Below are 51,253 nucleotides of genomic sequence, written 5' to 3' on the forward strand. Positions count from 1 at the left end.
GTTTATAAAACGGGGGATTCTGAGGTCAAACAGCAATTGCAGGCATGGCCCGACTTACATCACCTAACTCGACAGTCGATGCCCCAACTGCTTGAATGTTCCGCGCTGCATTGTCATCACGCCCATTCACGGACTGACATGATGGACAGCGCCACTCTCTAACCGATAAGTCCAAACTTTCTAAGATATGACCACAAGAGAAGCAAGTCTTGCTAGATGGATACCACTGGTCAATATAGATCACTTGTTTACCCTTCTTTTTTGCCACCCATTCCAAGATATCCAAGAAGTCTCTAAGTGCTAAATCACTAACTTTTCTTCCCCATAAACGCTTCATGCCTTTAAGGTTGAGCGTTTCAAAGCACAGCACGTCAAATCTACTAGTCAACTCGTGCGCTAGCTTCCAAAACCAATCAGTTCTGCGGTTGGCTATGTCTTCATGTGCGCGTACTAAATTTTTCCTCGCTCGTTCCCTGTTTGAGGAACCTTTTAATTTCTTAGAGTGATGTCGATTTGCTCTTTTGATTGCATTGAGTGATTGTTTGAAAAATTGGGGAGACTCAATCTTAATACCATCTGAGCAGGTCAGGAATGTCTTTAAACCAAAGTCAAATCCCGCTATCTTACCAGTCGTGAATTTGATTTCTGGTTCATTGCTACTCTCAACGACAATGACCATAAACAATTCACCCAATGGCGTGCGCTTAATGGTCAAAGTTTTGATTTTTCCGCCAGTTGCTCTACTTGGGGAAACCCCAAGACCGCACTGGCTCTCAATCTCTCTAGAGTTCCAGTATTGATAAATATGACTCCCAATTTTGACCCGATTACTACCTAAGAATTTATAACCAGCTTGTTTGAGAGTGAATGATTTGTATTTCTTGACTTTCTTGAAGTTTGGTGGTCTTACTCCCTTTTTGTGGTGCTTAAAAAACAGTTGATAAGCTTTGCCAATGCGTTGACAGATATCTTGCACTGCTTGAGATCCAACCGACTGCCAAAACTCTCTACGCTTACGTAGCTTGGCGATATGAGCTTGAAGCTTGGCACAGTTCAGGTGTTTGCCCCAACGACGGTAATACCGCTTGTGTAGAGCAATGCAATGATTATAAATAACTCCAGCAGCGTTGATTGACCGCTTGAGGTATTTATTGCGCTTGTGACTGTATAGCTTAAACTTCAAGGTTTTCATGTCACCATAATACCATTTATTATGTAGATAATCAATATTCATCTACATGAAAACTGTATACAACCATTACAACCATGCAATTGGGCTAGCAACCGTTCACCTAGTCTGGATACCATGCCGTCGTAGGAGAATTTTCGCCAACAATGAGCCTCTTAAACTCCGATGTATTCAAATATTTCAATCTGTTGCTAATGACAATAGATGGTTTATCAAAGCATTGGAAATTGCACCAGATCATGTCCATTTATTGGTTGAATATGATCCGCATCACTCAATATCTCAAGTAGTGAAGGCGTTTAAAGGTCGATCATCAAGATATTTACGGCAAGAATTCCCTGAATTAATGAAGCTTCCTAGTCTGTGGACACATTCATATATGTTTGACACCACGGGGAAAGTTAGTACTCAGAAAGTTTTAGAGTATATAAATGATCCACATCACGGCTGAATGAATTCAGCCTGTTCGCTTATATCCGCCGCCTAAGGGCAGGCGGCTTTACGCATCACGGCTCGTAAAATACCCACTTGTTTATTGGCGATAAAGTATACCAATAACCAAAGTAAAAATTATCGGTATTAAGATTGGAATAGCAACAACCAGTCCCCATTTACCAAACTTAATTTCCTCACCTTCAGATTTTAGAAACGCAATCCAACCTACAACTCCCATCAAAACCCAAATAAACCCAAAGCAAAGAAATATAACAAATACTGAATCTTCCATTTTTATTTAAATTATCGAAACAATCGGGTGTGAAACCAATTCGCAATTCGCAATAGAGCCTCCGGCACGCTACGCGAACGCAATTCGCAATTAAACTAAGCCACCCACTAGGGGTGGGGTTTCAACCTACCTTACGGTACAAGGATTATTTCGCCCCTTGTGGGCGAGGTTTTTACCTTTTCTATTGATAAATCAATATGGTTACAAACAAAGCCTGCATTGGCAGGCTTTACCCATAATCATCTTTAGGACTTATACCAAATTAATAGTTAGAACGGGAGCCAGGGGAGCCTACCGCATTAGGGTCATGATAAGCTACATTATCATCGGCTTTGCGGCTCTTGCGACCAAATAAACCAAATAAACCGAGCAAGCCTAGTAAACCCCAATCACCATCTCCATAATTTCCGTCAGTAACAGTATTGTCTGTAGTAGTATTTGTAACAATACCGTCAGAGGTGCTTGTTGTCTGAGCAGAAGCGGGCAAAACTGTCGGCAAGGTAGCCAAGCTTAAAGCTAGAACAGTACTTCCTAAAATTTTAGAAGCATTAAAACGTTTCACGATCACATTCCTCAATTGAATTGCTGCAAGTAATAGTTAAAGCTTATTAAGTTATGACAGCGCCAGCATCAATCTTTAGCTGCAAATATAAATCCGCTTAAAGTTGCATTGTGGATAGAGCAAATAAGCATTTTGGTATAGATTGTATTAACGTGCAGGGCAACTTCTGGAATACTAAAGTCAGCGATCGCACAAAAAAGTTTGATTCTAGAACGTGTACTTAATAAATATGGGATGATTTGGTAAAATTCCCAAATGCATTTATACATTAAACTTTCATCCCGTAAGAGTACTCCAAGTAAAAAAATGCTCAATTGTCATTGCGAGCGAAGCGTTCGCAATGACGAGTTTTGGATCATTTATTTTTTGGAACACTCTAAATATACCTATAGGACTTACGCACACTCTACGAATTCTTGGCGTTCTTGGCGTCTTGGCGGTTCGATAAATTAAGCTTTTCGGCAATTTTTGCGTAAGTCCTGACCTATTCAAAATTGATAATTTAACACTTTTAATAAAATTTGTATTTCGTTTTCTAGTAAGCTGCTACACTTTTCATTGAATCGTCTGCCAAATCTTGAGAATGTTTTCACCACTGCCACCACCGGCAATAGTTTTTCCATCAGGGCTAATGGCGATCGCATAAATATATCCAGAACCCGTCTCTAAAGTGCGAATTTCCCTTCCTGTTGAAGGATTCCACAGTTTAATAGTCTTGTCACTACTACCACTAACAACAGTCAGGTCATTTTGACTTCTACCGGGCACAAAGGCAACAGAATTAACCTTATCATTATGTCCCCTTAAGGTGCGGATTTCCTTTCCTGTTTTCAAATTCCACAATTTAATTATTTTGTCCCTACTACCACTAGCAAGGGTGACACCATCGGGAGCAAAAGCAACTGAAAGAATCGAGTTTTCATTTCCTTGTAAAGTGCGAATTTCCTTTCCTGTGTCTAAATTCCACAATTTAATTGTCTTATCCCAGCTACCACTAGCCAGAGTTTTGCCATCAGGACTAAAAGCTACAGATGGAACACCACTAGTATGTCCCTCTAAAGTGCGGATTAACTTTCCTGTCTCCAGATTCCATAGTTTGATTTTCATATCTTTACTAGCAGTACCACTAGCAAGAGTTTTGCCATCAGAACTAAAAGCTAAAGAAGTAACTCCGTCAGCATTTCCCTCTAAGGTGCGGATTAACTTTCCTGTCTCCAGATTCCACAGTTTGATTGTTTTGTCTGCACTCCCACTGGCAAGAGTTTTGCTATCAGAACTAAAGGCTATAGCCCAAATCCAATTGGAATGTCCTTCTAAAGTGTGGATTTCCTCTTTACTGGCTAGATTCCATAGCTTGATTGTCTTATCATCACTGGCGCTACCAAGAATTGTGCCATCAGGACTGAAAGCTACGGAATTTACATCACTGGAATGCCCCTTCAGAGGTTTGGGCTGAAAATAATTTTCTGAAGGTTTTTTTGGGGGCTGAATCGGCTGAGAAATAGGTTGAGAATATTCGTTCCTTGGAGTCTGGAAATACCAAACTCCCGCCAATCCCAACGTCAAAATGCTAGAAACTAACAGCAGTTGACTTTTTAACGTATTATTTTGTTTTGGTGAAACCAGCCCCTTATTTGCTGGGGCAGATGAGAATGTTGGTGTAAGTATAGTTACGGGCAATGGTGACAATGGTGGTAGCCCTGGTGTCAAGTCAGCGATGACTTCATCAGCCGATTGATAACGCTTTTGGATATCTAGTTGCAACAGCTTATCAAAAATTTCACCCAACTCTATAGACACAGAAATCTCATCCCTACCTGAACTGACTAAATGTTGTCGCCAAGATGCAACCCAACCATAGCCTTGCTGTATCCACAGTTGAGATGGGCGAACCCCAGTCAGTAGATGAAAAGAAGTCGCCCCCAAACTGAATAAATCACTACCTGGGTAAGCTTTGCCATCCTGCATCTGTTCCAATGCAGTGTAACCATGTGAGCCAATAACAGTGCCCATTTTAGTCTGCACTGTTGCCGTCAGTTGCTTAGAAGCTCCAAAATCAATTAGCACTAATCGCCCGTCATTTTGACGGCGAATAATATTTTGTGGTTTGATATCCCGATGGATCACTCCCCGCACATGGATAAACTTTAGTATGGGCAGTAAATCTAGCAAAAGTTCCCGAATCTCTGTTTCGTTATAGTTTCCCCGCTTCTCCCATTCTTTAAGCAAGTTTTGTCCATTGATAAATTGCTGCACCAAAAACAGATAGCCATTTTGCTCAAAATAAGCCAATAAGGTTGGAATTTGCGGATGTTCGGCGAGTTCTTGCAACCGACTCGCTTCTTGTTTAAATAGTTCAGTGGCCTTTGTTAGTGGCCCAGTTCCCTGAAGTTTCGGTGCGAACTGCTTAACAACACAGCATTCATTCAGCTTATGTACATCTTCTGCCAAATAGGTTCTACCAAATCCGCCCTCATCTGACAACACTTGAGTGGGACGATAGCGACCTCCTAGCAGAGGTATCAGTTCTGCTCTACAACTGTGGCAATAGTTGTTCTTGTCAGGATTTAAGGGTTTTTGGCAATCGGGATTCACACAACAGAGCATACTGGGAATCCATTTCAAGGAGTATATATTCATCTTAAGTCATGCAGTATAATCTCTGTTGTTAGTCAATATCACTGAGATCCTATACAAATCCCCAGTTTCCTTATCTCGTCAGGTATTGAACAATTTAAACAACTGAAAAAAAGTTGTGCTTGAGCGATGCCTTTTAAATAATTGATTGGCTTCAGGAGGCAGGAGGCAGGAAGAAAGCACGCCTAAAAGTGCTTTCTTTAGGTGACAAGGCTTTGTATCTTGTAACACTTTCTGCTGGATATAATTCCTCATTTCAAACTGGGCAATGACCCAGAACGAAAGTTTTGATTAATACTTTTTTCTCTAGCAATCCTCTCGATTTAGTAGTCTGGCAGCATCTAGCTCAGTTTGGCAAAAATATATTGGCAAAAATCCGAAAAGCAATAATTTCAACTTGTAGCTAGGTATATACTTACAAAATTGATATTAACTCTAGTAGAGCTTGGCAAAAATCTAGCTAAAATCCCAAACAAGACTCCGGGCAAAGCCCCTCGTTGAAATTATGTAAATTTTTGCCTCAGTGTATTAGTAGCTTGAATTAAACTATAAATTTATTGAATCAAATTTTGTCTATCTATATAAATACCCAATCATCAGCAAAACTAGGAGCAGAATTATGCTATTAGAAGCCAAAAACTATCGTCGCAAATTAAGCCATATTCTAATTTGTTCTTTGAGTAGTACTTTGTTAATTACAAGTAATTTGCTACCTATAAGTGCTTTGGGAAAACCTCAAAATTCTCAAGGCTTCATAATTGCTAAATCACCAGATGAGAGACAACCAGAAGCTGTTAAAAAAGCAATTGAGCAAATTCCTGCTCCTACTCAAGCCTCAATAGCTCCAAGAAAAAAAATATCTGTTGAGTCGCCAATACAAAATCGTCGTATCTCTTCTAATACAGAAACTTCGCAGCGAACCTCTAGTGCTTCAAATGATAATACTTCTAGAGCGTCTAGACGTAGGACTGCTAACTCAAATTCTAATCGTTCTAATAATAGTAGTTCTGTATCTAATTCGTCTAGAAGTAGAGTTTCCAATTCAAATACAAATCGCTCTAATGGTGGCTCCGGCAGAGTTCGCAACTCAAGGTCTAGTGTAGCTAGAAGTCAAAACCGAAATGTCGCCCGTGCAGCCGTTTCTTCACCTGCGACACCAACTTATAAAGAGATCAACTTTGTCGATGTTGCATTGGGTATTTTGAGTAGGAATGACTTTCAATCTCAAGGTAGATATTTTCATTTCTATGAGTTTGAAGGTAGAGAAAATCAACTCGTTCAAATTAGGCTGATTGGTAGTAATGATACACGCAGAACAAATAACTTAAGTTTAAAACCTTTGTTGTTTCTGCACGATCCCGATAATAATATCATAGTCAAAAAAGGCGCTTTGGATAAGAGCAGTGGTGGCGATGATGCCTTCATTTTTGCGCGGCTACCTGTGAATGGGACTTACAAAATTGCAGTTACTAGCACCGATCCTGGAGAGATCGGTCGCTATAGTTTGGCTCTGAGGAATGATAGAGCTAGCTATACTTTAGATGAAGCAGGCCAACTAAGTGCCAAAAGCTCAACCCTGAAGCAAAATGGAGGCGCTTACAATGTTTCTAATTTCCAAGGAAGAAAAAATCAACTTATAAGTATTCGTGTAGATAGTGTTGATGAAGAATTTTCTCCTTACATAGCTTTATTAAACTCTCAAGGAAAAACGATCGCTATCGATATAAACAAAGGTAAGGATGGTGTATACAGTTCTTTAATTGACAGAGCTAGATTGCCTGAAGACGATACTTACTATATAGTTGTTACTTCCAAAAATCCACAGGAACAGGGTAAATATAGATTGACTATCTTCTGATAATTTAGTTTGCATAAAAAACCTCTCCCTGGTTTTACTACGCAAAACCTGTCCCTCTCCGACTCGGAGAGGGACATTGTAGTAAGGGAGAGATTTTACTGAGACAACTGCCAAATCTTAATGGTGTTATCTTCACTACCACTGACAAGGTTTTTACTATCAGGGGTGAAAGCCACGGATGTCACGGTGTTGGTGTGTCCCGCTAATGTGAGAATTTCTTCTCCTGTGGCTGGATTCCAAAGTTTGATAGCGCGATCGCGGCTACCACTAGCAATAATTTTACCATCGGCACTGAAGGCTAAGGTTGTGACTGTGTTGGTGTGTCCCAAGAGTGTGCGAATTTCTTTACCGGTTGTGAGATCCCAAAGTTTGATGCTGCGTAGGCGTAGCCCGTCGTAGACATCGCGGCTAGCACTGGCTAAAATTTTCCCATCTGGGCTAATAGCTAAAGCTGTTACGGTTTGATAATTTCCCTCTAGTGTACGGATTGAGTACCCTTTTGTGAGATTCCAAATTTTGATCGTCTTGTCAAAACTCCCACTGGCAAGAATCACACTATCGGGGCTAATAGCTAGCGATCGCACCCAGAATGTATGCCCTACCATTGTCCGAATTTGCTCTCCTGTTGCTAAATCCCAGATTTTGATGGTGTTATCATCACTACCACTAATCAGAGTTTCGCTATCAGCACTGATCGCTAGAGCATGAACTGAGTCAGAATGTCCTGTAAGAGTCCGAGTTTGTTTTCCGGTTGCCAAATTCCAAACTTTGATGGTGCTGTCATCACCAGCACTTACCAGAGTTTTACCATTTGGGCTAATTACTACCGTATTAACCGGCTGAGAATAGGTGTTGAGTGAAGAGATTTGTTTCCCGGTGGCGAGATTCCAAAGTTTGATGTTGCGTAGGCGTAGCCCGCCTTCGACATCGCCCCCACTACTGACAATGGTTTTACCATCAGGGGTGATGGCGACAGATAAAACCGAGTTTTCATGCCCTTGGAGAGTCTTAGCTAAGGAAACCTTACCCAAAGTAATCTTTGACAGTTGACCTAAAAGCGCGTCATCTTTGCCAGAATTATTGTGCTGACTCAACCTAGAAACTAAACTGGTTTGAATCCGGCGAAAATGTTTATACCAAGATTCTTGGAATCCGAACAACAGAATAAAAGCACTTACCAAGACTAAAACTCTCAGTAACGGATAACTTTTTGGTAAAGATGGGGCTTGAGTTGCAGGTATTTTTCCAGATGACTTCCCGGCTGGTGGTAGGGCGAGGAGTTGTTTGGGAATTAAGTCTCTGAGAACTTCATCGGCTGACTGGTAACGTTCATAGATATCTTTTTTCAAAAGTTTGTCGATGACAAAATCCAACTCAGGAGTTAATGGAGTGCGTAAATATTCCCGCCAATTACTCACCCAGGCGTACCCCGATTCCATCCATAACTGGAAGGGCGAATTTCCCGTTAACAGGTGAAAGCAGGTAGCCCCCAAACCGAACAAGTCACTGGCGGGAAAAGCTTTCCCATCTCTAATTTGTTCTAGTGGGGAATAACCATGTGAACCAATGGATGTGCCAGATTTTTGCTGAACTTTGGCGGTGAATTGCTTTGAGGAACCAAAATCAATCAGACTTAATCGCCCATCACTTTTATGGCGGATAATATTTTCTGGTTTGATATCCCGATGAATGATTTTGCGATCGTGGATAAATTTGAGGATGGGCAGTAAATCTAGCAAAATAGATTGAATATCCCTAGCGTTATACCCCTTGCGCTGTTGCAACTCCTTTAATAAATTATCGCCATTGATAAACTGCTGCACTAAATATAGGCAGCCGTCTTGCTCAAAGTAAGCTATTAAAGTCGGAATTTGCGGATGTTCTCCAAGGTCTTGTAGTCGCTGCGCTTCTTCGGCAAACAACTCCATCGCCTTTTTTTGTGACCAAGTTCCTTGAAACTTGGGAGCTAATTGCTTGACAACACAGCGTTCATTGAGTTTATCGACATCTTCTGATAGATATGTTCTGCCAAATCCCCCCTCATCTGAAAGGACTCGGATCACACGGAAGCGATTTCTTAAAAGTGGCACCAACGGGGTGTTACAACTTTGGCAGAACTTCTTTCCATTGGGATTCAGGGGATTTAGGCAATCGGGATTTAAGCAGCAGATCATGATCTGACAGGCGCGACTGCATGACAACTTAGGCTAAGTTTGCCCCTAACTTTCCCTTAAGAAAATCGACTCTCGCTTACTTTGTGGTAGAAAACCCTGTTCTGGGGATTGGGGAATTACTTAATATAGTTAGCGTTTGTAAATAGTAGTTAGTCTTCCTTATTTGTGGAAAACCACGAGAGCCATAAAATTAATTATTCTTCCGATTATATAATAATCTGAATAGAAATATTTTTTTGAACTGCTAGCCCTAGTAATTCTGCTTGTATATTGACAAGCGGCAATTGACTAAGTATTAAGTGAAATCCTGATTAATTAAGCATTACTGACTATGAAACGTAGTCACAATGCTTACTATATTTGTTTTTGATATTTTAAACCGCTCATAATTAATGGTTAATTTGATACTCACATCAATCAGGTTTAAACTTAATATTTGCTACCTTACTTACTTCATCCTCGCTCTTAATTTCCGAATAGCATTAGCAGTTCTGGCGACTGGTGGCATATATACATCGGGAGTTTTATTATAGTTTTCGTATTGTGTAATACTTTTATTATTTAATTTTTGGGTAGTTAGACAGTTAGCTAAAGTAGGCAAATAGTTTGCATAACTTAAAGCTTTGATGATTTCATCGGCAGTCTTAAACCGATCTTCTAATGTAACCTTCACCATTTTCCCTAAAATCTGAGCGAAACTATCGGTAATATTTAATTCTTTTTGCCAGCAGATTTCCCCAGTATTTGGATGGTAGTCAAATTCTAAGGGACTTTTAGCAGTCAACATATAAATACAAGTTATACCCAGTGCATAAATATCACTGGCATAAACTGGACGAAGAGAAAACTGTTCTGGTGGCGCAAATCCTCTAGTTCCAATAAAGTTGGTGTTTGCAGTTATTGAGTTTTCATAAGTATTAACTAATTGCTCTTTCACCGCACCAAAATCAATCAGCACTATCCGCCCGTCATACTCACACCGCAGTAAATTCTGGGGTTTAATATCCCGATGAATCACATTATGTTTATGAAGATACTGTAGTACTGGTAATAATTCCTGTAAAAATTGTTTAACAAAGGCTTCACTTTTGGGCCCATTTCGCCGCACTTCTTGGGCCAAAGTTAAACCTGGTACGTATTCTTGAATTAAAAAGAACTCCCCATTCGCCTGAAAATAGTCTAATAGCATGGGAATTTGTGAATGACTACCAAGTTGGGCCAAAGTTCTTGCTTCTTTTTCAAAACGCGCACATGCCTTTTCCCAGCTTTTAGGATTAGTCACTTTCGGACATAGCTGTTTAATGACACATAGGGGATGCCCAGGTAATACGGCATCTTTAGCTAAAAAGGTGATGCCAAAACCACCTTTACCTAAAATTTGCAATATTTCATAGCGATCGCGGAATAGCTTCTTTGAACCACACATCTGACCAAGTTGAGTTTGCTGTAAAATGCTCTCTTGAGAATTCGTTATTTTCTGAGAAAAGCGATTCATTAGTATAGGATATCTACTTTTAAATGTCTCTAATCCTACGACAAATATTTCTTCATAACAGTAATATCACTGGAACTTTGCTAAATCATTACGACTTTTCTGTTAAAAATTCAAAAAGCAAGCATAAATATCTGTAGAACCATTCGTGATGGGTTAAATAAAGCCGCTTTTGTCAACCAGTCAAAATACTCAAAATAGCCTTAATAAGAATGATAATCGTGTCAAAATTTCCTAGTATTTTTACTTACCCCAATTTATTTTTATAATCTGAACAAAAAGTCACGTAACTGCTCACCAATTGCCTCCAAAGAAAAACACTCCACTACCCGGCATTGGCCGAGCTTACCTAGTTCGTGTCCCCAAGCCTGGTTATCTAAAATACGACCGAGAGCTAAAGCCAAGGCAATGGCATCACCACAGGGCACTAACAGCCCGCCTGATGCCTCACCTTTCACCAAAATGTCACGCATTCCATGAGTATCAGAAGCTACTATAGGTAAACTACAGGACATGGCTTCGATGGGTGCGACGGGAAAGCCTTCGTGTCTGGAGGGGAGAGTATAAACGTCAGCAGCAGACAGGTAACGTTGAATTGCAGCGCGATCGCGCACATATTCATCTACCCACAACACCCCATGTAGTTGCATTTGGGCAATCATTTGATGTAACTTGTTTGCATCGCTGCCTGTTCCTACAAGTAGCAAACGTAAGTCTTTTCCAGTGCGATCGCTCAATACCTGTTTCCAAGCATCCAAAAGAATATCCAGACCCTTACGCTGTATTTCAATACGTCCGTGATAGACGATAACCTGAGCATCAAGGGGAATATTCAACGCCGTTCTCGCTTCACTACGATCTATAGCTTGCCAGTTTGTGATATCTAATGGGTTGAAAATCCGTGCCAGCTTTGCAGATGGTAGGTTGTATTTTGATTGGACACGCTGCACCTCAGTTTGAGTCGCCACTATCAAACCAGCACAAAACCGGAGTGTCAGAGGACGCAAAAGACGTTCCCATCGTGATAGTTGAAAGTCACCTCCTTGGAAAGTGGCAAATACAGGCAAACCTATTAACTTTCCCAACAGTACACAGACATCAAAACGAGCATATTCGTACTCTTGGCAGAGAATTGCTTGGCAACCCTCGCGTCGGATTTCCTTTGCTAGTGTGATTAAAGGGGTAGCTAGGTAAGGAGACATATCTTTAAGAATTGCCACCAGTCGGCGATGCGAACCTTGAATATCTCCAATTGCTTCGTTGAGATTCCAAGCATAAGGCTTGGGTATCTGCCGCCTAGCAACGTGGTAGATTTTGGGAGCAGGCAATACACAGATAGTTGCACCAGTAAGCTTGTGAATATAGCGTGTTGGTTCAGTTACACGAGCCGAAATGCAGAATAGTACAGTTCGCACATCAACTAACTTCAAAGCATCGATGTAACCGAACATCCAGCCACCCGTCATCTCGTTGCAAAAAGCCTCAAAGGAAACGCCGATGGTGTCTAAGAAGTCTTCGATTAAATCGCCCCAGTGTAGTAGGGCGATGATAGGTTGTGCTTGGGTAGTCACTAAATTTTATTTTCCTAATCAAAAAATCGAGAAGATATTGAAGAAGAATTCAGAATTCAGAATTCAGGAGTCAGAATTAATGAGTGGGGGAGCAAAAACGCCGTTTATTCATCCGCCACTCGCTTAACCTTCTTCTGAATTCTGGCTCCTGACTCCTGAATTCTGTTCGTTAAAAACTCATAATTAAAATATTTTGCAGTTGTGAAATCCAATCAAATTCAGAATAAATTCTGACTACTTTTGCCAAAAGGATGCGGTTTCTGTACCCTTTGAATGTGGCTGGTGTAGGTAATAACTCAACCATGTTAAAGGACTAAGCACCTTGCACAAAAATCGACGCTGCCGATGAGATAAGCGTGAAAATGCAATATCATGACCAAGGACTGTGACAGGATTAATAAACGTGGCATATTTCTGACAGGGCAAATTTATTAATACCTGAAGTTCTGCCAAAGTATAGCCACGTCGGACATGACCCCATTCCGCCATAATTTCTGCCTCAGTAGGACAGATAGATTTCATAAATTTGTAGTAGGGAAACTGCCAATTTTCATTGGGAGTACTAATTAAGAGAAAACCACCTGGTCGCAGCACTCGCAAAGCCTCTATTACTGCCTTTTGATGATCTGGTATGTGTTCTAAAAGGTCAAACATCGTCACAGCATCAAAGGAATTATTTTCAAAAGGCAAAGCAGTTGCATCCCCACAGACAAAGCGTACCCGTTCTTGTTGGTTGCAGGGAGCTTGAGCATATTGAGGATTTAAGTCTAAGTTGGTGATTTCTGCTTGTGGATATAACAAGGCGGTTAAACCACTTTGTCCACCACCAACTTCGAGAATTGTCTGCAATGCTTGGTTGGGAGCAATGTTATGAATAGCACGCATTTTTTCCCGATAAAAAAAGCCTTGGGTGAGTGGTTCTGGGAAAGGGTTCTGGGCAAGAAACTTTTCTAAATGTACTTTACAAGCTGTATTTTGCTTGGGTAATAAAGTTAGCATAGTTAAAGTTAATAAGTAATGTTTTAGAAGATATTTTGTCAAAGTATGCCCATTAACCACGCAAAAAAGCCTAAGCTATGGCGATATCTAAAAATTTCAAATTGCCGCATCAAAATGCAAATTTTAAAACTTTTAGCAAAGAATATCATGATTAGGTTTTAACTTAACTAGGACTTACGCAAAAACTCTCTCAAACTCTTATTCCTTTGCGTCCTTTGCGGTTCGTTTTTTTATGATTTTGCGTAAGTCCTGTTAACTTTGTTTGTTATCTGGTTATGCTTTGACTTACTGGGAAAAGATGGAAAAGCCGCAACCTTCCGGTTATCTATGTAAAATTTGACCCCAGCTAAACATCCAGCAATTTCTGCTAAGACGTTACTGTGCCTGGATTTTGAGCCTATTCTCAGTTCTTTTAAAAGCCGATTTTTATAGTAAATGGGCAAATCTAGGAGGAGACGGTAGATGTTGCCCCAATGTTTGTAGTTAAAGAACTGCACTAAAAGCGCTGCTGTATGACCGCGCATATACTGGTATGATTGGTGTTTTAAGCTATCCATATCTCGGCGATGGTAGTGGTAAATGACAGCACTTGGTTCGTAACGGCAAAGCCAGCCTTCTGCAAGGATTCTGTACCATAATTCGGAATCTTCACTACATCCAGAAGCACCGGCTCCCAGGCGTTGATCAAAATATCCGACTAAATCAAAAGCCTTGCGACGAAATGCCATATTAGCTCCAGCACCAATACGCCAAACGGGGACACCTTGAGATTTTGTATCGGCGAAGAATTGAGAATCAAAGGTAACGGCACGGTATCCCCAATTGGGGCCTCCTTCTCCTTTATGGAAAATTAATTGTGCCTCTGTTTCTAGTTCTGCGGGTAGCATTAACCCGGTGACTGCCATGATTTTTGGGTCTTGAAAGCTTTGCTGTAATTGGGCGATCCAATTAGGATGAACCACTACATCATCGTCGGTGAAGGCAATAATGCTGCCGACACTGGAGCAAATACCAGTATTGCGTGCCATACTCAGCCCCGGTCGTGGTTCTAAGACATATTTGATACCAGAAGTTTGGGTAACTAGTTGGCGTGTAGCGTCAGAATTTGGCGCATTATCAACAACTATAATCTCCTGGGGAGGTAAGGATAAATTTTGCAGCGATCGCAAGCATCTAGCCAATTCCTTTGGGCGATTGCACGTACACACAACTACAGAAACCGAACCACTTACAGGCTGGGAACAGCGTTCCTGAAGTTGCTTCAGGGGTTTTTCTAATGCTATCAGTGCCTGAAAGTTAACAGGCATATCCTGTGCATGGTTTGGATCAATTGCTGGCAAAGACTGTTTGAAACCTTGTGCGAAACAGCGATCGCCTACTGCTGGTACAATTGTTTGCAGCACTAAATTTGCTAATTGCGTGGCTGGCATTGGCAATTGATCTGCCAAAATTTCCTGATTACCAAGGGGAATCCCATACCACCAAAACACTGCATAGATCGCCTGATATTTTGGTTCAACCGGAAGTGTGGGGATACCTGCACTCAACTCAATGTGCAGAACTTTCCAGGGAGCGGAGGTATTCATGAAAATTGCCTCCGAATCTCCTGAATACGTTTTAAAGAGCGAGGATATTCTCCTAAAATCCCCACAATTCCGCCCCACAGTTCTGCCAAAATCATGGTTGGGGGTAAAACATGACGACCCCTAAAACTATTTTTTAATTGCTTCAATTGATCCTTGAACCACCACCATATAAGACGGCGCAATTGCGATCGCTGGAGAGGATCGCTTTGGTAAGATTTAATCACAAAAGCCATAAATCCTAACCCCCAAGTCCAATACTGGTGGCGCAATTTAGCATATTCTCGGCGGTGCTGGTGAAACACCAAATATTTAGGTTCATATACTAATGGATAGTCTGCTCGAATCACCCGATAAAAAATATCCAAATCCCCACCACCAGGAAGGGTTGCGCCTGTATCTAAAGCCTCATCAAAGCCGCCGATTTTGAATAAAATATTCCGGCGGAAAGTCATATTGCAACCAGCTCCAAAGATTCCAGATCCACAAGGGTGGAGGGGATTACCTGGCAAAATTTGACCGTAGCGGATTTTCTCAAAGCCGCGACGAAAGCCACCTCTTTGTTCAAAAAGAATTTGAGCGTCTGTAGCTAACTCATAAGGCAGTACTAGTCCAGTGAAGGCAGCAGCATCAGGATTTTCTGCCCATGCTTCCATTAAACCTTCTAACCATTTTTGGTCTACAACCACATCATCATCTAGATAAGCTAAAAGCTCTCCATTTGCTGACTCCAAAGCACAATTTCGGGCAAAGTTTAGACCAGGTTTAGGTTCTCGAACATAACGGATTTGAGGGAATGAGGCTACTAGTTCTTTGGTGCGTTCATCACTAGGAGCATTATCAATTACCAAAATTTCCCATTCACTAGCAGGTGGTTGTAAATTTAGTAAAGATCGTAAGCACCGAGCTAAATTTTCTGGGCGATCTTTAGTACAAATTGCCACAGTTAGGGAAGGGAAAGGTATTTGATGCTCAAAAGCTAATTCCTCTCGCATAGCCTCTTGAAGTATCTTAGTTCCTGCTTCTTGGGCAATAATTTGAGCTAGGTTTTCTGGGGTGATTTGACTACTTCCTGGTAACGCTTTCATTAAAAAGCCGATGGGTCGATTTTTGCGTCGCCAAATCAGAGCAATACCTGTATCTTTGTTTGAGAGCGATATGGTGGGTAAAGGTTGTGTGACTTCGATTTCTATGATGCTGTAAGACATAGTAAAACTAAGTTGGTTGTCTCAATTACGAGCATTGCGGTATTGCAAGTCATAAAGCTGGGCAAATAGTCCGTTGAATTCCAGTAACTGTTGAAGATTTCCTTGTTCTATTACTTGTCCTTCGTCCAACACAACAATCTGATCTGCTTGTTCAATAGTAGATAGGCGATGGGCGATGACAATAACTGTACGATCTTGACTGAGAGTGTTAAGAGCTTCCTGAATTAAATGTTCAGCAATACTATCGAGAGCATTCGTCGCCTCATCCAAAATTAGAATCTCTGGGTTGCGGACAATGGCACGAGCTAAGGCTATGCGCTGTCTCTGTCCTCCCGAAAGGCGAATTCCGCGATCGCCTATCTTAGTGTCGTAACCTTGAGGTAGTTGACTAATAAATTCATGGGCATTGGCAAGTTTTGCTGCTGCGATAATTTCCTTTTTTGTTGCATCTAACCGACCATAGGCAATGTTCTCCAGGACGGTTGTACTAAACATATAGATATCCTGACTTACAATCGCAATTTGATTACGCCACTCAGTCAAATTCAGTTCCCTTAAGGGGCAATTATCAATATAAATTTCCCCGAAGTTAGCATCATAAAATCGGCATATCAAACCAATAATTGTCGATTTACCTGCTCCCGAAGGGCCTACTATAGCAGTGGTTTTACCTTTGGGAATACAAATTGAAATATCCTGAATTGCCAGGTTGTCATTAGGATTGTAGCGAAAGCCAACAGATTCAAAATAAATTCCTTGCTTCAAACTTTTAAAAGGAATACTCCCAGAACGAATATAAGGTTTATCAGAAGAATCTAATAGGGACATCACTTCAGCTACAGCACCTGTCAAAGCCAGTAAATTAACACGAGCGCCATCTAACTGCTGTACCCGAGGTTGTAGACGATAAAGAATAAATATAAAAGTTAGTAAATTAGGTAATGAATTGCGGTCTATTAACAACGCAATCACCAGGATTAACATTAGTATAATAGTTGATAATATCTCAGATATAGGTTGAACCATACCCGTGAAAATATCAAGCTTCAAAAAAGTATTGACTACCTTGTTGGATGCATTATCAAAAAGTTCTTGCTCGTAAGCTTCACGACCAAAAGCTCTGATAACTTTCATCCCAGAATACCCTTCCCACATCCGTTTAGCCAGAGTAGAATTAGCCTCTACTGCTTCTTCTCCTAAATGTTTTACATGGCGCGTTACTAACCTGATTCCAAGAGAAACCAATATCATTAAAACAGATACTAGCAAAGTTAGTTGCCATGAAATCAGTAGCAATAGAATTCCATAAATAGCAACTGTACAGTTACTGATGATGATGCCAATTAGGGTAGATAAAGCTTGACAAGTTCGCCAAGTTTCACTAGCCAGTATGTTCATCAATTTTCCTGATTCATTATTTTCTAAGAAGCTATAGCTTAAGTTCAAATATTGTTGAAAAATCCCAGAGCGCAACCGATGTCCAATTCGCGCATTTAACCAAGCAGATAATATCGAATTACCATAAGCTAAACTGCTTTTGAAAATAATACTACCTAAAATACATAAAGCAATAATTACAAAACGGTTACTGGTTGAAATATTAATAAATATTCGATTGAGAAAATCCACAAAAAAGTTGCTGCTGGCAACTGATGAATTTGTCTGAATCAAACTTTGCAATAGAGGGATAAATAAACTAATTCCTAGACCTTCAACAAAAGATGATAGTATCCCTAAAATAACAATTGCAACCATTGCCATAGGATACATTTTCAGTAAAGGTACTAGTTGTTTAATTACCTTTACTTCTTCTATTTGTCCTTTTATTTTTTTTTAACTAAATATATGTTTTTTTTCATAATTTAACCGTTTCTGAAATCTGTAAAGCTTGCAACCATCTTTGCCATTGAATTCTATCGTATTGTTTCTTATAATCTTGCTGAGGCTTGGTCTTTTTTTTCTGAATATCAGAAATTTTAATCACCCTATTAACATCTGAATTATTAGGCAAGGTTCTATTTTTTTTCTGAAAATATTTATACCAAGAGTCAGGTTCTAGCCCCAGCAAAGACATAATTGGTTTAAATGCAATTTTTAAAAGTTGTTTAACTAGAAACTGATTATTAAATAATCTGTAAATTTGAATATTGTCTAATTTTATGCCTTTAAATAATAAAACTAGAGTACCCCAATAATCTCCACAAGACTGACTAACTGATGACAAGTAGAAATAAAAATTACTAGCAGACAAATTGTAAATATAAGTAGGAATTTCTGGATGTCTCTGTCTAAATTCTGCCAGCACCAGGTTGTAAGACCTTTCCATTGATATATAGTTACGAGACATACTTCCTTTTACTTGACGATAACCAATCAAAAATTCTCGTACCACCCGAAATTTATAATGTTCGGCAATACGCAAAGAAATATCCCAATCTTCACAACCTTCAGCATTATTTGCTTTAAGTTCCCAGTTGTAAACACCAACTTTTTCCAAACAAGATCGACGGATCAGAGGTACACTAGCGTTGCCTATGAAGTTGCTGTATGCCAAAGAAGGGTAAACAATTCCCTCCAGACTGAAAAAATCCCTATAATATTCAATATAATATTCAATATCACTTATATCAAGAATTACATCATTTTCATCAATCTTTACTGACCAGGCATAGACTAATCCTACTGATTGATCTGCTTCTGACAGACATTGCACTTGCTTTTCTAGTTTTTGAGAATACCAAATATCATCAGCATCAATTGGTGCGATATATTCACCCCTAGACTTTTCAATTGCTAAATTACGAGCAATAGCTACCCCTGAATTTTCCTGTCGCAATAAAATAACACGATTGTCTTTCTCAACATAAGATTTGACGATTTCAGCAGTTCTGTCTTGGGAACCGTCATCAACTACTAAGACTTCAATATTTGTGTATGTTTGACTGAGTATAGAATTCAATGTCCGTCCAATAAAATCTTCAGCATTGTAAGCGGGTACAATGACAGAAACCAAAGGATATTCTTTTTCCATTTGAAATGTCCTACAACACGCTTAATTAAAATTTTATATGTTAGGAATTTAATATTTTTGGCTTGACCATTATTTTATAGATTAGCAAAAAAAATAAAAAATAAATGTACCCAAGGACATATTTGCAGAAATAGATAGTAATTATATATTTAGGTTTACGCTGCTTTAGAAATTGCCAATAGCAACATAATTATATATCCTGCAATTAGCCGTGTCCGTTCGGCAAATTTAACCTACCCGTAACCAATCAAGCAAATTTATATTAGCTTGATGATATTCGTACTTGATAACGCGTAGGCACATACCGACGCAGATATTATGATGTTCATTGAGATAATGGCAAAACTTTTATGCAAGTTTCCCTTTTCAATTGATGATTTGATGAATAGGGCAATAGTTGCCTCAAATTTACCTTTTCCTAGTAGAGCCTGGACTTGCCTTAAGCATTTTAGTGAAACCCGATTTTATTACAATAGATTTTTAATAAAATTGAGTTGAAGAAGAATTCAGAAGTCAGAATCAATCAATCGGGGATGCAGATCGGCACAGGATTGAAGACCACCAAATTTTCAATTTAGTGGGGATCTTAAACCCAATTAGTCATCCGCCAATCATACAGAATTCATTCTGAATTCTGACTCCTGACTTCTGAATTCTGTTCGATAAATTAATGTTTTCTGCTGTTTTTAATGCACTATTCAAATTTTCATGAAACTGTAGACTAGCACATTCAAATAATTCCAAAAATCTCTTTGCCTTTGTTCTCTGTGCCTCTGCGGTTTAAAAGTAATTTGTTTAACTATAAATACGCAAAGAACACAGAGTTAATATCATCTCTGGCTAAACAGCGATCATTGCCAACGTTCTACTTCTCTACGAGACGCTACCGCGAACGTTGCACTTGCAATGACATATCATAAATAATTTGCCGGACATGATACTAAGAAGTTAAAAACGGTATTGAGTTTTAAGGCACTTCAATAGGAATCAAAGCATTTTCTGGCAAGTAGTTACAAAAACGCCCTTCATCTGCAAGCACCAAAATCAGGCGCAGGGGATAATCTGGCGGAACTTGCAAATCTGCCCACGGTACAGCTAACTCTAAACAATTATTTATTGCTACTTGAGCGCGACTGAAACGGGGATGCCATTGATAATTGTCTCCAGCTTCCCGAAATTGAATCGATTGCGTCAGCAAGTTAACTTCTAGAAGATGGTGGAAATGGTAATTAAGTGGGGCTGCATCTGGTACATCTGCCAAGGGAACTGGGCTATTAACCATTGTTTTTTCTGGATAAAACCACAGCAAATTCAATTCTGTGGGAAAATCCTTTCCTGGTGCAACGCCACCTTTAAAGTCCAGCCGCACATAGAAATTGAGGTGATCCACCCCATACCAAAGTCGCTGGATAACGCTGCTATTGTGCATTGTCCCCCGCGCCCCGCCGATTTCTATACGACCAGCTTTGTCCCAGTCTTGCTCATCACCTTTACCATCGATAACGGGATGAATAAACCCTTGTGGGGTGTGGCTTCCCTGTGCTTCGTGGATTTCCACTGGTTGCTTGAGATAGGGCGGTACAGGTTCATTTAACGCCTTGTAAATGCCAAATAAGTGTTCTCGAAACAACTGATCAAATATGGCATCTTGATTTGAAGAGTGTCCTGCACCGAACCACCAAAACCAGTCTGAACCCTCTGCGGCATATAAGGCTTCCCATGCTTCTGGGTTGTTTTCTTCCGTTGCTTCGGGATGACTTGCGAGCATTTCTCTAGCTTCCGTTAAGTAATCCCAAGCGCGATTTTTGGCGCGATCGCCGATCCAGGTGGTGAAGCTGCCATCTACCCAAGAACCACTATGTAGTTGCCCTCCGGGAATGGTGGCTGTGGCGGGGAATTCTTCGAGAAATTCGGAGACGGTGACGAGTTTGAGGTGGGGTTCATCGCTCAAACTTTGATACAAAGCTTCTAAGAAGGGTTTGCCATCTTCGGGATAAAATTCCCAGCAATTCTCCCCATCCAAGGCGATGGTAACTAGCCAAGGTTGATCGCTTTGACTGTCTCTTTGCATTTTAGCGATCGCTTGTAAATGTCCCACTAAGTCTGCTGCTGCCTTTTTTGCGGGCATCGCACTGTAGGTAAAGCCAATCAAATCTGATAATCTGTGGTCACGAAACACAATTGACAAATCACCCTCTGCGGTTTGCAGGCGATAGGGTCGATACAACAGTTCTGGCTGCTGTACATTCCCTGCCCCATCCCGATGAAAAAAGTGTTTTAGTGTCCACCCTAAGACGGCTTCATCTGAGCATATCCACTTAAATCCTTGGTTAATAATGTGTGGAAGTATTGCCGGACTGACTGACTGTTCCGAAGGCCATAGACCACGAGGAATTTGTCCGAAGCGGTCTTGATAAAAGTTCCAAGCTTTTCGTAAGTGACGGGGAATATCTTCTTCCCACTGAAAGCGCTGCTTAGGTAGTGTCATATTGGGCACAGCTACCCGACCAGAGTTAGTATCAGCTAACAAAGGTAAAATCGGGTGGGTGTAAGGCGTGGTGGTAACTTCTAGCTGCCCCGCCTCCTGCATTTTTCGGTGTTGAGGGATAATGCGGCTGAGGATTTCTCGTTGTTTGGAATAAATGCGCTGGCGATCGCTTAAAGTAAAATTTCGACCCTGTTTTAACCAAGTCGCAATTTCCGGGTCATCCCAGAATAGCGGATCGATCCAAGCCAGATTGTGCCAAGCTAGCAAATCACCATAATCTGGCAATTCCCAATTTGCTAAACACCAAGCTTGCCCCTTCTCCTGCCTTTGCTGATACAACTCGCTATAACGGGGATGTGGGTCAATCAACGTATGGTGATTGGCATCGAAAAAATGTTGGATAATAAATTCGCGCTGTTGCTGCGTTAGTTGTTCATCCGGTGTCAAACAGGCTGTGAGGTAAGGGTCAAAAGCAGTGCCAGCAATATAATCTTCGAGTTGCAATATCAGCGATGGAACTAAATTCACCGTTTGGTGTAACTTAGGATACTGCTCTAAGAGCAATACCAAATCCAAATAATCTTTAGTCCCATGCAAACGTACCCAAGGTAGCCTGTACTGCTGACTAGAAGATAGCGAAGCACCGCTACCAGGAGATTTGTACAGAGGCTGATGTTGATGCCAGATAAAAGCGATGTAGAGAGGATGGGGCATAGCGAGTGATTAGGAGTTAGGGATTGGGGATTAAAAATTAGGGATTAGGTATTAATGATAAATTATGAATGAAAAAATCCATTCTTCCCCAGTCCTCAGTCCCCAATCCCCAGTCCCTAGACTACTTGTTCAATTTCCGCAATTTCAGGAATCACTTCTTTTAGGCGGCGCTCAATACCCATTCTCAGGGTCATGGCAGAACTGGGGCAAGAACCACACGCACCTTGCAGGCGCAGTTTGACAATAGGCCCATCAAGTTCTACGAGTTCCACATTGCCGCCATCAGACATGAGATAAGGGCGCATTTCATCTAAGACTGTTTCAACGTTTTCAGATGTGAGTGTAAGTGTCATAGTTTTAGACCTGCTAAGTTAATGGTGTGGGGAATGGGGAATTGGGAATGGGACATGGAATAATAATGAACGATTCTTGTACCATCTGTGCTGTTACTCGTTAACCATTGTCCAAAATTTTATTTTCCATGTTGTCTGAATAGAGTTTTCGTGTGAGCCTCCTACTTTACTTTAGCTTTTAGGTTCTGCTTTGCAGTCTGACGGAAGACAGGATTTAATTCTCGTGACACACTCCGCACACTGAATTGGAGTAGCAATTTCAGTGTGGGCTTCTCAACCAATCCGGCTATTGCTTAGGAGGCGTTGAGCTTTAAGAACCGCCTAAAATACCTAAGACTTGCTCTACTGGAGGAATTGAGAGTACTCCAAGTAAAAAAATGCTCAATGACGGGTTTTGGATCATTTATTTTTTGAATCGCCCACCTTCTACTAAGGTGAAATTAAAGTATTACTTTTCTTAAAGAAAACTCTCTATAGGACATCAAGTGTCTCCTAGTGACATCCCCTCTCCGCAATGCGAAGAGGGGTTGGGGTGAAGTTACGCTGGATAAATCCGCAATCTTCTATTTGGTTCTTCGCCAAAACTATGCGACTTGAGGCGATAATGTTCTACCAACTCATGTTGCATTTTGCGGACTTGGGAAGAGCGCGGTAATAACTCAACTGGCTGTCCTTTAGGAATCACAATTTGCTCAACAGCAAGTCTAGCTTCTTCAAGAGCATCCATCTCATCATCGCTGCCATTGTGCAAAAACAGTTGCAATTCTAGGTCATCGGCCGTTTCCGGGTCATCCATGTTCAGCAACCGTCGCAAACCACGGGTAATTTGCGGAATGGTGCTGGACTTAATCATGTGGATGGGTACATGACGGGCCTTGGCCATTTGGCGTAATTTGGCGTGGTTTTTGACGTGCGATCGCAGTGCTAAAATTGCATCAGCAGTATCTATATCTTTTGTCAATACCACGGGTAAAGTCAGCACGCTAATTACCTGTTCTAGTTGGTGGCGGCTAACCCCATAAGGATAAACGTGCAATGGCAAATCTTCGCCATTAGGCCCCGGGTGTCTGGTAGCAGCATCTAAATCAATGCTCTCAGAATAATTGAAAGATTCATCCAGCAATCGATCAAACTCACTGCGTCCTGTTACCCGCTCTACAGGTAATTGCGGCAGTGCTACCATTTGTCCAGAAGAACGCCAGCCATTGGCCGGCCGCGCCGGTGGAAAAGATTCTTCCACTGTTCCTAGCTGTCCACCGCGACCGTTGACAACAGCTAACTGCCTTGTAACCGCAACTTTGCCGTGGTCATCAACGGTTCTCGTTTGTGGGGTAGCCTGACGACCCCGCAGCAGATTATCTACTGTGTCAGCAACACTTTCGTGTACTACCCAGCGTTGGCGTTCCAACATTTCCACAGCAATTTCAAAGGTAGGAGGGGCTTTCCGCTCTAAAACGGTCTTTTGAGAGCCTCGCCGTCTAGCTTCGTCGTCTCCCAGCGTCACAGCCTGGATACCTCCAACTAAATCAGCCAAGGTGGGGTTTTTAATCAGATTTTCGATCTGATTCCCGTGGGCAGTACCTACCAACTGTACGCCCCGTTCAGCAATTGTCCGAGCCGCTAAAGCTTCCAGTTCGGTGCCAATTTCATCAATGACGATGACTTCTGGCATGTGGTTTTCCACTGCCTCAATCATTACCTGATGCTGTTGATCTGGATGAGCCACTTGCATCCGCCGAGCGCGACCAATGGCGGGGTGGGCAATATCACCATCCCCGGCGATTTCGTTGGAGGTGTCAATAATCACCACTCGCTTCTGCAAATCATCCGCCAAAACACGGGCAATTTCCCGTAGGGCGGTAGTTTTGCCCACGCCTGGACGGCCCAGCATGAGAATCGATTTACCAGTTTCTACCAAATCGCGGATCATGCCAATGGTTCCGAATACCGCCCGGCCAACGCGACAGGTTAAGCCAATAATCTTACCAGTACGGTTGCGGATGGCACTGATCCGATGCAAAGTTTGCTCAATTCCTGCCCGATTATCTCCGCCAAAAATTCCGACTCGTTCAATGCAATCATCTATCTGTTCTTGAGTAACAGGTATTTCGCTCAGATACTCAGCTTGGTTAGGAAAGCGAGCCTCTGGGCGGCGACCCAAATCCAAGACCACTTCTACTAAACTATCTCGTTTGGGATGGCTCTCTAGTGCTTGTTGCAGGTCTTGGGGCAAAATATCTAATAACTTTTGGAGATCGTCTGTAATCGTCATGCTTTCTATGGTGACGGAAACAACAGTAAATCGATACTTTCAGCTTCTAACAGTTCTCAATTGCTCATTCAATGCTCAAACCTCCTACCTTGACTATACAAACATAAATTAAACATGAATTACAGTACTATTTACTACCCAGTAATTATGCTTAACTAATGCTTGCTCTCCCTTCCTTGCTATGATTTGATCTGGGAAACGAGAGAATGGGCAAGTTCTACGGCTTGCCAAAGTAATACTTCATCTTCTTCTAGGCGAATAGTTGCTTTCACATTAGTCTTACTTACCTCCTTATTCTCTAACTGTTCGAGAATTGGTGACAGCAGTACACGGGCGTAGCTACCGTAGGCAACCCCGGCGATGTGGGAGTGCTGAGTGCTGTTAGCGGTAGCGGGGCGTTTAGCCCGTGCTGAGTGCTGAGTAATACAGTCTTTCTCAGCACTCATAACTCGGAACTCAGCACTCTTTAACAGTCCCATTGTCTTTAACTTAGTAACGGTATAGCTATTTGTGCCGCCTGCTAACTGCACATATCCCGGTAGTTTCGCTGCCAAAACTTTCTGTCCTAGTTTTACTGTGGCTATAGTAGTGCCATCGCCAATATCGCCACTCATAGAACGACCGTCGGTTTGCCAAATTAAAGTACTTTTGGGTGGGGAAATCAGGTCGTACACTGCTCTTAGGTAGTCAGTCATCCCCTCGCCATCGGGACAGCTAATAGCTAGTACCTTTAATTGGTCAGCCCACGGTGAAATTGCCTGCCACAATCGCTGAAATTCTGCCAACCGCCCTACTTGTGTATGGATTTCTACGGCATCTACTCCTGTTGACATTACTAATGGCGCGATCGCTCCTGGCGTTGTCACGTATGAAGCTGTATAAATTATACTGTATGGACAAATTGGGATGCAACGACCGCAGCCATAACACTTTTCGGAAACTACTCCCGAATAGTCTTCTTTGATACTGTCAAACACGATTGCTTGTGCTGGACAAATCCGTTCACAGGGTCTAGGGCAATCTTTAGGACACTCAGTAGGATTAAATTCTGCTTTGCGAAAATGCGGGTCTTCTCCATCATTTAGGCTGACCATCAAAAAAGGCGAGTTGCCTTTGTAGTTAAAACCTCGCTTTTGGGCATCCTTGGCTAGAGTTTTAGCTACTTGCAGCCCTGATTGCGCTGCTGTAATCACTGCTGGATCAGCTGCAACATCTATGCAGTCAGCGCCCGCCAAGGTATAGGCTAAGGTCAAATTTCTAACTGCCGGCAAATGCTGGAAGCTGGCTCCGCAGATCAGCTTGAACCAGTTACCATGTTTGAGAGATTGTAAAGGGACGAACAGATCAGTCACACTTCTATTATGCGTTTATGCGACTAAAAATAGTAGTCTGCGATCAAGAAAAAGTCCTGATTTCCTGAATTGGGTATTATTTGCTTATTAATTCTTCTACTCCACTCCCACAGCTTTCTTAGGAGGCTGATATACATGACAGCCAATCCAATAACTGTATTTTTTGTAGAAGACTCTTCTGAAGACACAGCTTTATATCGACGCTTTCTGGAGTGGGACGATCGCTACACTTATGATATTTACGAATTTGAGTCTGGAAATAAGGCACTACAAGTATGCCTTGGGAAAATACCGGATGTGATTTTGTTGGACTACCGATTACCAGATTTAGATGGGCTGGAATTTCTCACCAAGCTACAGAAGCAAACTTCCAGCAGTCAAATATCAGTAATTATGCTGACTGGACAGGGAGATGAAACAATCGCAGTCCAAGCTATGAAAAATGGGGCGGATGATTATCTAGTTAAGGGAAAACTGACCCAAGAAAATTTTTGCCGAACGATTCATGGAGCGATTAAGCATAAACAGCTAATGCAGCAGCTAGAACAACAGCAGGAACAACAACGCCTAGTAGGAGCGATCGCTCTCCATATCCGCAAATCTTTGCAGCTTTCAGATATTCTTACTACCAGTGTTCAAGAAGTCCGTCAGTTACTAAGTGCCGATCGGGTATTAGTATATCAATTTACTCATCTTATGCACGGTTGTATCGTATCAGAGTCAGTGTTATCTGAATGGCAACCAAGCTTGGGACTAGAAATTGAAGATACCTGTTTTCAAGAAAGTCAGGGGGAAAAATATCGTCAAGGAAAAATTTGGACGACTACGAACATTTATGAAGCGGGTTTAAGTGAGTGCCATCTTCAATTATTAGAACAGTTTCAGGTAAAGGCGAATTTAGTTGTCCCCATTCTGGTAGAGAACATCGGGACTTTAGCAGTTGAACTTTGGGGGCTATTTATTGTGCATCAATGTTCTGCTCCCCGTCAATGGCAGACATTTGAGGTGGAATTGCTTAAACAACTGACGGTACAACTAGCGATCGCCATTCAACAAGCCCAACTCTACCACAACCTCCAAAATCTCAACACCGAGTTAGAAGCCAAAGTCCAAGAACGCACCGCCAAATTGCAAGAAAGCGATCGCCGATTCCGCGCTATTTTTGATAACACTTTCCAATTCACCGGACTACTAACGCCATCTGGTATTTTACTGGAGGCGAACCAGACTGCACTAAGTTTTGGCGGACTTCAGCTAGAAGATGTGATCGATCGCCCTTTTTGGGAAGCACATTGGTGGACAATTTCACCACAAACTCAAGAAGAATTAAAACAAGCGATCGCCCATGCTGCAAAGGGAGAGTTCGTTCGCTATGAAGTTGACGTTCTAGGCGCAAATAACCGAGTAGCAACCATCGATTTTTCACTGCGTCCACTTCAAGATGAGACAGGTAAAGTCGTTTTGTTGATTCCAGAAGGGCGAGATATTACTGAACGCAAAGCAACAGAACTCGCCTTGTCTGAGCGTGAAGTGATGTTGCATTTGATTGGAGATAATTTGCCTAATGGTGCAGTTTATCGGGTGATCCGCGAATTGGATGGTAGCGATCGCTTTTCCTACCTGAGTGCGGGGATTGAAGGATTGACGGAAGTCAAGGTAGAAGATGCACTCAGAGATTCATCTCTGCTTTATCGCCAGTTTATCCCAGAGGATATCGGCCGACTACAGGCAGCCGTTGAAGAGTCCCGACTAAATCTGTCTGTTTTTGATATTCAACTACGAATCCAAACACCTAGCGAGCAACTCAAATGGTTACATTTTCGTTCTACGCCACGCCAGTTTAAGGATGGGCGTGTGGCTTGGGATGGACTAGTGGTGGATGTCACCGACCTCAAACGGAATGAAGAAACCTTGTGCAAAAGTCAAGCTCTGCTAGAAGAATCACAGCGAGTTGCTCGCCTTGGTAATTGGGAGTTTGAACTTGCCAGTGGCAAAATTAGCTGGTCAAAGGGGCTTTTTGATCTCTTCAATCGAGAACCCGCACTTCTTGAACCGAACTATGAGGAAAATCTGCAATTGTATCACCCTGAAGATGGGCAGAAATTGCACCAAGCTGTTGAGCGGGCGATCGCCACTGGTGAATCCTACAAACAAATTCTCCGCGTCCCCCAGAATGGCTCTAATCGCTATTTTGAGGGGATTGGACATGCGGAATTCAACGCCGATGGAGAGGTGATTCGCCTTTATGGTACTGCCCAAGATGTCACCGAACGGGAAATTGCGCTACGCGATCGCCAAAAAGCGGAAGAAAGACTACAATTAGCACTTGAAGCTTCTGGGGATGGTTTGTGGGACTGGAATATTCTTACTGGAGAAATATATTACAGCCCCCGCTTTTTAGAAATGCTCGGATACAGCTTTGATGAACTTCCACAGGATTTAAGTACTTGGGAGCGATTAGTTCATCCAGACGATCTACCTTGGGTTAAGGAAATCTTGGCAGCCCACCTCAAGGATAGTTCAGTACCCTACAAATTTGACTATCGATTCCGAACCAAGTCGGGCGAATGGAAATGGATTGCCAACTACGGTAAGGTTGTCATCGAAGATGAAGAGGGTAATCCTTTGCGGATGACTGGTACTCATCGGGATGTTAGCGATATCTACGACGAGCTTCGTTTACGAAAACAAACTGAAGCAGCCTTAGCTAAAAGTGAAGAACAACTAAGGCTAACTTTAGAATTTAACCACATCGGTATTTGGGATTGGAATGTGGAAACAGGGGAAGTTATCTGGAACAACAACCATTTTCGTTTGTTAGGTTTAGAGCCAGAAACATCAGCAAGCTATCAGCTATGGCGCAATTGTGTTCATCTAGAGGATGTTGACCGAATTGAACAGGCTGTATTAAATGCGTTGGCAGAACATAGTAATTTTGAAGATGAATATCGAGTAATTTACCCCGATGGTAGTGTTCACTGGCTCACCGGGAAAGGGCGCGGCGTTTGCAACGAAGCAGGCGAAGCTGTGCGGATGCTGGGCGTTATTATTGATATCAGCGATCGCAAGATTCTAGAGCGAGAACTGGCTCACAAACAAAAGTTATTAGATACTTTCATCAATAGCGCACCCGTTGGGATAACCATCATGGATCGGGATCTCCGTTTCTCATTCATTAATGAAGCATTAGCAGAAATTAATGGCATTCCCGTAGCCGCGCATATTGGCAAAACAACGTGGGAAATTGTCCCTGATTTAGCATCAAAGCAGGAGCAAATCTTTCGTCATCTTTTGACAACGGGTGAACCGATTCTGGATTTGGAAATCAGTGGAGAAACTCCAAAACTCCCCGGTGTAATTAGAACTTGGCTGGCTTCTTATTTTCCGATTCAGTCTGAAACAGATGAACCTATTAGTATAGGCATTGTTGTAGTTGAAATCAGCGATCGCAAACGCGCTGAACAAATGTTAGAGTTGCAAGCGGTAATTACCCGCAACATGGCTGAGGGAATTTGCCTAGCTCGGATCGCAGATGGCGTGTTTGTCTACGCCAATCCTAAATTTGAGCAAATGTTTGGCTATGAACCTGGTGAATTAATTGGTAAGCGTGTGTCCATTGTCAACCGTGGAGACGAACACACTACACCTGAAGAAGTTAATCAGGCAATTACCGCTACTGTTATTCAGCACGGTGAAGCAACCTACGAAGTTCATAATGTTAAAAAAGATGGCACTCCATTCTGGTGTCGGGCGACTAGTTCCATCTTTGAGCATCCTGAATATGGAACCGTCCTTGTCGCTGTCCAACAAGATATCACCGAGCATAAGCAAGCAGAGGAAAAAATCAAAGCCTCTCTCAAAGAAAAAGAGGTATTACTTAAGGAAATTCACCATCGGGTGAAGAACAATTTAGGAATTGTCAGCAGTTTACTGCAAATGCAATGCCGACGCACACAAGATCCTGTGGTGACAGCTATTTTGCGCGATAGCCAAAACCGCATTGCCTCCATTGCCCTAGTTCATGAAAAACTGTACCGCTCTGAAGACCTCTCTGATATTGATTTTGCTCAATATATTCCAGATTTAACAACTCATTTATTTGATTCATATAACGTCAGTTCCAGCCAAATTCAACTGAATATTCAAGTTGATGACGCTAGCCTTGATATTGAAACAGCTATTCCTTGTGGCTTGATTATTAATGAATTGGTTTCCAATGCTTTGAAATACGCTTTCGTTGGTAATCGCGGCGGAAAAATTGAGGTTAAGTTTTATCAAGAATCGGAGTCGACTTTGACACTGATTATTCGAGATAATGGTATCGGTTTACCTGAAAATTTTGATAGCAGAAAAGCTAAAACACTCGGTATAACCCTTGTTCAAGGTTTAGTCAAGCAGCTAAGAGGAAAACTCGAAATTGAATCTCACCAGGGAACACAGTTTAAAATTACTTTTACAAACAGCCGGATATAAAAATGATTGGCATCCCGTCGAACACCAAAAAAGGGACAGCTAGAATCCTTGTTGTTGAAGATGAATATATTCTTGCCATCAACTTACAAGAAAGTTTAGAGTCTCTAGGGTACACTGTTTTAGGTATTGCCGATTCCGCAGAAGAGGCAATCGAAAAAGCATCTAAGTTACGCCCAAACTTGATTTTAATGGATATCAGGTTACGGGGTGAAATCGATGGTATCCAGGCATCTGAGCAAATTTGGCATAATTTGCAAATTCCTGTAATTTACCTCACAGGTCACTCAGATCAAAGTACTGTAGAGCGGGCAACCCTGACATCCCCCTTTGGATATATTCTTAAACCCATCAAAGAGCAAGAACTTTACGTTGCCATTCAAACAGCACTTAATCGCTACGATCGCGAACAATTTTTGAGTTCTGTGTTGCGGGGAATGGGCGATGGGGTGATTGTGGTCGATCTTGAGTTGCGCGTCAAGTACCTAAATCAGGTAGGTGAAGCATTAACAGGGTGGCAATGGGATGAAGCCAAGGGACAGATGTTAACAGAGGTGTTAAAACTTGTTGACGAACAAACTCATCTCCCTGTCCAAAATCCAATTATCAAAGCCCTCCAACAAGAAACGACTATCTATCTAGACAGTGGGATTCTACTAATTAGTAGAGACGGGAAGACTAGACCAGTAGCCGATAGTGCTACTCCCCTGAAAGACAACAGTGGCATGATTACAGGAGCCGTACTAGTTTTTCGGGACGACACACAACGACGGCTAACTGAAGAACGCAATTTCGCCGTGGAACGTGCCCAACAACTAGAAATTCAAGTCACAGAACTTCAACGGGTGAACCAGTTGAAAGAGGATTTTCTCGCCACCACTTCTCATGAAATGCGAACACCCTTGTCAAACATCAAAATGGCAATCTCCGCCCTAGAAAATATTCTTGACCGACAGGGAAGCTTAAATTCAAACGAATTTTCTCCATCTGAATCTGTAGTCCGCTACTTAAATATCTTGCGTGACCAGTGCGAACAAGAATTGGAGCTAGTAGACAATTTACTGTATATCCGCATGATTGATGCAGATGTCTATCCATTGGAATTAACTTCAATTCAACTCCAATACTGGCTACCTCACGTTGCCGAGTATTTTGAAGAAAGAGCTAGAGCTAGGCAACAGACTTTGCAAGTTAATGTTTTGCCAAATTTACCACCTTTAGTTTCAGACTTGCCTAGCCTGACCGAAATTGTCTCAGAGTTACTTAACAATGCTTGTAAATATACTCCGCCTGATGAGCAGATTATGGTAGATGTTCAGGTAATCGACACCCCCAAAAGTCTCATCGATGAGAATGCTGAATCTGGTGGATTAGCTAATTTTCCAGTTTCCCACGTTCAAATTAAAATTAGTAATTCTGGGGTAATAATCCTTAAAAAAGAACAATCTCGAATCTTTGAGCCGTTTTACCGAATTCCTCAGAGCGATCGCTGGCAACATCGCGGTACAGGGTTAGGTTTAGCATTAGTGAAGAAGTTAGTCGAATATCTTCAAGGCACTATTGAAGTTACCAGTTCTCACGGCTGGACAACGTTCACAGTTCTACTACCGTTAAGCCTATCAGAGTGATTATTAACACAACGTTTGCTATTGGCTAACGAGGCTGCTCGATGGGAATTTCGATCGCAAACTCTGCTCCTTGCCCAATAGAAGAATTGCAGGTAATATTTCCCCGGTGTTTTTGAACGATAATCTGATAGCTAATAGATAATCCTAGCCCGCTACCTTTGCCTACAGGTTTTGTGGTAAAAAATGGGTCAAATAAACGCGATCGCAACGACTCTTCTATACCAGGGCCATTATCTGCGATCGCAATTTTGATCGTATTCAAGTCTGTCACCTCTGTGTGAATCTTAATCTGGGGAGTAGGAAGGAGCCACTGCGGTTTTGGGGTTTCTCCAAGTGCAGCAACTTGCGTGTCTCCCCAAGTGGAATAACTGTTATCAACTGGTGTTAAGGAATAAGGATTAGAAGATTGATTCCCCAATTTCTCTTCTATTGCATCAATAGCATTATTCAATAAATGCATGAATACTTGGTTTAGACCACTTGCATAACAAGTTACTAGGGGTAAATTACCATAATTTTTGACTACAATAATTGCCGGGCGGTCTGTTGATTCCCTAAGTCGATGTTGTAGCATCACCAGAGTGTTTTCAATGTCTTCATGGATATTTACCCGCTTCATCTCTGCTTCGTCATGCCGAGAAAAGTGTTGTAGCGCCAAGACTATTTCCCGGATGCGATCGGAGCCTCTATACATTGCACCTATAAGATTTTGCAAATCATTAATCACAAAATTCAAGTCTATCTCTTTGGCTATTTCCTGAATTTTGGATGTAGGTTTTGGATATTCTTGTTGATAAACTTCAATCAGATTCACTAGGTCTTGCACATATTGACCAGCATATTGGAGATTACCATAAATAAAACTAATGGGGTTATTAATTTCATGAGCTAGCCCAGCCACTAACTGCCCCAGTGCTACCATTTTTTCATTCTGAATTTGTTGAACTTGAGCGGCTTTTAAGTTGTCAAGGGCATTTTGTAATAAAAAGTTTTTTTCTTGCAGTTTAACTTGGAGCAAGCGTAAATTAATTTGATTTTCAATTCGTAATACAACCTCTGCTCCATGAAAAGGTTTGGCAATATAATCTACACCACCGACATCAAAGGCTTTTACCTTATCTACAACATCATCTAGAGCGCTGATGAAAATTACTGGAATTTGGGAAGTTTTATCGTCAGCTTTTAGTTGTTGACAAACTTGATAGCCATCCATATCTGGCATATTGATATCTAGCAAAATTACATCTGGTAAAACCATTTGACACGCAGTCAGCGCCATTTTACCGTTTAAGGCTTTACGAACTTCAAAACCTTGGGCAGTCAACATTGCCGATAAAAGCCTTAAATTATCTGGGGTATCATCGACTACTAAAATATTTCTTTTATGATGGTTAGTTTGATTAAAATGCATTATTATCAAAAACTATGCGTATATTTATTTAGTATAGTAAATGCTTCTTTGAAATCACCCTGAGATTTGTTGATTAAGTTCACCAAAATAGTTATATTTATAGTTTAACTCCCACTGTAGCTGAGAGGATTGCCAACCATGAAAACTCTGGCCATTTATGAGTTTTATGAACTTAAGAGGTTAGTTATAGCAGTATATTAGATAGCACGTTCAAATTATCTAGACCAGCGTAAATCACGAGAATTTGACCTGCTACTTGATAGCTACCATTGAGGTGCTGCGGCAAGTAATTGAATAACCAATTGTTGTTCTATGGGTTGAGAAAATAGATATCCTTGAGCAAAATTACAGTTTAAACTTCTCAACTGGGCTAATTGTTCTTGTGTTTCAACGCCTTCAGCGATCGCACTCATACCCATTGAGTTGGCAATACCAATCATCGCTGGTACTAATTCCATATTCTCTTGCATCCGTTGAACGAAAGATTTATCAATTTTGAGCGCATTTAAAGGAAAGCTATGCAAGTAACTTAAAGATGAATATCCTGTACCAAAGTCATCCATAATCAGCTTGATTTTCCGCTTTTTTAGTTGTTGAAAAATTATTTTAATTGCATTAGTATTTTCCATAATTACACTTTCTGTAATTTCTAATTCTAAATATGCAGGATTTATTTTGGTTTCATAAATTATGCGATCAATTTGTTCTACAAAATTCGGTTGCAAAAATAATCTGGCACTCAAATTGACACTCATCGTTAGAGGTTCTGGTGTTACTGGGTGATTTTGCCAGATGCTTAGTTGATAACAAGCTGACTTTAACACCCAAGTATTTATAGCATTAATCAAGCCTGTTTCTTCTGCCACAGGAATAAATTCTACGGGCACAACCAAACCGCGAATTGGATGTTGCCAGCGTATCAAGGCTTCAAATCCAGAAATTCTGCCTGTTGTTAGAGAAACAATTGGCTGATAGTAAACAAGAAATTCTTGCCTTTCAACAGCCCTTCGTAGGTCATTTTCTAACTCTAAAAGCTGAATAGCTTCTTGATGCATCGCTGGATTGAAAACATGATATTTGGCTTTTCCTTGAGCCTTGGCTCGATACATTGCCGTATCAGCATCACGCAGTAAATACTCTGGAAGATCGTAATCTTTATTACCCCAAGTAATACCAATACTGGCATTCATAAATACTTCGTATCTTGACAGTTTAAAAGCAAGTGATAGCTGTTGCAGAATTCTTTCAGCAACTTGGATTGCAATATTAATATCTGTGATATTCTCTAAAAGAATTCCAAATTCGTCACCGCCCAATCGTGCTAGAGTATCAATAGGTATCAAACATGCTTGCAGACGATGAGCGATCGCTATGAGCAACTCATCTCCCACCAAATGACCAAGGGAGTCGTTAATAACTTTGAAGCGATCGCAGTCTAAAAAAAGCACCGCAAACTGATAACTAGATTCTTGCTTGGCTCGGTTGAGAGCGTTCTCTAGTCGCCTCATAAACAAAACTCGGTTTGGTAATCCAGTCAGTGAATCATGCAGCGCTATATCTAGCAGTTGACTTTGCAATTTCTGGCGGGAATTGATTTCTTGTTGAAGTTTTTGCAGGGCTTTTTCTAGCTCTCCAGTTCGCTCTTTTACCCGATATTCCAATTCAATATTTAGTTTTAATATTTCTAATCGTGCCGATCTCAATGCCAGTTGATTTTGCACCCGCACTAAAACTTCTTGAAACTCAAAAGGTTTGGTAATGTAGTCTACACCACCTACCCTAAAGGCTTTAACTTTGTCAAAAACATCATCTAAAGCGCTAATAAAAATCACCGGGATATCGGCTGTTAGCTCCCAAGCTTTAAAGGTTTGACAAATTTCATAGCCATCTACTTCTGGCATCATAATATCGAGTAAAATCAGGTCTGGCAGAAGTGTTTGAGTTGCTGTCAGCGCCATTTGCCAGTTTAAAGCTTTCCGAACGTTATACCCTTCCCTTGTCAATATTGAGGATAAAACCCGCAGGTTATCCGCCATATCGTCAATGATCAAAATATCTTTTTTATTAGGGTCTAAATGTTCGTACTTCATTCTACGTTTTTTCTAGTTAATTCCATAATTTTCTCAAACTGGTAGTTATTTGCTAAATCCCTGAGAGCTTGGGAAACCTGAACATTATCTGCGGGAATTTGCTGGATTAACTCTAAAATTAGTTCATCACTACAACTGGCTGCGGCATAATGGATCTTTTGCAGCCAATCGGCTGGCATTTGCGATAAAAGGTTTAGGAGTTCAGCAACACTGACAAATATCTGTGTAGCTTGATCGGTAACTGCTATGTTTAGATTTTCTACTTGGTTGGTATACTTTACACCCAGATGTTGGCTCAGTTTTTCCAATAATACTTCTTGTGTGAATGGCTTGCGAATAAAATCGTCACAGCCAATAGACAAAATTTTCTGGCGTTCTTCTTCAAAGGCGCTAGCTGTGAGGGCAATAATAATCGTGTGTTTGTTGTAACAATTTTGCCATGCCTCAGAAATGTCGGTAGGGAAAGCCAAGGGTGTTGGCGATCGCAAAATAGATGTATCATCAGTATCATTTTCCATAACACCAGTTATTTCTGATGTAAGAGAGGCTTTCCATAGAATTTCAGAGTCACCCGAATCAACTCCTCCGTTAAGGTGCTGGCTCCCCGATGAGGCGAGTTGTTTAAATTTTGGGAACCTCCGCAACGTATTGTCTACACCATGTCCTATTTTTTTACCTTTAATCATTCTTGTAGCTTCATAACCGTCCATCACAGGCATTCGCATATCCATAAAAATCAAGTGTGGTTGCCAAGATTCCCAATTTGCAACTGCTTCTTGCCCATTTGCTGCTTCTCTAACTTGAAAACCCAGAGAAGTGAGAATTTTAACTAGCAACAAACGGCTTTCTTGGGAATCGTCAACTACTAAAATCCGGTATGCTTTTTCAGTAGCTACTAAAGCTAGAGTTTGGAATTTAATTTGGTGCGGTGGTATTTCTCTGGGACAAGCTAAAGCGATTTGAATATCAAAAGTGAATGTACTACCAGTACCAAAAGTACTGTTAACGCTAATATTTCCCCCCATAAGTTGCACGTATTTGCGGCTAATGGCTAAACCTAACCCCGTCCCTTGCTGCGATTTTCTACCGATTTCGGTTTGCTCAAAAGCTTCAAACAGCAAGTCAATTTCTTTTGGGGTAATACCGCAGCCAGTGTCTTCTACCTCGAAGATTAGGGATTGGGGTGAAGAGGCAGAGGAGCAGGGGGCAGGGAGCAAGGGGGAGAATGAAGAATTACTTTTTTCTTCTTTCCTCTCGGTTCCATGTTCACCAGTCCCCAGTCCCCAGTCCCCAGCCCCCAATCTCACCCGTAGCGTCACTCTCCCTGTATCAGTAAATTTGATGGCATTACCCAAAAGGTTGAGCAAGACTTGACACAGTTTATTTTCATCTGTTTCTATGTATTGAGGAATATTTTGTGGGTATTCAAAGATTAATTCTAAATTTTTAGATGCAGCCCGCAAGTGCAACATCTCTTCTAAGTTTTTCAATAGATGAATTAAGTCGAAACTGCTGAGATTTAAGGTGATTCTGCCAGCTTCGATTTTAGACATTTCGAGAATGTCGTTAATTAAGTTAAGTAGATGTTCGCCAGCCCGATTAATAATTGCCAAGTTTTCTTGATGTTCTTTAGATAGAGAATAATCTTGGCTCATGACTTGGGTGAAACCAAGAATGGCGTTGAGTGGGGTGCGTAGTTCGTGGCTCATGTTAGCCAGGAATTCGCTTTTGGCGAGGTTGGCGGCGGCGCTTCGTGCTGCTTCCCGAATGGCTGCTTGTTGTTCCTGTGCGGCGATCTTTTGCGATTGAATCAGTTCTTCTTGAGTGGTTTGCAGTTGCTTAATAAGTTCCTGGAACTCTTCAGTACGTTTTGCAACTTGAGCTTCTAAGGTGCGATTGTATTCTGCTAATAATTTTTCTGCTTGTTTGCGTTCGCTGATATCAAAAAAGGTAGCCATCGCAAAAGCCAAATTTCCCGATTCATCATAGATAGGCTTGCCTAAAACTTCAATGGGAATAATCTTGTCAAGATGACGAACTTCCATATCATCAATCCTGGTGCTTTCTCCAAGCAATGCTCTCAAAATTGGTAGGCGATCGCTAGGGTAAAGTTGATCTGTCCCGTTAAGGTAAGCTTGATATACTTCTGACAATTGCTCGGCGTTAACTTCTGCGTAGACGCGTAGCGGCTTGTCTCCTTGACCAAGAATTTGCTGCCCAATATGGTTTGTATAATAAGGTTCACCTTCAGCATCTATAATAAATATACCCACTGGCATAGCTTCTAAAAATTGAGTTAGCCGACTCTGACTCTTAGATAGAGCCTCATTTAAAAGTTGCATCTGAGCATTCTTCGCTGACAAAACACTGAAGGATGTTTGCAATTGCTTTGCCATAGTTTCAAATGATTTGGCTAGTTCCCCCAACTCATCGGAGCGTTGAATTTCGGGTGTTTGCTCCCATTCCCCTTGAGCAATTTTCTTGGCTGATGTATTTAATTGTAAAATGGGCTTAATTACCCAACGAGCAGTCAAAACCCCAATTCTTGTAGCCACCAACAAAGCAACTATGCACAATAAAATGGTGATGCGGGTATTAGCATTAATTTGCTCCATAAACTCGCCTTCAGGAATCACCGCTACGATTAGCCAATCTAAACCTAGTTCGTCCCTCCAATTTTTTACTTGCACAAAATAACGCATTCCATCGGCGCTAAAAGTTAGCTGTTGCTTCCCCACAACAAACCCAAGACTACCAAAGCGTTTTTTTAAAGATTCAGTTGTGAGCCGAATTAAAGGATTTTTACTTTCTAATCCTGATAGACGTTTGATTTGACCATTAATGATGGTATATGGTCGCTCGCTAGAAGAAGCCACTATTAACCCGGAACGTTCTAAAATAAAAGTTTTACCCAATTGTTCGGTGTTTAAGTTGGCTAAAAAGCTGCTGATTTGCGACAAAATTAAATCAACACTAATTACCCCAATAAGTTTGTGAGTTTGATCGTAAACAGGATAGCTGGAAGATATCGATAAAATTTCTGGTTTATCTTCCCATTGATAAATTTGACTCCAAACGGGTTTACCTGCTTCGACTGCATCTGTATACCACGCTTCTGTCCGAGGATCGTAATCTTTGACTTGCTGAAGCTGGCGGCGATTTCCCTTCAAGTCTGAATTATAAATAAAAAGTTTCCCCATGCCATGCTTTTGACTAACTTCATTAATCAATAACTCGCCATTATCTAAACGTTCAATACCGATAAATTCTCCTTTGGGGTTGGCAAAACTGTTGTAGCCAACATTGAAAACCTGCATTTGTTTCCAAAAGTAACTTCCGGTGGTTTTAAAGTCAGAAAGGTTGAGCAACCCTAGTTCAACCGCGTCTAAATTGATTTGATTTATTTGCTTCGGAGCTGTTAAATAGTTATTAAGATGTTGTTCAATGCGATCGCAGATTTCATTTTCTAATTGAGTAGCAAGCTGCCTTACCGCTTTTTGCCCATTTTGATACGAAAGATAGCTCACAAGCCCCACCGCTCCAAAAATTTGCAATATAAAGGGGACAATCAGAACATACTTGAGAGGCATCTTGGCGTAAACTTTGCCAACTAAGCGATTAAGAGATTTGACGGGCTGAAGTTTGGATAACATTGTTGTTTAATTCTTCCCCAGCATATATTAGAGGCTTTTTTGCTACTTCAGCTACATTTTATACTAGAATTTTTATAGTGTGTCATCACTTTGACTATGACATCTCTCAATACTTCTTGCATAAGTACTCTTCACACATAAACTTAATTCAGTAATCCCGGAAAAATACTTTTTTCATTTGAGGAAAGGGGGTTGGGGAGTGAGATTTTTGGTTACTGAATCGATGGTTTAAAAGTGTAATTTGGAAATTGATTTTAGAGAAAATGGTAAAGGATGAATTTCAACTCTTACTCTTTAACCAAGAAGTATTGTGACATTCTTGAAAAAATTGAGTGTAAAGAAAGCATTAAGAATATAGTTCGTATACTTGCCTGACTAGTTAAGTTTTTCAAACCCCCAATTTTAAACTTTGCATAGGTGCAGCCCGTCATAGACATCCGGCTTAAATTTGCTTAGTTTTATCTGGCAATGTATCAGTACATTTCATCGGATAAACTGAAATTTAACCGATCAGGTACAGTATGCCATTCAAAAATTCAGGTTGCCATTAACACCCAATCCTAAATTTCATTTTTAATTGCTCAGGTCTTGATTTTTTGTTTCAAAACCTCTGAAATTGCACAAAAACCTATATTTAACTACAACAATTTTAAAATTGTCATGCAAACACACAGTAAAAACAAAAAAAATCCAAGAAAATTTACTTAGTGTTTTTTATTATAAATAAATGTGAATTTTATTATATAAATGTGTCAATTTTATCGCCAATTTGTAAAATTTTTCCGGCTGAGGATTGGGGCAATTGGGTGTTAACACTCAATCTGTAAAAGTGATTAAAAGGCGATGAAGCAACCCAATTAGGTAGAGTTGCTTGTCGTTGGGTTGTAAAGATTTTTTGAAAGTTGGGGTAAGCTTCACCTAAGTAAGAATCGCGTGTTGGAACTATACAACGCTGGCATGGATTAGCCCCAAAAAAGTCTACACCTCCGACTCGAAAAGAGACTAAATCACCTTGTTCACTAAATAGCTGATCTTCCCAAAATGCTGGTACACCATCAATTTCGATATTGGCACGCATTCGACGGCGCATTTCATCTACACTTAAACCAGGAAACCAAGAAGCTACTTCTGTCAAGGTTGCTGTACTAATTACCGTTGGGCCTGGTGAGTGTGTATCATCAGGAAACCCCATCAGAGAGTTTTGCCTGAATGTGACAGCAAACTCAAAATAATTACTTAAAGCTGCTTCTAAGGCTTGCCGTTCGTCATCCAGATGAAAAGTTTGTTGGAAGTCAATGCCTGGGATTTGTAGCGAGATAGTTCTATTTAAGAGTGCAAATTGCACCCTTAGTAAATGGATTTTAGCATTACGCTTGCCATTGACAAATTTACCCTGTTCGTCAAAAATAGCAAACTCGCGGTCATGCTGTAGTGCGCCACTGGGAAGAACTCCAGCGCTCTCAACTTCAACAGCATCAAGAGATTTAACTGGATACAGTAAAATCTTGGCTAGGTAAGGCATCATAACAATTTTGGATTTTGGATTTTGGATTTTAGATTGGTTTAACAGTTCCTAATCTAAATGGGACTTACGCAAAACCTATACGGTAAGAGCAAAACCCTGTGGGTACTCCGATTGTTTGCGTAAGTCCCGTAAAATCTAAAATTCTTTTGTGATTAATTTTGTTAATTTATGGATATACTGGCGATTTATCTATTCCCCCGATATGATTTAGTGGCCAGAAGCGAACTATAGCCCGTCCAATAATATTCTGGCGGGGGACAACACCCCAGCAGCGCCCATCGTAACTATTGGCGCGATTATCACCTAATACTAGGTATGAATCATCTGGTATAGTCTGGGGTTTTGCCAAAAAAGGTGGTTGTGCGCCTGATTGACAAACATCAATAACTGTGCTTTGCCCAGAACCGAGATAATTAGTTTCTGGTAGCGGTTTGTTGTTAATATAAACTTTGCCATCTCTCAGTTGTATTTGTTCTCCAGGTAAGCCAATTACCCGTTTAATAAAAGCATCTTGATATTGTTCTTTTTGTAGCTCTTTCGTAGGTGAAAATACTACGATATCTCCGCGTTGAGGATCGGCAAATCTATATTTCAACTTATCGACAATAATTTTGTCTGCCTCCCACTGGTTTGGCGTACCATGCAGAGTTGGTTCCATCGATCCAGAAGGAATCCAGCGTGCTTCAGCAACAAAGGTACGAATTCCCAGAGCCAGAACAATACTTAATACAATTGTTCTACCTAGCTCTGCGATCCAAGAATTATCAGGTTGTTGACTAGAGTTATTATCAGACACTTGGTTTTGCATGAAATTACTGAACGGAAGGAAAGATGTAGGTAATTAACTCGCCTAGTGAGACTTTATCTATTAATCTTAACGGGAAAAATTTAATTTTCTAGTTATGTTCGCATCTTGACTACCAATTTTAGATTGTAGATTTTAGATTTTGGATTGGGGATGTTTTATTTTGGTTATGACTCGCCCTCTGGTGGGCGAAACCAATTTCCAATTCCCTAGCTGTGTCCTTTATAGGATAAAGCCAATCCCAAATCTAAGTTGCCTTAGAAGCCTACCAGCAGGTGCGACCTAAAATCCAAATATTGATTGGCGAAGTTCTTCATAGATTTAAAATAAACTTTTTTTTTAACAGGCGGCAAAAAATTTAACACTAAGAACGCGACTAAGTTTAACCTAAAATCATAGTTGTCTGTAATATATATCTCCTTGTGTGAACATTAGTCCTATGTCATCTTCAAAAAGTTTACTGATTCGCCACGCTCGCATAATTTTACCCAATGGTGAACTGATGATTGGGGATGTGTTGACGCGCGATCGCCAAATAGTCGAAGTTGCGCCAGAAATCTCCCAAACAGCACTAGCCACTGAAATTGACGCAGAAGGGTTAACTTTGTTGCCAGGAGTTATCGATCCGCAGGTACATTTCCGCGAACCTGGACTAGAACACAAGGAAGATTTATTCACCGCCAGTTGTGCCTGCGCTAAAGGCGGAGTCACTTCTTTTTTAGAAATGCCCAATACGCGCCCCCTAACAACGACACAGCAGGCTTTAGACGACAAACTACAACGGGCCTCACAGAAATCCTTGGTTAATTATGGCTTTTTTATTGGGGCAACAGCAGAGAATCTCCCAGACTTGCTTTTAGCCAAGCCAGCATCAGGAATTAAGATTTTTATGGGGTCGATGCATGGTCAATTGCTGGTTGATGGTGAAACAGCATTGGAGGCGATATTTGCTAAAGGCGATCGCTTGATTGCCGTTCATGCCGAAGACCAAGCTAGAATCAACCAACGTCGCCAAGAATTTGCCAACATCCACGATCCAGCCGTTCACTCGCAAATTCAAGATAATCAAGCGGCGTTGCTGGCAACCCAACTGGCATTAAAACTTTCTCAAAAATATCAACGTCGTTTGCATATTCTCCATCTGTCAACTGCCGAAGAAGCAGATTTGCTGCGTCAAGAAAAACCTAGTTGGGTTACAGCAGAAGTAACGCCACAGCATTTGGTGTTGAATACCAGTGCTTATGAAAAGATTGGTACTTTAGCACAGATGAATCCACCATTGCGATCGCCCCACGATAACGAAGTTCTTTGGCAAGCTTTGCGCGATGGCGTGATTGATTTCATCGCCACAGATCATGCACCCCACACCTTAGAAGAAAAAGCTCAAGAATACCCTAATAGTCCTTCGGGAATGCCTGGGGTGGAAACTTCCCTAGCTTTGATGTTAACTGCGGCAATGGAGGGAAAGTGTACTGTTGCCCAAGTTGTGAACTGGATGTCTAAGAATGTAGCTGTAGCTTATGGTATTCCCAATAAAGGAGCGATCGCACCTGGTTATGATGCCGATTTAGTGCTTGTAGATTTAAACACATATCGTCCAGTCCGGCGCGAGGAACTTTTAACCAAATGCCGTTGGAGTCCTTTTGAAGGCTGGAACCTTACCGGCTGGGCTACAACCACCATCGTTGGCGGTGAGATAGTTTATGACAAAGGTCAGGTAAATACGCTAGTACGGGGTCAAGCTTTAACTTTCTTGTAGAAATATTTATTTAATATTACGTATATATAAAGAAATATATATCAAAGCCATACTTGAAATGGCAAGATTTTCACCTATCCATAGTTGAGACTAGACCAATGTGGTTTGATTAAAGCTAAGAGGCGAAAATCCTTGTTTTTCTTCAATACCCTTTCGTTAAAAGGGTATTGAATTGTCGCCATATCAGAAGTTGCAACTTTCCAGAAACTATGCCTAAAAAGATAGTTATAGAAAGAAATAATCAAGGAGAATTGCTATGTCCTTCAAAATTTTAGCTTTAGACGGTGGCGGTATTCGTGGAGTTGTCGCAGCAAAAATACTTCAACAAGTAGAACAAGAAATTAGAAAGCAGGGGAAAGGGAACTCCTTACACGAATATTTTGACCTAATTGCTGGCACTTCTACTGGTTCAATATTAACAGGAGGAATTGCTGTCGGAAAAGAGAGTGATGAACTTATTAAACTCTATACAGATAGAGGTAAAGACATATTTCCGCCCAATAGAAAAGAGTACTATAAAAACTTGCCATCTATTATCAAATCAATTATTGATGTATTCTCAGAATCTAAGTATTCTCATGATGGAATTATTAGCGTCCTTAAAGATGTGTATAAATCCACAAAAATAAAGGATATTGAAAAACCTATTATCTTAATTCTTGCTTACGATACCCTATATCGAAACACTACCTTTTTTACAAACTGTCATCCCGATTTAGGAGATAGATGGTACGATGACTGTTATTTATGGGAGATATGTACCGCTTCTGCTTCAGCTCCTACTTTTTTTCCACCATATAAATTAGAACCTCGAGATAAAGATAAATTTGGTGATTGGGAATTTCCTCATATTGATGGAGGGGTTTCTGCTAACAACCCCTGTCTTGCAGCTTTGAGTCTACTTATGAGGATCAGTCAATCTTCAGTTTCTCCAGAAATTAAACAAAGATATAAACTAGATAATCTGAAATTGGAAGATATTTCTATCCTTTCTATTGGCACGGGTCAAACTGGTAAACCCTATCAATATAAGCAAATAAGCAGATGGAGAGGCTTAGACTGGATACAAAATTTGACTAATATCTTTATGGAACCGACATCTGAGATTGATAGTACGATTTGCCGCCAAATTATGGGTGGATACGAATCTAAACGTTACTTACGCCTTCAGTTTGAATTAAATGAAACGTTCAAGCCTAAGCCAAAAGAAACTCATAAAGATCCTCGTATTGTCTTACCTCCAGAAGATCGAAAAAACCGATTCACAGGTAAAAAAGTCACTGAAGAAATGGATAACACTAGTCCAGAGATTATTCAGCAGTTAATAGATACTACTTCTGCATTCATTGATCGAGGTCTTACGTACTATACAAGAGACGCTTCTGGCGCTCCGATCAAAAAGGCGATCGCCTCTTTTATTAAAGACAACTAGTGCATTCACGTAGGCATATTAATGCTAACTAATATAGGATAAATATCTCGTATTTCTACGATAATTATGTAGAAATACGAGATGTTTTATTTAAAGTTAATATCGGTGTTAATTACAGATGTCAATAAAATAATTTATTGCTATTAAAAATTACTTGAATTAATTTTTAAACATTTCATAAATCAGTATTATTGTGTATATATTATGACTTTGGTTCGAGTATAGTGGATATAAGGAAAAGTTAAACAACTTCTATAAAACTTGATGTAGTTTAACTCTTATCTACTAGCTTTAGCCGCTAAATAATCCAGATTTGTTCTTTTAATGACAGTAGAGAACCAATCGGGTTAAATCAAGCTGACTAAGTTCTGCAAAAACTCTTATTTAACCCAACAACAGTTTAGATTTTCTTAATTCATCCACTATATAAATCAGTTAAAAACTGATTATTGCAGCAATAAAGCTGTTAGTTACAGAATTTTTTCATTTATTTTGGCTTGAGATAAACAACAATGTTAGTAATTGACAGTGGTGAACGTGGTAGTGGCAGATAGAACGAGTGTGGAATTCTCCCTCGACTATTAGCAGAAATTTTTTTAGTATTGCGACCTAAAAAAGTGAACTCTTTCGTACATCGGTTGGGAGATGAGCTTAGATAGCAGCAATGGCTTCGCTCAGGGCACAATTGAATGGTATAAGTTCAACTTGACGAGTGCCACTATTCTCATAAGTCAAACTTAAGTTTAAATAACTATCTGGTTTGTAGGGCAATCTTTCCGCCCATTCAAGCGCCACAATTCCTGGTATGACTTCAACCCCTTCCCAATAACTTTCTAAGTTCAGGGCTGCAACTTCTTGTGGTTCTAAGCGATATAAATCTAGGTGGTAAAGGGGGAGCCGTCCCTCAGTGTACTCATTAATCAGGGTGAAAGTGGGGCTGACAATAGGTTCAGTAATTCCCAAACCTTTGCCAATACCTTGAACTAGGGTAGTTTTACCAGCACCTAAATCACCTTCTAGTAAAATTACGCTGCCAGGAGTCAGGGATTCACCGAGAGTAATACCTAAGCGTAGTGTTGCCTCTGTATCTGCAAGAAAAATTTTCATAATTTGGGAATGGGGCATTGGTTATTCACTAATGACAAATTTTCATCTTCCTTAATTTTGAATTTTGTTAACGCATTGTAAAGCCTTCTCTTTCAGAGACGCGAACGCTTAGAGCGAGTCCGCGAGCGTCATTTTGAATTTTGAATTCCCCGAAGGGACTGACCTTTACCGTACCACCGCAATAATACTTGTGCTAGTTTCTGCGGATTGTGACGGACAAAACCCGTCTCATCTTCATACAAAACATTAGCTGCAACAATCCTTCGCCCTAACTGAGTGACGGCTTCTCTATCTAGAAAAACGGGGTGGGAATTTTGTTCGGCGTAGCGGATGAGTGATTGCTCTGAGGGGGATTTTTTGTGGATTAACACAGCATCAAATAGCCGTCTTTGCCCACAAGCAGCATCAATTGCTCTAATGTGATCTGCAACAGTGTAGCCTTCAGTTTCTCCTGGCTGAGTCATGATATTGCAGATATAAATACGGGGGGCATCTGTTTGAGCGATCGCATCGGCAATTTCTGGTACTAATAAATTAGGAATCAAACTTGTATAAAGGCTACCTGGGCCAATAATGATGTAATCAGCTTCTTTAATTGCCTTAATTGCTGCTGGTACCGCCGGTGGATTATTGGGAATGCAGCCAATTTTGACAATTTTCCCTCCAGCTTTGGGAATGCTAGACTCCCCGTCAATACGACGACCATCGGCTAATTCTGCCCAGAGGCGAACATCACTGAGAGTTGCTGGTAGTACTTGTCCCCGTACCGCTAGCACCTTAGAACTGGCTGCAACTGCTTGTTCTAAATCTCCAGTAATATCACTCATTGCCGTTAAAAACAAATTACCAAAACTGTGACCCGTTAACCCATCTCCAGCCCGAAAACGGTATTGAAACAATTCTGTTAATAATTTTTCTTCGTCTGCTAGTGCAGCCAAACAATTGCGAATATCCCCTGGTGGTAGCACTCCAAATTCTTGACGCAACCGCCCAGAAGAACCGCCATCATCGGCGACGGTGACAATAGCAGTAATATTAGCGCTGTAGGTTTTTAGTCCCCTCAACAACGTAGAAAGCCCCGTACCACCACCAATTACTACTATTTTTGGGCCTCGGTACAATCGATGATGTGCTAGCAAGACATCGATGAGTTCTTCTCCCCCTTCTGCCCTTAGTACCTTAGTAATTGAGCCGACAGTCCGAGTTTGCCCCCAAAGCACTAACAGCAAGCCGCCAAGCAGTACCAAAGGGCCGCTGATATAGTTGGGTAAGATGTTGGTGATTACTCCCAAAAAACCCCTAACCAACTCAAACATCCAAAAAATCGGGGTCAGCTTAATCCAAATAGCTAACCCCAAACTCGCCAGCAGTACACCTCCAACACTGATTAACAACCAACGTTTTACCGATAGTCCGGGGGATAACCATTTGAACCACTGATTAACCCGATAGGAAGTACGAGAACGCGACTGCTTTTGCAGGGCGTTGAGGGCTTGTCTGAGAAAACCAATTGACATACCTGATTTACAGCAGTGCTACAAACAATAATTTACAGAAAATGTACACCACTTGGTTTAAAACATGAGGCGTGAAACTATTATATTTGTCTATCCCATTAGACTAAGAGCTAGTGGTCAAAATTGCCAGTACTTCTAGTTAAACAATACCCTGGCTTTGTAAAAGTGAATTGAATGGAAAAACGAATTTTAGGATTAGATCCCGGACTGGCAACTTTAGGGTTTGGGGTAATTACCTGCACACAAATTGCCAAGAAGGTGCCAGAAACTACAGTCAATATGCTGGATTTTGGAGTAATTAAAACCTCAGCAGGTGTAGAAATGGGGCTGAGGCTATGTACCTTGTTTGATGATTTACATACCGTGATGGAAGAATTTCAACCAGATTTGGTTGCGATCGAGAAACTATTCTTCTATCGGATGTCAAATACAATTCTGGTTGCACAGGCGCGGGGTGTACTGATTTTGGTGTTGGGCCAGCGTCGTCTTCCTTATGTAGAGTTTACCCCAGCTCAAATTAAGCAAGCTCTGACGGGGTATGGTAATGCGGATAAGTTAGATGTGCAAGAGGCGGTAGCGCGGGAGTTAGATTTAGATGAAATTCCCAAGCCGGATGATGCTGCGGATGCTTTGGCGGTAGCTTTGGCAGCTTCGTATCAGCTGTAGGTGTAAAACGAGATTGCCAAGGTATTGAATTGTTCAACTGGTGAGCTTTGAGAATTTGAACCAGATGATAGTGATGGGAACGTTAACTACTTGTTTAGCAATGGTGGGATTCACAGAAGCGGCTGACCTTTCTGGTGGGATGAAACAACGAGTTGCGATCGCTCGCGCCCTTTCCATCCGTCCCCAAGTTTTGATTCTCGATGAACCCTTTGGGGCATTAGATGCCACTAGTTTTAACTAATCCAAACAGCTTTTGATGTTCCATAAGATAAGGAACAGCGTCAGTGGCATCACCACGGAGAACAGCGAAAAATGGTATAAACAACGAAACACCATTTCTGTAGAAATTCAGTCTAAAGGTTGGTTGAGAGCGATCGCCTTTAAAGAGTACAACTAGGCGCTGCGGTAACGTTAGCGAGTTATCGAGCGCCCGTGGGAGCGTCATTACGAATTCTGTTTTGATAAATCCATCAAATTTGCCAGCTTGTAAACTACCCGCGCTCCAACATTACCATCCCACTCGGCATCACCGACTTCACAGATATCAAAGCCAATAATTTTTCTCCCACTCTTGACTAATTCCCGGAACAGACAAAATGTTTGCTCTAATTCCAACCCACCTGGAACCGGAGTACCTGTACTGGGACAAAGTTTTGGATCTAAACCATCGACATCAAAGCTAATGTAAACAAACTCAGGTAAATGACTGATAATTTCTCGGCATAGATCAAGCCAAGTTGTTCCAGAGTAGAGCTTTTGCTTAATGGCTGGGTCGTAATATGCAATAATGCGACTGTCAGATTCGTCTATCAGTTGCACTTCATCGTGACTAATATCACGCAAACCCACCTGCACTAGCTTGGAAATTTGCGGTATTTTCATTGCATTAAACATAATCGACGCATGGGAAAATTCAAATCCCTCATAACCATCGCGTAAATCTGCGTGGGCATCAATGTGCAAAATGCCATAGTTGGCGTAGTTAGCCGCTAATGCTTGGAAATAACCTAACGGTGAACTGTGATCCCCACCAATAACTGCGACTCCCTTACCCTTATTAATTGCTTCTTGGCAATTGTCAAACAGCCATTGATTTACCTGTTGTCCAGCTTGATTAATTTCTCTGAGGACAGGTGTTAAATCTGGTGCATCTGAGAGTTCTTTGCCTTGGGCTAATCGCTCAATAATTTTTGCTGCCAAGGTGCGGTAATATGTATTTTTTTCTAAAATATCTTGGGGAATTTCTACCATGAAAATTCCCTGCTTCCAACCATTAGGGTTATCGAAATCGAATAAATCTAGTTGAGTCGAAGCATCAAGAACTCGCTGGGGGCCATTAGCTGTGCCCGCGCCATAAGAAACAGTGACTTCCCACGGCACACCAAAGACAATCAGGTTTGCAGATTCATAATCGCAGGGCAAACCTAAGAGGTTGCCATTTATTTCACCTACGCCGCTAGGATTGTAGTCTTGTAGTTGATTAATCATCGATTATCTTCTGGATTTACGTGGATAGACAGCACGCCGCCTAGTGGACATCTGCATTGTAATCAAAATTTTTCATAGACGGTTAACTACAGCGCCTCTATTACTTGGTCGAAATTGCGGTGATATATCTGTTGGCTGTAGTCCTGCGATTCTTTGTCTGACAAGTGGGGTGATGTCCACGACTGGCTACGCCTACGCCCTTTTTGCTCGACAATTGGTGTAATATCATGTTCGGCAAATCACTTAATAATATGTCATTGCGAATGCAACGAAGTGGAATGAAGCAATCGCAAAGGTTTGGGATTGCCGCGCAACGCTTGCAATGACATAAGTATTAAGTCGAACATGATATAAAAAGGTGGAAGCATCGAGTTCAGAGGTGGAGCGATCGCATGATTGCTCAATCTTACGACTTAGGAGACAGTTCAAAAGCCATCTGTGAACGATAAAAACAGACATCGAATTCCACGAAAAAATTCATGCGTCCTAAAAGTAACGACACATCATGCTTAACGTCAGAGGTTGGGACTGCATCAATATCTCCAAACACATCACGGCTTTCAACGAAGATAAATCTTTGTGAATTAAGCATCGTTTACCTGTTTGTCTTGTTCTAGCAGTGCAGCTAGTTTATTAGCAGCTTCATGAGAATTATAGGGAGACCACACATTATAGGTGACTCCTGGCTGTAACGATAATGCTTCTTCTTCGGTCGCTAGTTCTTGAACTAAAAATTGCATGACCTTGAGTTTATCTGCACGAGATAGCTTGTGTAAGGCTGGGAATAAATCTGCTGCGCTCATATCAAGTTGAAGATAACGGCTAAATACTTTTTATATTTTTACAACTACTATAAGGTGATTACAAAGTTTGTGGCGTAGGCGTAGCCCGCCGCAGGCATCGCTATTGGTCAATTCTCAAATTAAAACAAAGCGATCGCCTTTTTTGCTCGATAGTTGGTGTAAAAAGGTTCAAGCTTCGAGTTCAGAGGTGGAGCGATCGCCCTTTTTACTCGACAGTTGGTGTAAAAAGGTTCAATATTTGAGTTCAGAGGTGGAGCGATCGCCCTTTTTACTCGACAGTTCGTGTTCAGAGGTGGAGCGATCGCCCTTTTTGCTCGACAGTTGATGTTCAGAGGTGGAGCGATCGCTCTTTTTGCTCGACAGTTGATGTTCAGAGGTGGAGCGATCGCCCTTTTTGCTCGACAATTCGTGTTCAGAAGTGAAATGGTAAGGTTTAGAGGTCGAGTGTAGAGGCGGGGAAGACTGCAATTATACATTACCTCAATGCAACCCTTGATACAGGCTACATTATTAATTAGCTTAATTTCTCTGCTGCGCGTCCAAGCAGCAACTCGTCGTCAGGCATAGCCTCTGTAAAACCCAAAATGACTAACGAAGAACTGCTGCAAATTATTGAACAAGCTGCTAGAGACAAGGTGACAGAATTAGACCTTTCTTACAAGGGCTTAACAACGCTGCCACCGGAAATT

34 protein-coding genes and 2 pseudogenes are annotated in these 51,253 nt (G+C 41.1%); 8 read left to right on the top strand and 28 right to left on the bottom strand.

Translation table 11 applies throughout. The features are described 5' to 3' along the window. Positions 1 to 25 precede the first annotated feature (25 nt). Positions 26 to 1,192: a transposase gene (locus tag VB732_RS25790; protein WP_323233763.1), complete on the bottom strand. Its 1,167-nt coding sequence runs from the start codon at positions 1,190 to 1,192 to the stop codon at positions 26 to 28. Between the two features lie 46 nt (positions 1,193 to 1,238). Between VB732_RS25790 and tnpA the strand changes: the two genes are divergently transcribed. Continuing rightward, positions 1,239 to 1,640 (top strand): IS200/IS605 family transposase, encoded by a 402-nt coding sequence (tnpA, locus tag VB732_RS25795; protein ID WP_323233732.1) that lies wholly within the window; start codon positions 1,239 to 1,241, stop codon positions 1,638 to 1,640. Between the two features lie 81 nt (positions 1,641 to 1,721). Here tnpA and VB732_RS25800 read toward each other — a convergent pair whose 3' ends face one another. From VB732_RS25800 to VB732_RS25815, 4 genes are all read right to left on the bottom strand, one after another. Then, the gene (locus VB732_RS25800; RefSeq protein WP_323233733.1) at positions 1,722 to 1,916 is read right to left on the bottom strand and encodes a hypothetical protein; all 195 of its coding nucleotides are present in this window, start codon (positions 1,914 to 1,916) and stop codon (positions 1,722 to 1,724) included. A 262-nt stretch (positions 1,917 to 2,178) separates the two neighbouring features. Next, positions 2,179 to 2,478 (bottom strand): WGxxGxxG family protein, encoded by a 300-nt coding sequence (locus VB732_RS25805; RefSeq protein WP_323233734.1) that lies wholly within the window; start codon positions 2,476 to 2,478, stop codon positions 2,179 to 2,181. Between the two features lie 68 nt (positions 2,479 to 2,546). Further along, positions 2,547 to 2,747 carry a hypothetical protein gene (locus VB732_RS25810; protein WP_323233735.1) on the bottom strand — a complete coding sequence of 67 codons (201 nt, stop codon included), beginning with the start codon at positions 2,745 to 2,747 and terminating at the stop codon, positions 2,547 to 2,549. Between the two features lie 286 nt (positions 2,748 to 3,033). Continuing rightward, the gene (locus tag VB732_RS25815) at positions 3,034 to 5,085 is read right to left on the bottom strand and encodes a serine/threonine-protein kinase (protein ID WP_323233764.1); all 2,052 of its coding nucleotides are present in this window, start codon (positions 5,083 to 5,085) and stop codon (positions 3,034 to 3,036) included. Positions 5,086 to 5,734: 649 nt separating this feature from the next. On the opposite strand from VB732_RS25815, the gene VB732_RS25820 reads away from it, so the two are divergent. Next, entirely contained in the window at positions 5,735 to 6,973 is a 1,239-nt protein-coding gene (locus tag VB732_RS25820; protein WP_323233736.1) for a peptidase, read from the top strand. Between the two features lie 95 nt (positions 6,974 to 7,068). Here the strand turns inward: VB732_RS25820 and VB732_RS25825 are convergent, their stop codons facing one another. From VB732_RS25825 to ldpA, 12 genes are all read right to left on the bottom strand, one after another. Further along, entirely contained in the window at positions 7,069 to 9,147 is a 2,079-nt protein-coding gene (locus VB732_RS25825; protein ID WP_323233737.1) for a serine/threonine-protein kinase, read from the bottom strand. A 448-nt stretch (positions 9,148 to 9,595) separates the two neighbouring features. Further along, positions 9,596 to 10,642, bottom strand: a complete 1,047-nt coding sequence (locus tag VB732_RS25830) for a serine/threonine-protein kinase (protein ID WP_323233738.1) — start codon at positions 10,640 to 10,642, stop codon at positions 9,596 to 9,598. A gap of 260 nt (positions 10,643 to 10,902) precedes the next feature. Continuing rightward, positions 10,903 to 12,210, bottom strand: coding sequence for a glycosyltransferase family 4 protein (locus tag VB732_RS25835; protein ID WP_323233739.1), 1,308 nt, complete (start codon positions 12,208 to 12,210; stop codon positions 10,903 to 10,905). Between the two features lie 234 nt (positions 12,211 to 12,444). Beyond that, positions 12,445 to 13,209, bottom strand: a complete 765-nt coding sequence (locus tag VB732_RS25840; protein ID WP_323233740.1) for a class I SAM-dependent methyltransferase — start codon at positions 13,207 to 13,209, stop codon at positions 12,445 to 12,447. A 230-nt stretch (positions 13,210 to 13,439) separates the two neighbouring features. Further along, entirely contained in the window at positions 13,440 to 14,795 is a 1,356-nt protein-coding gene (locus VB732_RS25845) for a glycosyltransferase family 2 protein (protein ID WP_323233741.1), read from the bottom strand. After that, positions 14,792 to 16,000 carry a glycosyltransferase family 2 protein gene (locus VB732_RS25850; RefSeq protein WP_323233742.1) on the bottom strand — a complete coding sequence of 403 codons (1,209 nt, stop codon included), beginning with the start codon at positions 15,998 to 16,000 and terminating at the stop codon, positions 14,792 to 14,794. The genes VB732_RS25845 and VB732_RS25850 overlap by 4 nt, the downstream gene beginning before the upstream one ends. Before the next feature lie 21 nt (positions 16,001 to 16,021). After that, a complete protein-coding gene (locus VB732_RS25855; RefSeq protein WP_323233743.1) occupies positions 16,022 to 17,761 on the bottom strand; it encodes an ABC transporter ATP-binding protein in 1,740 nt (579 codons plus the stop codon). Between the two features lie 94 nt (positions 17,762 to 17,855). Further along, on the bottom strand, positions 17,856 to 19,031 hold the full coding sequence (locus VB732_RS25860; RefSeq protein ID WP_323233744.1) for a glycosyltransferase family A protein: 1,176 nt from the start codon (positions 19,029 to 19,031) through the stop codon (positions 17,856 to 17,858). A 967-nt stretch (positions 19,032 to 19,998) separates the two neighbouring features. Then, positions 19,999 to 22,233 (bottom strand): glycoside hydrolase, encoded by a 2,235-nt coding sequence (locus VB732_RS25865; RefSeq protein ID WP_323233745.1) that lies wholly within the window; start codon positions 22,231 to 22,233, stop codon positions 19,999 to 20,001. A gap of 116 nt (positions 22,234 to 22,349) precedes the next feature. Further along, on the bottom strand, positions 22,350 to 22,586 hold the full coding sequence (locus VB732_RS25870; RefSeq protein WP_323233746.1) for a NifU family protein: 237 nt from the start codon (positions 22,584 to 22,586) through the stop codon (positions 22,350 to 22,352). Positions 22,587 to 23,124: 538 nt separating this feature from the next. After that, positions 23,125 to 24,858 carry a R3H domain-containing nucleic acid-binding protein gene (locus VB732_RS25875; RefSeq protein ID WP_323233747.1) on the bottom strand — a complete coding sequence of 578 codons (1,734 nt, stop codon included), beginning with the start codon at positions 24,856 to 24,858 and terminating at the stop codon, positions 23,125 to 23,127. Between the two features lie 179 nt (positions 24,859 to 25,037). Further along, the gene (gene ldpA, locus VB732_RS25880; protein ID WP_323233748.1) at positions 25,038 to 26,210 is read right to left on the bottom strand and encodes a circadian clock protein LdpA; all 1,173 of its coding nucleotides are present in this window, start codon (positions 26,208 to 26,210) and stop codon (positions 25,038 to 25,040) included. Positions 26,211 to 26,345: 135 nt separating this feature from the next. On the opposite strand from ldpA, the gene VB732_RS25885 reads away from it, so the two are divergent. Both VB732_RS25885 and VB732_RS25890 read left to right on the top strand, forming a co-directional pair. After that, complete coding sequence (locus tag VB732_RS25885; RefSeq protein ID WP_323233749.1) at positions 26,346 to 30,683, top strand: PAS domain-containing protein; 4,338 nt, start codon at positions 26,346 to 26,348, stop codon at positions 30,681 to 30,683. Between the two features lie 2 nt (positions 30,684 to 30,685). Continuing rightward, a complete protein-coding gene (locus VB732_RS25890) occupies positions 30,686 to 32,308 on the top strand; it encodes a response regulator (protein ID WP_323233750.1) in 1,623 nt (540 codons plus the stop codon). A gap of 25 nt (positions 32,309 to 32,333) precedes the next feature. On the opposite strand, the gene VB732_RS25895 is transcribed toward VB732_RS25890, so the two are convergent. The 5 genes from VB732_RS25895 to lepB form a co-directional block, all read right to left on the bottom strand. Further along, positions 32,334 to 33,719 (bottom strand): response regulator, encoded by a 1,386-nt coding sequence (locus VB732_RS25895; RefSeq protein WP_323233751.1) that lies wholly within the window; start codon positions 33,717 to 33,719, stop codon positions 32,334 to 32,336. A 263-nt stretch (positions 33,720 to 33,982) separates the two neighbouring features. Beyond that, entirely contained in the window at positions 33,983 to 35,809 is a 1,827-nt protein-coding gene (locus tag VB732_RS25900) for an EAL domain-containing protein (protein WP_323233752.1), read from the bottom strand. Further along, complete coding sequence (locus VB732_RS25905) at positions 35,806 to 39,462, bottom strand: ATP-binding protein (RefSeq protein ID WP_323233753.1); 3,657 nt, start codon at positions 39,460 to 39,462, stop codon at positions 35,806 to 35,808. The genes VB732_RS25900 and VB732_RS25905 overlap by 4 nt, the downstream gene beginning before the upstream one ends. A gap of 739 nt (positions 39,463 to 40,201) precedes the next feature. After that, positions 40,202 to 40,984: an MOSC domain-containing protein gene (locus VB732_RS25910; RefSeq protein ID WP_323233765.1), complete on the bottom strand. Its 783-nt coding sequence runs from the start codon at positions 40,982 to 40,984 to the stop codon at positions 40,202 to 40,204. 169 nt (positions 40,985 to 41,153) lie between these two features. Continuing rightward, positions 41,154 to 41,795 carry a signal peptidase I gene (lepB, locus tag VB732_RS25915; RefSeq protein WP_323233754.1) on the bottom strand — a complete coding sequence of 214 codons (642 nt, stop codon included), beginning with the start codon at positions 41,793 to 41,795 and terminating at the stop codon, positions 41,154 to 41,156. A gap of 436 nt (positions 41,796 to 42,231) precedes the next feature. On the opposite strand from lepB, the gene VB732_RS25920 reads away from it, so the two are divergent. Both VB732_RS25920 and VB732_RS25925 read left to right on the top strand, forming a co-directional pair. After that, positions 42,232 to 43,551 carry a dihydroorotase gene (locus tag VB732_RS25920; RefSeq protein WP_323233755.1) on the top strand — a complete coding sequence of 440 codons (1,320 nt, stop codon included), beginning with the start codon at positions 42,232 to 42,234 and terminating at the stop codon, positions 43,549 to 43,551. Between the two features lie 256 nt (positions 43,552 to 43,807). Further along, the gene (locus VB732_RS25925) at positions 43,808 to 44,983 is read left to right on the top strand and encodes a patatin-like phospholipase family protein (protein WP_323233756.1); all 1,176 of its coding nucleotides are present in this window, start codon (positions 43,808 to 43,810) and stop codon (positions 44,981 to 44,983) included. A 651-nt stretch (positions 44,984 to 45,634) separates the two neighbouring features. On the opposite strand, the gene tsaE is transcribed toward VB732_RS25925, so the two are convergent. Together tsaE and VB732_RS25935 are read right to left on the bottom strand one after the other, a co-directional pair. Beyond that, positions 45,635 to 46,090 (bottom strand): tRNA (adenosine(37)-N6)-threonylcarbamoyltransferase complex ATPase subunit type 1 TsaE, encoded by a 456-nt coding sequence (gene tsaE / locus VB732_RS25930; RefSeq protein WP_323233757.1) that lies wholly within the window; start codon positions 46,088 to 46,090, stop codon positions 45,635 to 45,637. A gap of 128 nt (positions 46,091 to 46,218) precedes the next feature. Next, entirely contained in the window at positions 46,219 to 47,607 is a 1,389-nt protein-coding gene (locus tag VB732_RS25935; protein ID WP_323233758.1) for a gluconeogenesis factor YvcK family protein, read from the bottom strand. Between the two features lie 174 nt (positions 47,608 to 47,781). Between VB732_RS25935 and ruvC the strand changes: the two genes are divergently transcribed. Further along, positions 47,782 to 48,273 (top strand): crossover junction endodeoxyribonuclease RuvC, encoded by a 492-nt coding sequence (gene ruvC / locus VB732_RS25940; RefSeq protein WP_323233759.1) that lies wholly within the window; start codon positions 47,782 to 47,784, stop codon positions 48,271 to 48,273. 94 nt (positions 48,274 to 48,367) lie between these two features. After that, positions 48,368 to 48,499: pseudogene (locus VB732_RS25945) on the top strand (ATP-binding cassette domain-containing protein); the annotation flags it as partial. On the opposite strand, the pseudogene VB732_RS25950 reads toward VB732_RS25945, so the two are convergent. From VB732_RS25950 to VB732_RS25965, 4 genes and pseudogenes are all read right to left on the bottom strand, one after another. Beyond that, a pseudogene (locus VB732_RS25950) lies at positions 48,491 to 48,651 on the bottom strand (IS4 family transposase); the annotation flags it as partial. The pseudogenes VB732_RS25945 and VB732_RS25950 overlap by 9 nt on opposite strands. A 66-nt stretch (positions 48,652 to 48,717) precedes the next feature. Beyond that, the gene (speB, locus tag VB732_RS25955) at positions 48,718 to 49,761 is read right to left on the bottom strand and encodes an agmatinase SpeB (protein ID WP_323233760.1); all 1,044 of its coding nucleotides are present in this window, start codon (positions 49,759 to 49,761) and stop codon (positions 48,718 to 48,720) included. A gap of 584 nt (positions 49,762 to 50,345) precedes the next feature. Further along, on the bottom strand, positions 50,346 to 50,564 hold the full coding sequence (locus tag VB732_RS25960) for a hypothetical protein (protein WP_323233761.1): 219 nt from the start codon (positions 50,562 to 50,564) through the stop codon (positions 50,346 to 50,348). A gap of 119 nt (positions 50,565 to 50,683) precedes the next feature. Next, positions 50,684 to 51,040 carry a hypothetical protein gene (locus tag VB732_RS25965; RefSeq protein ID WP_323233762.1) on the bottom strand — a complete coding sequence of 119 codons (357 nt, stop codon included), beginning with the start codon at positions 51,038 to 51,040 and terminating at the stop codon, positions 50,684 to 50,686. Positions 51,041 to 51,253 lie beyond the last annotated feature (213 nt).

The sequence above is a fragment of the Nostoc sp. UHCC 0252 genome (genome assembly GCF_034931145.1).
Lineage (GTDB): Bacteria > Cyanobacteriota > Cyanobacteriia > Cyanobacteriales > Nostocaceae > Nostoc.

Coding starts and splice junctions, on each gene's coding strand:
- VB732_RS25790 (WP_323233763.1), bottom strand. CDS start 1,192: ATGAAAACCTTGAAGTTTAAGCTATACAGTCACAAGCGCAATAAATAC.
- tnpA (WP_323233732.1), top strand. CDS start 1,239: ATGAAAACTGTATACAACCATTACAACCATGCAATTGGGCTAGCAACC.
- VB732_RS25800 (WP_323233733.1), bottom strand. CDS start 1,916: ATGGAAGATTCAGTATTTGTTATATTTCTTTGCTTTGGGTTTATTTGG.
- VB732_RS25810 (WP_323233735.1), bottom strand. CDS start 2,747: ATGTATAAATGCATTTGGGAATTTTACCAAATCATCCCATATTTATTA.
- VB732_RS25815 (WP_323233764.1), bottom strand. CDS start 5,085: ATGCTCTGTTGTGTGAATCCCGATTGCCAAAAACCCTTAAATCCTGAC.
- VB732_RS25820 (WP_323233736.1), top strand. CDS start 5,735: ATGCTATTAGAAGCCAAAAACTATCGTCGCAAATTAAGCCATATTCTA.
- VB732_RS25825 (WP_323233737.1), bottom strand. CDS start 9,147: ATGATCTGCTGCTTAAATCCCGATTGCCTAAATCCCCTGAATCCCAAT.
- VB732_RS25830 (WP_323233738.1), bottom strand. CDS start 10,642: ATGAATCGCTTTTCTCAGAAAATAACGAATTCTCAAGAGAGCATTTTA.
- VB732_RS25840 (WP_323233740.1), bottom strand. CDS start 13,209: ATGCTAACTTTATTACCCAAGCAAAATACAGCTTGTAAAGTACATTTA.
- VB732_RS25845 (WP_323233741.1), bottom strand. CDS start 14,795: ATGAATACCTCCGCTCCCTGGAAAGTTCTGCACATTGAGTTGAGTGCA.
- VB732_RS25850 (WP_323233742.1), bottom strand. CDS start 16,000: ATGTCTTACAGCATCATAGAAATCGAAGTCACACAACCTTTACCCACC.
- VB732_RS25855 (WP_323233743.1), bottom strand. CDS start 17,761: ATGGCAATGGTTGCAATTGTTATTTTAGGGATACTATCATCTTTTGTT.
- VB732_RS25860 (WP_323233744.1), bottom strand. CDS start 19,031: ATGGAAAAAGAATATCCTTTGGTTTCTGTCATTGTACCCGCTTACAAT.
- VB732_RS25865 (WP_323233745.1), bottom strand. CDS start 22,233: ATGCCCCATCCTCTCTACATCGCTTTTATCTGGCATCAACATCAGCCT.
- VB732_RS25870 (WP_323233746.1), bottom strand. CDS start 22,586: ATGACACTTACACTCACATCTGAAAACGTTGAAACAGTCTTAGATGAA.
- VB732_RS25875 (WP_323233747.1), bottom strand. CDS start 24,858: ATGACGATTACAGACGATCTCCAAAAGTTATTAGATATTTTGCCCCAA.
- VB732_RS25885 (WP_323233749.1), top strand. CDS start 26,346: ATGACAGCCAATCCAATAACTGTATTTTTTGTAGAAGACTCTTCTGAA.
- VB732_RS25890 (WP_323233750.1), top strand. CDS start 30,686: ATGATTGGCATCCCGTCGAACACCAAAAAAGGGACAGCTAGAATCCTT.
- VB732_RS25895 (WP_323233751.1), bottom strand. CDS start 33,719: ATGCATTTTAATCAAACTAACCATCATAAAAGAAATATTTTAGTAGTC.
- VB732_RS25900 (WP_323233752.1), bottom strand. CDS start 35,809: ATGAAGTACGAACATTTAGACCCTAATAAAAAAGATATTTTGATCATT.
- VB732_RS25905 (WP_323233753.1), bottom strand. CDS start 39,462: ATGTTATCCAAACTTCAGCCCGTCAAATCTCTTAATCGCTTAGTTGGC.
- VB732_RS25910 (WP_323233765.1), bottom strand. CDS start 40,984: ATGCCTTACCTAGCCAAGATTTTACTGTATCCAGTTAAATCTCTTGAT.
- lepB (WP_323233754.1), bottom strand. CDS start 41,795: ATGCAAAACCAAGTGTCTGATAATAACTCTAGTCAACAACCTGATAAT.
- VB732_RS25920 (WP_323233755.1), top strand. CDS start 42,232: ATGTCATCTTCAAAAAGTTTACTGATTCGCCACGCTCGCATAATTTTA.
- VB732_RS25925 (WP_323233756.1), top strand. CDS start 43,808: ATGTCCTTCAAAATTTTAGCTTTAGACGGTGGCGGTATTCGTGGAGTT.
- tsaE (WP_323233757.1), bottom strand. CDS start 46,090: ATGAAAATTTTTCTTGCAGATACAGAGGCAACACTACGCTTAGGTATT.
- VB732_RS25935 (WP_323233758.1), bottom strand. CDS start 47,607: ATGTCAATTGGTTTTCTCAGACAAGCCCTCAACGCCCTGCAAAAGCAG.
- ruvC (WP_323233759.1), top strand. CDS start 47,782: ATGGAAAAACGAATTTTAGGATTAGATCCCGGACTGGCAACTTTAGGG.
- speB (WP_323233760.1), bottom strand. CDS start 49,761: ATGATTAATCAACTACAAGACTACAATCCTAGCGGCGTAGGTGAAATA.
- VB732_RS25960 (WP_323233761.1), bottom strand. CDS start 50,564: ATGAGCGCAGCAGATTTATTCCCAGCCTTACACAAGCTATCTCGTGCA.
- VB732_RS25965 (WP_323233762.1), bottom strand. CDS start 51,040: ATGTATAATTGCAGTCTTCCCCGCCTCTACACTCGACCTCTAAACCTT.